The 55,359-nt window shown below is 72.6% G+C and carries 55 protein-coding genes and 3 tRNA genes (2 of these 58 running past the window's edge); 27 read left to right on the top strand and 31 right to left on the bottom strand.

Going from position 1 to position 55,359, the window contains the following annotated elements:
• The 4 genes from D3273_RS13945 to D3273_RS13930 form a co-directional block, all read left to right on the top strand.
• Positions 1-64: the 3' portion of an ABC transporter permease gene (locus tag D3273_RS13945; RefSeq protein ID WP_129227517.1), read on the top strand. Its footprint begins 800 nt before the window's first position; 64 of the gene's 864 nt are visible here — the last part of the coding sequence; the start codon falls outside the window, past its left edge; it ends in the stop codon at positions 62-64.
• Positions 61-849: an ABC transporter permease gene (locus D3273_RS13940; RefSeq protein ID WP_129227491.1), complete on the top strand. Its 789-nt coding sequence runs from the start codon at positions 61-63 to the stop codon at positions 847-849. The genes D3273_RS13945 and D3273_RS13940 overlap by 4 nt, the downstream gene beginning before the upstream one ends.
• A gap of 4 nt (positions 850-853) precedes the next feature.
• Entirely contained in the window at positions 854-1,915 is a 1,062-nt protein-coding gene (locus D3273_RS13935; RefSeq protein ID WP_129227490.1) for an ABC transporter ATP-binding protein, read from the top strand.
• Between the two features lie 63 nt (positions 1,916-1,978).
• Positions 1,979-2,410: a GlcG/HbpS family heme-binding protein gene (locus D3273_RS13930; protein WP_129227489.1), complete on the top strand. Its 432-nt coding sequence runs from the start codon at positions 1,979-1,981 to the stop codon at positions 2,408-2,410.
• A gap of 295 nt (positions 2,411-2,705) precedes the next feature.
• Here D3273_RS13930 and D3273_RS13925 read toward each other — a convergent pair whose 3' ends face one another.
• The 7 genes from D3273_RS13925 to D3273_RS13895 form a co-directional block, all read right to left on the bottom strand.
• The gene (locus tag D3273_RS13925) at positions 2,706-3,599 is read right to left on the bottom strand and encodes a dienelactone hydrolase family protein (protein ID WP_129227488.1); all 894 of its coding nucleotides are present in this window, start codon (positions 3,597-3,599) and stop codon (positions 2,706-2,708) included.
• A gap of 48 nt (positions 3,600-3,647) precedes the next feature.
• Positions 3,648-4,157 (bottom strand): hypothetical protein, encoded by a 510-nt coding sequence (locus D3273_RS13920; RefSeq protein ID WP_129227487.1) that lies wholly within the window; start codon positions 4,155-4,157, stop codon positions 3,648-3,650.
• Positions 4,144-4,431, bottom strand: coding sequence for a hypothetical protein (locus tag D3273_RS13915; protein ID WP_129227486.1), 288 nt, complete (start codon positions 4,429-4,431; stop codon positions 4,144-4,146). The genes D3273_RS13920 and D3273_RS13915 overlap by 14 nt, the downstream gene beginning before the upstream one ends.
• 68 nt (positions 4,432-4,499) lie before the next feature.
• The gene (locus D3273_RS13910; protein WP_165359490.1) at positions 4,500-5,009 is read right to left on the bottom strand and encodes a DUF934 domain-containing protein; all 510 of its coding nucleotides are present in this window, start codon (positions 5,007-5,009) and stop codon (positions 4,500-4,502) included.
• Positions 5,009-5,743 (bottom strand): phosphoadenylyl-sulfate reductase, encoded by a 735-nt coding sequence (locus D3273_RS13905; protein ID WP_129227484.1) that lies wholly within the window; start codon positions 5,741-5,743, stop codon positions 5,009-5,011. The genes D3273_RS13910 and D3273_RS13905 overlap by 1 nt, the downstream gene beginning before the upstream one ends.
• Positions 5,744-5,747: 4 nt before the next feature.
• Positions 5,748-7,418 carry a nitrite/sulfite reductase gene (locus D3273_RS13900; protein ID WP_129227483.1) on the bottom strand — a complete coding sequence of 557 codons (1,671 nt, stop codon included), beginning with the start codon at positions 7,416-7,418 and terminating at the stop codon, positions 5,748-5,750.
• On the bottom strand, positions 7,405-7,734 hold the full coding sequence (locus tag D3273_RS13895) for a DUF2849 domain-containing protein (RefSeq protein WP_165359489.1): 330 nt from the start codon (positions 7,732-7,734) through the stop codon (positions 7,405-7,407). The genes D3273_RS13900 and D3273_RS13895 overlap by 14 nt, the downstream gene beginning before the upstream one ends.
• A 332-nt stretch (positions 7,735-8,066) precedes the next feature.
• On the opposite strand from D3273_RS13895, the gene D3273_RS13890 reads away from it, so the two are divergent.
• From D3273_RS13890 to D3273_RS13875, 4 genes are all read left to right on the top strand, one after another.
• Positions 8,067-8,139: transfer RNA gene (locus D3273_RS13890), tRNA-Val, on the top strand.
• Positions 8,140-8,201: 62 nt separating this feature from the next.
• Complete coding sequence (locus D3273_RS13885; protein ID WP_129227481.1) at positions 8,202-8,879, top strand: COG3904 family protein; 678 nt, start codon at positions 8,202-8,204, stop codon at positions 8,877-8,879.
• Between the two features lie 133 nt (positions 8,880-9,012).
• A tRNA-Asp gene (locus D3273_RS13880) sits at positions 9,013-9,089 on the top strand.
• 75 nt (positions 9,090-9,164) lie between these two features.
• Positions 9,165-9,241, top strand: a tRNA-Asp gene (locus tag D3273_RS13875).
• A 75-nt stretch (positions 9,242-9,316) separates the two neighbouring features.
• On the opposite strand, the gene D3273_RS13870 is transcribed toward D3273_RS13875, so the two are convergent.
• The 4 genes from D3273_RS13870 to D3273_RS13855 form a co-directional block, all read right to left on the bottom strand.
• Positions 9,317-9,928, bottom strand: coding sequence for a DUF892 family protein (locus tag D3273_RS13870; RefSeq protein ID WP_165359488.1), 612 nt, complete (start codon positions 9,926-9,928; stop codon positions 9,317-9,319).
• Between the two features lie 157 nt (positions 9,929-10,085).
• Entirely contained in the window at positions 10,086-11,804 is a 1,719-nt protein-coding gene (locus D3273_RS13865; RefSeq protein ID WP_129227479.1) for an FAD-dependent oxidoreductase, read from the bottom strand.
• A 139-nt stretch (positions 11,805-11,943) separates the two neighbouring features.
• Positions 11,944-12,291, bottom strand: a complete 348-nt coding sequence (locus tag D3273_RS28785) for a molybdopterin oxidoreductase (RefSeq protein WP_129227478.1) — start codon at positions 12,289-12,291, stop codon at positions 11,944-11,946.
• 14 nt (positions 12,292-12,305) lie between these two features.
• On the bottom strand, positions 12,306-14,444 hold the full coding sequence (locus tag D3273_RS13855; protein ID WP_129227477.1) for a molybdopterin oxidoreductase family protein: 2,139 nt from the start codon (positions 14,442-14,444) through the stop codon (positions 12,306-12,308).
• 319 nt (positions 14,445-14,763) lie between these two features.
• On the opposite strand from D3273_RS13855, the gene xseA reads away from it, so the two are divergent.
• A complete protein-coding gene (gene xseA / locus D3273_RS13850) occupies positions 14,764-16,497 on the top strand; it encodes an exodeoxyribonuclease VII large subunit (protein WP_129227476.1) in 1,734 nt (577 codons plus the stop codon).
• Between the two features lie 246 nt (positions 16,498-16,743).
• Here the strand turns inward: xseA and D3273_RS13845 are convergent, their stop codons facing one another.
• On the bottom strand, positions 16,744-18,237 hold the full coding sequence (locus D3273_RS13845; protein WP_129227475.1) for a CoA-acylating methylmalonate-semialdehyde dehydrogenase: 1,494 nt from the start codon (positions 18,235-18,237) through the stop codon (positions 16,744-16,746).
• Between the two features lie 109 nt (positions 18,238-18,346).
• Between D3273_RS13845 and D3273_RS13840 the strand changes: the two genes are divergently transcribed.
• Complete coding sequence (locus D3273_RS13840; RefSeq protein WP_129227474.1) at positions 18,347-19,234, top strand: LysR family transcriptional regulator; 888 nt, start codon at positions 18,347-18,349, stop codon at positions 19,232-19,234.
• 16 nt (positions 19,235-19,250) lie between these two features.
• Here D3273_RS13840 and D3273_RS13835 read toward each other — a convergent pair whose 3' ends face one another.
• From D3273_RS13835 to D3273_RS13825, 3 genes are all read right to left on the bottom strand, one after another.
• On the bottom strand, positions 19,251-20,048 hold the full coding sequence (locus D3273_RS13835; protein WP_129227473.1) for a DUF2076 domain-containing protein: 798 nt from the start codon (positions 20,046-20,048) through the stop codon (positions 19,251-19,253).
• 111 nt (positions 20,049-20,159) lie between these two features.
• The gene (locus D3273_RS13830; RefSeq protein ID WP_129227472.1) at positions 20,160-21,476 is read right to left on the bottom strand and encodes an ABC transporter ATP-binding protein; all 1,317 of its coding nucleotides are present in this window, start codon (positions 21,474-21,476) and stop codon (positions 20,160-20,162) included.
• A 95-nt stretch (positions 21,477-21,571) separates the two neighbouring features.
• Positions 21,572-23,308: an ABC transporter permease gene (locus D3273_RS13825; protein ID WP_129227471.1), complete on the bottom strand. Its 1,737-nt coding sequence runs from the start codon at positions 23,306-23,308 to the stop codon at positions 21,572-21,574.
• A gap of 270 nt (positions 23,309-23,578) precedes the next feature.
• On the opposite strand from D3273_RS13825, the gene D3273_RS13820 reads away from it, so the two are divergent.
• Positions 23,579-23,800, top strand: a complete 222-nt coding sequence (locus D3273_RS13820) for a DUF2093 domain-containing protein (RefSeq protein ID WP_129227470.1) — start codon at positions 23,579-23,581, stop codon at positions 23,798-23,800.
• A 30-nt stretch (positions 23,801-23,830) separates the two neighbouring features.
• Here D3273_RS13820 and lpxK read toward each other — a convergent pair whose 3' ends face one another.
• The 5 genes from lpxK to D3273_RS13795 are packed head-to-tail and all read right to left on the bottom strand — an operon-like array spanning position 23,831 to position 27,936.
• Positions 23,831-24,829 carry a tetraacyldisaccharide 4'-kinase gene (gene lpxK, locus D3273_RS13815; RefSeq protein ID WP_129227469.1) on the bottom strand — a complete coding sequence of 333 codons (999 nt, stop codon included), beginning with the start codon at positions 24,827-24,829 and terminating at the stop codon, positions 23,831-23,833.
• Positions 24,826-26,103 (bottom strand): 3-deoxy-D-manno-octulosonic acid transferase, encoded by a 1,278-nt coding sequence (locus D3273_RS13810; protein ID WP_129227468.1) that lies wholly within the window; start codon positions 26,101-26,103, stop codon positions 24,826-24,828. Before D3273_RS13810 ends, lpxK begins: the two co-directional genes overlap by 4 nt.
• Complete coding sequence (locus D3273_RS13805; RefSeq protein ID WP_245501156.1) at positions 26,100-26,786, bottom strand: lysophospholipid acyltransferase family protein; 687 nt, start codon at positions 26,784-26,786, stop codon at positions 26,100-26,102. Before D3273_RS13805 ends, D3273_RS13810 begins: the two co-directional genes overlap by 4 nt.
• A gap of 44 nt (positions 26,787-26,830) precedes the next feature.
• Positions 26,831-27,091, bottom strand: a complete 261-nt coding sequence (locus D3273_RS13800; protein WP_129227515.1) for a DUF4170 domain-containing protein — start codon at positions 27,089-27,091, stop codon at positions 26,831-26,833.
• 26 nt (positions 27,092-27,117) lie between these two features.
• Complete coding sequence (locus D3273_RS13795) at positions 27,118-27,936, bottom strand: 3'(2'),5'-bisphosphate nucleotidase CysQ (RefSeq protein WP_165359487.1); 819 nt, start codon at positions 27,934-27,936, stop codon at positions 27,118-27,120.
• Positions 27,937-28,334: 398 nt separating this feature from the next.
• Between D3273_RS13795 and D3273_RS13790 the strand changes: the two genes are divergently transcribed.
• On the top strand, positions 28,335-28,865 hold the full coding sequence (locus D3273_RS13790; protein ID WP_129227466.1) for a DUF6101 family protein: 531 nt from the start codon (positions 28,335-28,337) through the stop codon (positions 28,863-28,865).
• A 6-nt stretch (positions 28,866-28,871) separates the two neighbouring features.
• Here the strand turns inward: D3273_RS13790 and mutL are convergent, their stop codons facing one another.
• Positions 28,872-30,734, bottom strand: coding sequence for a DNA mismatch repair endonuclease MutL (gene mutL / locus D3273_RS13785; protein WP_129227465.1), 1,863 nt, complete (start codon positions 30,732-30,734; stop codon positions 28,872-28,874).
• A 118-nt stretch (positions 30,735-30,852) separates the two neighbouring features.
• Positions 30,853-31,308 carry a GatB/YqeY domain-containing protein gene (locus tag D3273_RS13780; RefSeq protein WP_129227464.1) on the bottom strand — a complete coding sequence of 152 codons (456 nt, stop codon included), beginning with the start codon at positions 31,306-31,308 and terminating at the stop codon, positions 30,853-30,855.
• A gap of 176 nt (positions 31,309-31,484) precedes the next feature.
• On the opposite strand from D3273_RS13780, the gene carA reads away from it, so the two are divergent.
• The gene (carA, locus tag D3273_RS13775) at positions 31,485-32,696 is read left to right on the top strand and encodes a glutamine-hydrolyzing carbamoyl-phosphate synthase small subunit (protein ID WP_129227463.1); all 1,212 of its coding nucleotides are present in this window, start codon (positions 31,485-31,487) and stop codon (positions 32,694-32,696) included.
• Positions 32,697-32,844: 148 nt separating this feature from the next.
• On the top strand, positions 32,845-33,363 hold the full coding sequence (locus D3273_RS13770) for a hypothetical protein (RefSeq protein WP_129227462.1): 519 nt from the start codon (positions 32,845-32,847) through the stop codon (positions 33,361-33,363).
• 52 nt (positions 33,364-33,415) lie between these two features.
• Here D3273_RS13770 and D3273_RS13765 read toward each other — a convergent pair whose 3' ends face one another.
• Positions 33,416-33,967, bottom strand: a complete 552-nt coding sequence (locus D3273_RS13765; protein WP_129227461.1) for an RBBP9/YdeN family alpha/beta hydrolase — start codon at positions 33,965-33,967, stop codon at positions 33,416-33,418.
• Positions 33,968-34,109: 142 nt separating this feature from the next.
• Here D3273_RS13765 and D3273_RS13760 point away from each other — a divergent pair, with 142 nt between their 5' ends.
• From D3273_RS13760 to D3273_RS13740, 5 genes are all read left to right on the top strand, one after another.
• Positions 34,110-34,355, top strand: a complete 246-nt coding sequence (locus D3273_RS13760) for a hypothetical protein (RefSeq protein WP_129227460.1) — start codon at positions 34,110-34,112, stop codon at positions 34,353-34,355.
• A 120-nt stretch (positions 34,356-34,475) separates the two neighbouring features.
• Positions 34,476-35,726 (top strand): sarcosine oxidase subunit beta family protein, encoded by a 1,251-nt coding sequence (locus D3273_RS13755; protein ID WP_129227459.1) that lies wholly within the window; start codon positions 34,476-34,478, stop codon positions 35,724-35,726.
• Positions 35,727-35,991: 265 nt separating this feature from the next.
• Entirely contained in the window at positions 35,992-36,318 is a 327-nt protein-coding gene (locus D3273_RS13750; RefSeq protein WP_129227458.1) for a sarcosine oxidase subunit delta, read from the top strand.
• Entirely contained in the window at positions 36,315-39,311 is a 2,997-nt protein-coding gene (locus D3273_RS13745) for a sarcosine oxidase subunit alpha family protein (protein ID WP_129227457.1), read from the top strand. Before D3273_RS13750 ends, D3273_RS13745 begins: the two co-directional genes overlap by 4 nt.
• Positions 39,304-39,864, top strand: a complete 561-nt coding sequence (locus D3273_RS13740; protein WP_129227456.1) for a sarcosine oxidase subunit gamma — start codon at positions 39,304-39,306, stop codon at positions 39,862-39,864. Before D3273_RS13745 ends, D3273_RS13740 begins: the two co-directional genes overlap by 8 nt.
• Before the next feature lie 43 nt (positions 39,865-39,907).
• On the opposite strand, the gene ppc is transcribed toward D3273_RS13740, so the two are convergent.
• From ppc to D3273_RS13715, 5 genes are all read right to left on the bottom strand, one after another.
• On the bottom strand, positions 39,908-42,679 hold the full coding sequence (gene ppc / locus D3273_RS13735) for a phosphoenolpyruvate carboxylase (protein ID WP_129227455.1): 2,772 nt from the start codon (positions 42,677-42,679) through the stop codon (positions 39,908-39,910).
• Between the two features lie 106 nt (positions 42,680-42,785).
• The gene (locus D3273_RS13730) at positions 42,786-43,961 is read right to left on the bottom strand and encodes a zinc-binding metallopeptidase family protein (RefSeq protein ID WP_129227454.1); all 1,176 of its coding nucleotides are present in this window, start codon (positions 43,959-43,961) and stop codon (positions 42,786-42,788) included.
• Positions 43,962-44,083: 122 nt separating this feature from the next.
• Positions 44,084-45,007, bottom strand: coding sequence for a division plane positioning ATPase MipZ (locus D3273_RS13725; protein WP_129227453.1), 924 nt, complete (start codon positions 45,005-45,007; stop codon positions 44,084-44,086).
• Positions 45,008-45,010: 3 nt separating this feature from the next.
• Positions 45,011-46,237 carry an FAD-dependent monooxygenase gene (locus D3273_RS13720; protein ID WP_129227452.1) on the bottom strand — a complete coding sequence of 409 codons (1,227 nt, stop codon included), beginning with the start codon at positions 46,235-46,237 and terminating at the stop codon, positions 45,011-45,013.
• An 8-nt stretch (positions 46,238-46,245) separates the two neighbouring features.
• Entirely contained in the window at positions 46,246-46,491 is a 246-nt protein-coding gene (locus D3273_RS13715; RefSeq protein WP_129227451.1) for a zinc-finger domain-containing protein, read from the bottom strand.
• Between the two features lie 156 nt (positions 46,492-46,647).
• On the opposite strand from D3273_RS13715, the gene D3273_RS13710 reads away from it, so the two are divergent.
• The 3 genes from D3273_RS13710 to D3273_RS13700 all read left to right on the top strand — a co-directional run bounded on the left by D3273_RS13710 (position 46,648) and on the right by D3273_RS13700 (position 48,989).
• Positions 46,648-47,412 carry an alpha/beta fold hydrolase gene (locus D3273_RS13710; protein WP_129227450.1) on the top strand — a complete coding sequence of 255 codons (765 nt, stop codon included), beginning with the start codon at positions 46,648-46,650 and terminating at the stop codon, positions 47,410-47,412.
• A 138-nt stretch (positions 47,413-47,550) separates the two neighbouring features.
• Positions 47,551-48,432, top strand: coding sequence for a serine O-acetyltransferase (gene cysE / locus D3273_RS13705; protein WP_129227449.1), 882 nt, complete (start codon positions 47,551-47,553; stop codon positions 48,430-48,432).
• Between the two features lie 161 nt (positions 48,433-48,593).
• Positions 48,594-48,989: a DUF3126 family protein gene (locus D3273_RS13700; RefSeq protein WP_129227448.1), complete on the top strand. Its 396-nt coding sequence runs from the start codon at positions 48,594-48,596 to the stop codon at positions 48,987-48,989.
• A gap of 39 nt (positions 48,990-49,028) precedes the next feature.
• Here the strand turns inward: D3273_RS13700 and D3273_RS13695 are convergent, their stop codons facing one another.
• Positions 49,029-49,637 carry a PilZ domain-containing protein gene (locus D3273_RS13695; RefSeq protein ID WP_129227447.1) on the bottom strand — a complete coding sequence of 203 codons (609 nt, stop codon included), beginning with the start codon at positions 49,635-49,637 and terminating at the stop codon, positions 49,029-49,031.
• A 106-nt stretch (positions 49,638-49,743) separates the two neighbouring features.
• Positions 49,744-50,346 carry a PAS domain-containing protein gene (locus tag D3273_RS13690; protein WP_129227446.1) on the bottom strand — a complete coding sequence of 201 codons (603 nt, stop codon included), beginning with the start codon at positions 50,344-50,346 and terminating at the stop codon, positions 49,744-49,746.
• A 262-nt stretch (positions 50,347-50,608) separates the two neighbouring features.
• Between D3273_RS13690 and D3273_RS13685 the strand changes: the two genes are divergently transcribed.
• On the top strand, positions 50,609-51,484 hold the full coding sequence (locus tag D3273_RS13685) for a rhomboid family intramembrane serine protease (protein ID WP_129227445.1): 876 nt from the start codon (positions 50,609-50,611) through the stop codon (positions 51,482-51,484).
• Positions 51,485-51,503: 19 nt separating this feature from the next.
• Here the strand turns inward: D3273_RS13685 and D3273_RS13680 are convergent, their stop codons facing one another.
• Positions 51,504-51,968, bottom strand: coding sequence for an outer membrane protein assembly factor BamE (locus tag D3273_RS13680; protein ID WP_428977778.1), 465 nt, complete (start codon positions 51,966-51,968; stop codon positions 51,504-51,506).
• Between the two features lie 215 nt (positions 51,969-52,183).
• Between D3273_RS13680 and D3273_RS13675 the strand changes: the two genes are divergently transcribed.
• From D3273_RS13675 to D3273_RS13660, 4 genes are all read left to right on the top strand, one after another.
• Positions 52,184-52,759: a ubiquinol-cytochrome C chaperone family protein gene (locus D3273_RS13675; protein ID WP_245501155.1), complete on the top strand. Its 576-nt coding sequence runs from the start codon at positions 52,184-52,186 to the stop codon at positions 52,757-52,759.
• Positions 52,756-53,319, top strand: a complete 564-nt coding sequence (locus tag D3273_RS13670) for a YceD family protein (RefSeq protein ID WP_129227444.1) — start codon at positions 52,756-52,758, stop codon at positions 53,317-53,319. Before D3273_RS13675 ends, D3273_RS13670 begins: the two co-directional genes overlap by 4 nt.
• Before the next feature lie 146 nt (positions 53,320-53,465).
• Entirely contained in the window at positions 53,466-54,548 is a 1,083-nt protein-coding gene (gene plsX, locus D3273_RS13665; protein ID WP_129227443.1) for a phosphate acyltransferase PlsX, read from the top strand.
• Positions 54,549-54,721: 173 nt separating this feature from the next.
• Positions 54,722-55,359 carry the 5' portion of a beta-ketoacyl-ACP synthase III gene (locus tag D3273_RS13660; protein ID WP_245501154.1) on the top strand. 349 nt of this gene lie beyond the right edge of the window, so 638 of the gene's 987 nt are visible here — the first part of the coding sequence; it begins with the start codon at positions 54,722-54,724; its stop codon lies off the right edge, out of view.

Here is a 55,359-nt window from a genome sequence, read left to right as displayed (position 1 = left end):
CACCGGCGTGTCGAACGCGCTCTACATCGCCTTGCGCACCCGGCACGAGAGGTGGATCCGGTGAAGCGCCCCCGGTTCGGGGCCTGGCTCGCCTTCGCGGTCGGCGTCGCCTATTTCGCCATCCCGCTGATCGGCACGGTGGAGTTCTCGCTGAGGATCCGCCGCGGCACCTACAGCCTCGACGCCTACGGCAACGTGCTGTCGGACCCGGCCTTCTGGAACACCTTCGGCTTCTCGGCCTCGGCGGCCGTCGCCACCATCGTGGCGGGCACGCTGCTGGTCGTGCCGACCGCCTACTGGATCCGGCTGCGGCTGCCCGGGCTTCGGCCCTACGTCGAGTTCATCACGCTGATGCCGCTGATCATCCCGGCCATCGTCCTCGTGTTCGGCTACCTGCGCCTCTACAACTCGTCCTCCTGGCTGCCGATGACCGGCGCGCCCTGGAGCACCGACGTGCTGATGGTGGCCGGCTACGTGGTGCTGGCGCTGCCCTACCTGTACCGGGCGGTGGACACGGGCATGCGCAGCATCGACGTGAGGAGCCTCACCGAGGCGGCGGAAAGCCTCGGCGCCGCCCGGTCCACCATCCTGTTCCGCGTCATCTTCCCCAACGTCCGCACGGCGGTGCTGAGCGGCGCCTTCCTGACCTTCGCCATCGTGATCGGCGAGTTCACGCTGGCGAGCCTGCTCGACCGGCCGGCCTTCGGCCCCTACCTGCAGCTCGTCGGCGCCAACAGGGCCTACGAGCCCTCCGCGCTCGCCTTCATCGCCTTCGCGGTCACCTGGGCCTGCATGGGGCTGATCCAGCTCTTCGCCCGCGACCCCGCCGCCCGCTCCGTGAAGGTGTGACCCCATGAGCTTCCTCGCCATCGAGCACCTGACCAAGAGCTACGGGTCGAACCAGGTGGTGCAGCGCTTCGACCTCGACGTGAAGGCGGGCGAGTTCGTCACCTTCCTCGGCCCTTCGGGCTGCGGCAAGACCACCACGCTGCGCATGATCGCCGGGTTCGAGACCGCGACCTCGGGGGCCATCCGCATCGCGGGGCGCGACGTCACGCATCTGCCGCCGAACGCGCGCGACGTCGGCATGGTGTTCCAGAACTACGCCCTGTTCCCCAACATGACGGCGGCCGGCAACGTCGCCTTCGGGCTGAAGGTGGCGAAGAAGCGGGCGGCGGACATCAAGGCGCGCGTGGCCGAGATGCTCGACCTCGTCAAGCTGCCCGGGCTCGCCGACCGCTATCCCTACCAGATGTCGGGCGGCCAGCAGCAGCGCGTCGCCCTGGCCCGCGCGCTCGCGACCTCGCCGAAGCTGCTGCTGCTCGACGAGCCCCTGTCGGCGCTCGACGCCAAGGTGCGGGTGGCGCTGCGGGACGAGCTGAAGGCCCTGCAGCGCGACCTCGGCATCACCACGGTCTTCGTCACCCACGACCAGGAGGAGGCCCTGTCCATGTCGGACCGGATCGTGGTGATGAGCGAGGGCCGCATCGAGCAGCTCGGCACGCCCTTCGAGATCTACAACCGGCCGCGGACGCGCTTCGTCGCCTCCTTCATCGGCACGCTCAACATCATCGAGGCGAAGGTCGTCGACGCCCGCGCCGGCGCCATCCGGATCGGCGGGCAGGACGCCCGCGTGGGGCGGCAGGTGTCCGTCGCCGACGGCGCCGACTGCACCGTGGCGCTCCGGCCCGAGGCGGTGTCGCTGCAGGACCCGGGCGACGGCTGCAACCGCATCGGCGGCACCATCCAGGACGTGTCGTTCCTCGGCGCCGTGGTGCGGATCAAGGTCGGGGTGGGCCAGGCCCGGATCATGCTCGACCGCTTCAACAGCCCCGGCCTGCCGCCGCCGAGCCCGGGCGAGCGCGTGACGCTGCATTTCTCGCCCGACGACCTCGTGCCGCTGGACGCGGCCTGAACCCTTGCGCCCGTGGCCGCGGCGCGGCAGGGTCGGGCCGCACCTCACCTGTCACGGATCCCCATGCCGCTCCTCAGCCTCGACCACGCCCGCACCATCCTCGACGCCGCCCTGAAGGCGGGGATGGAGCACACGTTCAAGCCCCTCGCCGTCGTGGTGCTCGACGCCCGCGGTGCCTTGAAGGCCTTCGCGGCGCAGGACGGCACGAGCCTCAAGCGCGGCGAGATTGCCCGCGGCAAGGCCGACGGCGCGCTCGCCCTGGGGATCGGCTCGCGAGCCGTGGCCAAGATGGCGGCGGAGCGCCCCACCTTCGTGGCGGCCGCCACCCACGCGGTCGGCGGCTCGCTGGTGCCGGCGCCGGGCGGCGTGCTGATCCTCGACGGCGGCGAGGTCGTGGGCGCCGTCGGCGTGTCGGGCGACCTCAGCGACAACGACGAGATCTGCGCCGTGGCGGGCATCGAGGCCGCCGGCCTCAAGGCCGAGACGGGCGCCTGACGGGCGTCGTCAGAGCCGGACAAGGGACGATGATGCAGCCTCCGCCGGGCAGGCTGCGCAGGCCGGGCCCGAGATCGACATCCCGGGTTCGGCCGATGAGCAGCGGACGACGGCCGAACAGCAGGAAGCTGCGCTGGATCCAACCGAGGATGGCGAGGGCCGTCGAGGGGCCGTGACCGGGTCTGCTGTCGCTCACGCTCGACCCGGTCCTGAGTGACGGCGTCCTCCGGCCGCGCGATGCGGCCGGAGGATTTGGCGTGGCGGACGGCGTCGTCCCGCTCGGGTGTGAGCCCGATCAGCCGACCATGCCGTGGTCCTTGAACCAGGCCTGCGCCTTGCCCCAGGCATCCTTGGCGGCGTCGGGGCGGTAGCTCGGGCGATAGTCGGCGAAGAAGCCGTGCGGGGCGTCGGGATAGACGACGACCTCGCTCGCCGTTCCCTTCAGCTCGGCCTGCATCTGCGCGATCAGCTCGGGCGGGATGTTGTCGTCGTGGCCGCCGTAGAGGCCGAGCACCGGCACCGTCACGTCGTGGCCGAAGTCGAGCGGGTTCTGCGGCTTGATCGCCGTCGGCGGCGAAGCCTTGCCGCCGAGGATGCCGTAGAACGCCACGGCGGCCTTCAGCTTCGGGTCGTGGCGGGCGTAGAGCCAGATCATGCGGCCGCCCCAGCAGAATCCCGTGGCGCCGACCCGCGTCGGGTCGCCCTTGTTCTCCTTCGCCGTCGCGAAGGCCACGGTCGCGTCGAGGTCCGACATCGCCTGAGCGTCCGGCACCTTCGGCACGATGTCGGTGATGATGGTCTTCACGTCGGCGTGGAGCGGGTCGCCTTGGCGCGCGAACAGCTCCGGCGCCACCGCGAGGTAGCCCAGCTTCGCGTAACGGCGGCACACGTCCTTGATGTACTCGTGGACGCCGAAGATCTCCTCGATCACCACCATCACGGGGAACGGGCCCGCGCCCTCCGGCATGGCGCGATAGGCGGGGATCTGCCCGTCGGCGGTCGGAATCTTGATCTCGCCGGCCACGAGCCCGTCCGCCGGCGTGGTGATCACCTGCGCCATCACGGGGTCGGCGGCGAGCGCGAAGCCGACCCCGAGCGACGCCACCAGGAAGGTGCGGCGGTCTGTGGACAAGGCCTCGCCGGGCCGTGGGAGCTGGTCGGGGTGCTGGGGCTGGCTGTTGTGGAACATGGGCGCGGTCCTGTGGGTGGGGGCGACCCCTGCCGGCGCGCTGGACACTCAGCGAGGCGGACAGAGGAGCAGGGTCAAGAACATCTTTTTCTCGGCCGGCGACATGGTCCTGAAAGCCACGAGCGCACTCCGGCTCTGCGCTATCGCGGACTTGGCATTCAGCGTCCTGTATCGCGCACTGACGTCGTAATCAGCACGGTGACGCTCCTCCTGCAGTGTCACGAACCCACTCGCGTAAGCGAGGAAATGTCGCCCGAAGAAGCCTGGTGGGGCGTAGGGAGCGTATCTGGTGGGCGGCGAGCTCTTCGACAGCGTGAGGCAGAGATCCTTGATCGTGCGGTGATCCACGCCGCGATGGACCAGCGCGTAGCGAGGTGTGTTCTGGTGGAGAGCTCCGACGATCTCGTCGGACAGGGCGGTCAACGTCAGATGGAACAGGGCGTAGTAGGCGCTCGAGATGCCGCGCCGGAGGTCGACCTGTCGAGGCGGGCCTTTGGGCGGCGGCGCGACCAGCCTGTCGGCCTGCTCGAGCAGATGGTCCGGATCAAGGATCGACATCCGCGGCCAATTCACTTTCGTTGGTGAAATCGACGAATGGGAAGCGGTCGTCTCCGGCCTTCTGAAGCGCCTGACGCAAGTCTACGATCGTGTTCAGCGCCTCGTCGCCGCTCAAGCTGGCATCGTCGCCAACCAGCACGACAACGACGCGGATGCCCTGCAATCCGTCCGCATCGACATCCGGCTCGGTCGCGATCCTGGCGATCCGATGGCCGGGCAACGATGCTGCGGCGACTTGGCCAACGAGCCCATCGAGATCGAAATTCGTGTCCATGAGGCGAAGCTATCAGCTTCGCACTTCGAGGCAAGGCGCGCGCCGACAGCGCGGGCCGGGCGGGAACCTCAGATCGCGGCCCGCCACGCCCACGGACGCCGCGGGTCCGCCGGGCGCTCCGCTCCGCCGTGGCCCGGCTGGTAGAAGTCGGTCATCACCGGGATCTTGCCGCCCTCCAGGGCGCGCAGCGTCGGCTCGTTCTCGATCAGGAAGGCGTCGAAGCCGCAGCGGCGCATCAGCTGGAGCTGGTCCCACAGCACGTCGCCGACGGCCCGGATCTCGCCCTTAAAGCCGTGCTGGCCCCGCAGGATCGAAGCCTTGGAGAAGGCGCGGCCGTCGCCGAACTTGGGGAAGGACAGCGCCACCAGGCTCAACCGGTCGAGGTCGGGCAGGATCGCGTCCACCATCTCGCCGGCGTCGAGCTTCACCCCGACGGGCGTGTTGATCCCGCGGCGGGCGTCGCCGAGGGCCAGCCATTGCGCCAGCGACATCACCACGGGGCCTTCGCCGGGCTGCTCGCCGTCGGGCAGGCTCCGCCACGGGTCGTCGACGAAGGCACCGTCCTTGAAGAGTCGCATCAGATGTCCTGTCCGGCCGAAAGGATGCCGAGGTGGATGCCGCATTCCGTCTTGCCCTTGCCGCGCCAGCGGCCCGCGCGGGCGTCCTCGCCGGGCTTCACCGGCGACGTGCAGGGGATGCAGCCGATCGAGGGATAGTTCTTCGCCACCATGCGGTGGCGGGGCAGGGCGTGCAGGTCGAGGTAGCGCAGGAGCTCGCTCGCGTCCCACCCCGCCAGGGGGTTGATCTTCACCCGCTCCCCTTCCGCCTCGAACAGCGGCAGCGCCGCCCGGGTGCCGCTTTGGAAGCGCTTCCGCCCGGTGATCCAGGCGTCGTAGCCCTCGATCGCATTGGCCAGCGGCTTCACCTTGCGGATCTCGCAGCACCCGTCGGGGTCGCTCGACCACAGGAACCCTTCCGGGTCGAGCGCCGCCAGATCCTCCTCGGAGGGCTGGACGGCGCGGACGTCGGTGAGGCCGAGCAGGCGGACCAGCTCGTCGCGGTAGTCGAGCGTTTCGGGGAACAGGAAGCCGGTGTCGACGAAGATCACCGGCGTCGCGGGGTCCACCTGGGCCACCATGTGGAGTAGCACGGCGGAATCCGCCCCGAAGCTCGACACGAGCGCGATCCGGCCCGGGAACAGGTCACGGATCGACAGGCGCAGCAGGGCGCCCGCGTCCATGGCGGCGAAACGGGCGCCCAGTCGCGATGCCGCGACCTGGTCGCCGAACAGCGTCACATCGTGGGCGCTCATGTGGTCAGATCTCCCGGCCCGCGTCGCGCTCGTAGAGCGCTTTCTTGAACGGGGCCATGCCGACGCGGCGGTAGGCGGCGAGGAAGTCCTCGTCGGCCCCCTCGCGCAGCCCCAGGTAGGTGTCGACCACGGTCTCGACCGCGTCGACGACGTCGTCGGTCGAGAAGCCCGGCCCGGTGAGGTCGCCCAGCGACGCGGTCTCGTCGCCCGAGCCGCCGAGCGTGATCTGGTAGGTTTCCTCGCCCTTCCGGTCGAGGCCGAGGATCCCGATGTGGCCGACGTGGTGGTGGCCGCAGGCGTTGATGCAGCCCGAGATCTTGATCTTGAGCTCGCCGATGTCCCTCGCCCGCTCGCCCTCGCCGAAGCGCTCGGAGATGCGCTGCGCCACCGGGATCGAGCGCGCGGTAGCCAGCGCGCAATAATCCAGCCCCGGGCAGGCGATGATATCGGTGACGAGGCCGGCATTGGGGGTCGCGAGCTTGGCGGCCTCCAGCGCGTCGTAGAGCGACGGCAGGTCGTCGAGGGCGACATCGGTCAGCACGAGGTTCTGCTCGTGGCTCACCCGCACCTCGCCGAAGGAATAGCGGTCGGCCAGGTCGGCGACGACGTCCATCTGGTCCGCCGACGCATCACCCGGGATGCCGCCGATGGGCTTCAGCGAGATCGTCACGATGCCGTAGCCGGCTTCCCGGTGCTTCGCCACGTTGGTGTCGACGAAGGCGGCGAAGCGCGGGTCCGATCCGCGACGCTGGGCGACGATCTCCGAGGCGGCCGGCCGCGCCGCATGCGCCGGGGGCGCGAAATAGGCGCGGATGCGGGCGACGTCGTCGGCCGGCAGGGTCAGCCCCTTCGGCCCCTTGGCGAACTCGGCCTCCACGGCCTCGCGCATCGGCTCGACGCCCTTCTCGTGCACCAGGATCTTGATGCGGGCCTTGTACTTGTTGTCGCGGCGGCCCTCCAGGTTGTAGACGCGCACGATCGCGTCGACGTAGGCGAGCAGGTCCGCCTCGGGCAGGAAGTCGCGGATCTTGTGGCCGATCATCGGCGTGCGGCCGAGGCCGCCGCCGACCCACACGCGGAAGCCGAGCGCGCCCGACGCGTCCTTCACCACCTGGAGCCCGATGTCGTGGGCCTGGATGACGGCGCGGTCGCGGTCGGCGCCCGTCACGGCGATCTTGAACTTGCGCGGCAGGAACGAATATTCCGGATGCAGCGACGACCATTGCCGCAGGATCTCGGCATAAGGGCGCGGGTCCGCGACCTCGTCGGCAGCGGCGCCGGCGAAATGGTCGGCCGTGACGTTGCGGATGCAGTTGCCCGAGGTCTGGATGGCGTGCATCTCGACCGTGGCGAGGTCGGCAAGGATGTCCGGGCAGTCCTGCAGCGCCGGCCAGTTGTACTGGATGTTCTGGCGGGTGGTGAAATGACCGTAGCCGCGGTCGTAGCGGCGCGCCACATGGGCCAGCATGCGCATCTGCTTGGACCGCAGCGAGCCGTAGGGGATCGCGACGCGCAGCATGTAGGCGTGGAGCTGCAGGTACACGCCGTTCATCAGCCGGTGCAGCTTGAACTGGTCCTCGGTCAGCTCGCCCGCGAGGCGGCGGCCGGTCTGGTCGCGGAACTGAGCGACCCGCTCGGCCACGAACTGGGCGTCGAACTCGTCATACCGATACATGGTCGTCCTCCTGCACCTGGGCCGGGGTCGAGCCGGGCTTGGTGAACTCGGGAAGGATGGTGGGGCCGCGGGCACGGATGGCTTCGCGGAGCTTGGTCGGCACGGGCACGCCGGCCTGCAGGGCCACGTCGACCGCGTAGACGTCGACGACGAGGCTCCGCACTTCCGCGGTCCGCCCCGCGTCGAGCCCCGCCGCGCTGTCGGCCTTGCCGGCGAAGATCGCGGCGCGGTCCAGCCGCTCGGTCCACCCTCCGCCGTCGTCGAGGAACACGACCACCCCGTCGGCGAGGCGACTGGCGGTGACGATTTGGGGCATGGGCGGACTGGCTCGCGCGTTCGTTCCGGGCTGGCCGTGTCGCATGCCGTCCCGACGGCTGGCAACGCCGGGCAAGCGCCAGGGTGAAGCGGATATAGAATTCCCCACTGAAATTACGAGAATTAAAAAATTCTACGTCCTAAATATGTATGTACCGGCCCGCGGCCGCGATGGCGCCGCGCGCTCCGGTCGGCGGCTGCGTCACGGCGCGGCTTGTGCGCGCCTCCGCGCGGGTGTTCCATGGCGGGCGGTCGGCGTTCCGTCCCGGGCGCCGATGTCGACTTGGAAGGCGACGGCGAATGCGTTATGACCTCGGGTCTTCCGAGCTGTTCGGGCGGTTAGCTCAGTCGGTAGAGCGTCTCGTTTACACCGAGAATGTCGGCGGTTCGAGCCCGTCACCGCCCACCGCCTCCCGCCCGCGGCGCACGGCGTCCTTTGCCGCTCGGCTGGGCCTCGCGGCGTCTGTCGTGCTGTCCGCCACCGCCGCTTTGTCCCCCGGCCGGGCGCTGGCGGCCGAACCCATGACGTTCGAGCTGCTGACCGTCGCCGGGGCCGCGCCCTGTTCCAAGCGCCGGTGTTCGAACGCCGAGGTGCGGGCGGACGTGATCGGCGCCCAGGGCGAGATCACCAACGACACGGCGGCGAGCTTCCAGGCCTTCGTCCAGGCCCACGGCGCCGATCCCGACTTCCGCCCCCTGGTGATGCTGAGCTCGCCGGGCGGCACGGTGGTGGGCGCCATGAAGCTCGGGCTGGTGCTGCGCCAGATCGGCGCCACCGTCCTGGTCGCCCGCGCGCGGGCCGAGGAGGGCTCGGACGACCTCCACGTCATGTCGAGCTACTGCATGTCGGCCTGCGTCTACGCCTTCTTCGGCGGCAAGCGGCGCATCATCCCGCCGGCGAGCCATCTCGGCATCCACCAGATGGCCATCTACAGCCACAGCTTCGATTTCTTCGGCGGCGGCGAGGAAACGGTCCGCTCCAAGGGCACGCCGGAACTCGTCGACGCGCTCAGCGCCTATACCAAGCTGATGGGCGTCAACCCGGCCGCCATCGCGGAAGCCGAGCAGGTCGATTCCTCGTCCATCCACATCCTCACCCCGAAGGAGATCGCCCGCTGGCGCGTGGGGACCCCGCGGCTGCACTGACGGCCGCCGCCGACGCGTCAGGGGGCACGAGAAATTCCCCCCTTCGCCGACGGCGCCCTTGACTCACCCAGGGGCGCCCCGTAGACACGCCTCACCGAGCGACACCGCTGCGATCACTCGCAGCGCGGTTCGCGGGGGAGTAGCTCAGTTGGTTAGAGCGCCGGCCTGTCACGCCGGAGGTCGCGGGTTCGAGTCCCGTCTCTCTCGCCAGTTCGTCTGGTTCGCGTCGTTAAGTCGAAGACACCGCGCCGAACGCGCCCTCCGTGGCGTTCATGTTCGGATCGTGGGGGAGTAGCTCAGTTGGTTAGAGCGCCGGCCTGTCACGCCGGAGGTCGCGGGTTCGAGTCCCGTCTCTCTCGCCACCCCATCGCCAGATCATCACATCGACCTCATCGCGGATCGGGATCGCCCGCCTCCAGCGCCGGACCGTTCGACCCTCAGCCGGGTCGCGCCTTGCCCCTGCCGATCAGGGCGACCGTCGCGGCGAGGCCGCACAGCGCCGCCGCGGCGGTCAAGGCCGGGTGCAGGGCAGCCGTGGTGGCGAGGGCGCTTTCGCCCGGATAGGGCGCCGAAGCGCGGCGGGCCAGCAGGTGGTCGTGAAGCCGCGTGAAGGCGCGGTCGATCGTGCGGGTTTCGACCATCGTGCGGTCGAGGAGCTTGGCCGCATCGGCGTGCCCGAGCGCCCGCGCGGCGCTCCGCAGCGTGCCGTATCGCGCGAGGTAGAAATGCGCCGCCACTTGGCCGTAGGCGATGTTGATCAGGTCGCGCTTGGCCGCGCCGCGGCGACGCGCCACTTCCCCTTCATTGGTGTCGCAGATGCCCTGCATGCCGGCGTCATGCCGGGCGTAGGGCGTGGCGCCGACCAGCGCGAAGACGCGCTCCAGCCGTTCCGCCTGGGCGAGGTTCTGCTTCGCGCCCGCCCGCACCATCCGCTTCAGCTTGGGCAGGGTCGAGGTTTCGCCGTTGCGCGCCGCCTGCGCGGCACCCTGCCGGTGTGCCCCGTAGAGCAGGCGCAGTCCGTCCTCGAAGAGCTGCCGATCCGCCGCCATCGTCCCGTCTCCCATGTCCCTGCCGTACGGCAGCAACATCCGCGACGGACGCTTGTTGCCGTGGCAGGGCGGCGACGGTGCGGCCGGTCCGGCTGGACCGGGGCTAGCCGGCACGGGCCATCGACCCTCGCCTGTCGAGCCGGACCCGCACGGCGGCCTATTCGGCGGCCGTCAGGTAGAGCTCGTTCCAGATCCTGGCGAGGTCGTCCTTCGGCAGGCCGACGAGGTCGATGCGGTCGTGGCCCATCAGCTTCACCGACGGCACCTTGTACTTCACCGCGACCTCGGCGATGCGCAGGAGCTGCGCGGGCGTGCAATGCCCGTCTTCGGTGTCGGGCATCATCGAAAAGGTCCCGTCGTCCAGGATCCGGGCCTGGACGTGCCCGTCGAGCCGCGACGCGTCCTCCGCCACCACCGCCCGGTCCGGCACGGCCTCCGACACCTGCTCGACGAAATAGTCCGTCAGCGCCGCGACCTGGGACTTGCAGGAGCCGCAGCCCATGCTGGCGCGGGTGGCCGCCATCACGGACCCGAGGTCGCGGTTGCCGGCCGCCACGCAGGCCCCGATGGCGCCCTTGGTGACGCCGTTGCAGTTGCAGACCTGCATTTCGGCGGGCATCTCCTCCAGCGTCACGGCCACAGGCGGGGCGCCGAGGTCGAACAGCAGCGCCAGCCGCTCCTCGGGCAGGGGGGAATCGCGGTCGAAGGCCTGCATCAGGTAGGCGGCCTTCGAGATCTCGCCCATCAGGATGCCGCCGACGAGGCGGCCGTCGCGCACGATCAGCTTCTTGTAGGTGCCGCGCTTGGGTTCGGCGAACTGGATCACCTCGTCGTGCTCGTCGTACGGCTCGGTGATGCCCATCGAGGCGAGCTCGACGCCCATCACCTTCAGCTTCGTGGCGAGCTTGGAACCGTGGTAGGCGGCCTGGGCGTCGCGCCCGGTGACGTGCTCGGCGAAGACCTTGGCCTGGTCCCACAGCGGCGCCACGAGGCCGTACACCTTGCCGCGGTGCTGCGCGCATTCGCCGACCGCGTAGACCGAGCGGTCGTCGATGGACTGCATGTGGTCGTTGACCACGATGGCCCGCTCCACCGTCAGGCCGGCGCGCAGCCCGATCTCGCTGTTCGGGCGCACGCCCGCCGCCACCACCACGAGGTCGCAGTCGATGGTCGTCCCGTCCTTGAAGGCGAGCCCGGCGACGCGGTCCTCGCCCAGCACCGCCGTGGTGGCCTTGCCGGTGTGGACGTGCAGGCCGAAGCCCTCTATCGTCCGGCGCAGCATGCCGCCCCCGGTGGCGTCGAGCTGCAGTTCCAGCAGGTGGCCGGCGAGGTGGACCACGTGCGACTCGCAGCCGAGGCCGCCCAGCGCCCGCGCCGCCTCGAGCCCGAGCAGACCGCCGCCGATCGTCACCGCCTTGCGGGCGCCCTTGGCGTAATCGGCGATGCCCGTGCAGTCGTCGAGCGTCCGGTAGGCGAAGACGCCCGTCTTCAGCGCGCCGTCGGCCGTGAAGGCGCCCGCGAAGGGCGGCACGAAGGCCTTCGAGCCCGTGGCGATGAGCAGGACGTCGTAGTTCTCGACGACGCCGCGCCGCGACCGCACGGCCTTGGCGGCGCGGTCGATCTCGACCACGCGATCGCCGCTGTGCAACGTGACGCCCGTTTCTGCATACCAAGCGGGCGTGTTGATCAGAATGTCATCGAGCGTCTTCGATCCTTCGAGGATGCCGGACAGCATGATGCGGTTGTAGTTCCCGTAAGGCTCGTCGCCGAACATGACGATGTCGAACAGCTCGCCGCCGCCCCGCGCCAGCACGTTCTCCACCGCCCTGGCCCCGGCCATGCCGTTGCCGACCACCACCAGCTTGCGTTTGGTCATGTCGAGGTCGCGTTCCTGCCTGCGGGTTCCGCGACGGGATCGCGAGATCCGTGCCACGCCGGGCCGTGTCGGCGCATGGCAGGGTTCCCGAAGGCTCCGCCCTGCGCCGGACGCCCGGCGTCGCTCGCCGGGACGGCGGTCAGATCTCCATCAGCCCGAGGTCGAGCACAATGTGGCCTTCCGCGCCCGCCGGCGCCGACACCAGCACGCCGAGGGTCGCGTCGGGTTCGAGGTCTTCCAGCACCGCCAGCGGCACGTGGATGGCCGCCTTGGCGCCGACGGGGAACAGCCGCATCACCGCGCCGTCCCGCGTGATGGTCAGGCACGCGAGCGCGTCGGCGGAATTGCCGGCGCGCAGGTAGATCGCCTGGGCGCGCCGGTCGGGCGGCACCCTGTAGGACAGGCTCGCGTCGAGCGGCACCGGGCGCTCGAACCCTGTCCCCACGAAGGGGAACACGCCGGTGAGGTTCTTGGGTCGCGACAGCATGGCGTCCGTCCGGGTCAGGCCGCTTCGCGTTCGACCCGCACCGCGCAGACCTTGAACTCTGGCATGCGCGACGTCGGGTCGAGGGCGGCGTTGGTGAGGATGTTGGCGGATTGCCCGTCGCCCCAGTGGAAGGGCACGAACAGCGTGTCGAGGCGGATCGTCGGCGTCAGCCGCGCCTTGACGGCGATCGTGCCTCGTCGCGTGGTCAGGCGAGCGAGGTCGCCTTCGGCGAGCCCCAGGCCGCGCGCCGTCTGCGGATGCATCTCCACGTAGGCGCCGGGCTCGGCCGCGGCCAGCTCCGGCACCCGGCGCGTCTGCGTGCCCGACTGGTACTGGGCCAGCACGCGGCCGGTGGTCAGCCAGTAGGGGAAGTCCCGGTCGGGCTCCTCCCCCGAGGGGCGGTGTTCCACCGCATGGAAGCGCGCCCGGCCGTCGGGCGTGGCGAATCCGTCGAGGAACAGGCGGGGCGTGCCGGGGTGTTCGGGCGCCGGGCAGGGCCAGAACACCCCGTCCTCGGCCTCGATGCGGGCGTAGGAGATCCCGGAATAATCGGCGATGCCGCCGCGGCTGGCGCGCCGGAGCTCGTCGAACCCGGGCTCCGCTCCCTCGGCGAAGGACGAAGCGCTGCCGAGCCGCGCCGCCAGGGCGGCGATCACCGCGGCGTCGGTCCGCACGCCGTCGGGCGGCGGCACCGCCCGGCGCCGGCGGATCACCCGGCCTTCGAGGTTTGTCATCGTGCCGTCCTCCTCGGCCCACTGGGCGGTGGGGAGCACGACGTCGGCCAGCGCGGCGGTTTCGGACAGGAAGATGTCGGACACGACGAGAAACTCGAGCCCCGCCAGGTTGGCCTTGACCCGCCCGGCCGCGGGCGCCGACACGACGACGTTGGAAGCCAGGATCATCAGCGCCTTGACGGCCCCGCCGGGCGCGGTCGCGTCGAGGAGTTCGTTGGCGCTGAGGCCGGGGCCGGGTAGCGAAGCGGGGTCGACCCCCCAAACCTCCGCCACCGCGGCGCGGTGGGCCGGGTCGGCGATCTTGCGGTAGCCGGGGAGCTGGTCGGCCTTCTGGCCGTGCTCGCGCCCGCCCTGGCCGTTGCCTTGGCCCGTCAGCGTGCCCCAGCCGCAGAACGGCCTTCCCGCCTTGCCCAGCGCCAGCGCCAGGTTGATGAAGGCCGACACGTTGTCGACGCCCTGGCTCTGCTGCTCGGGGCCGCGCCCCGTCAGCACCATGGCGGTGGCGGCTTCGCCCAGCATGTGGGCGGCCTCGACGATCTGCCGCTCCGGCACCCCGGTGATGCGCTCCACGCGGTCGGGCCAGTGCTGGGCCGCGATGCGGCGCACGGCCTCGAAGCCGGTGGTGCGCTCCGCGATGAAATCGGCGTCGATCAGCCTGTCGCGGATCGCCACGTGCAGCAGCCCCGTCGCCAGCGCGCCGTCGGAACCCGGCGTCGCCTGCAGGTGCTGCGTCGCCAGCCTGGCCGTAGCGCTGCGGCGCGGGTCGACCACGATGAGCCTGCCGCCGCGGGCGCGTTGCTCGTCGAAATACTGCATCAGCGGCGGCATCGTTTCCGCCGGGTTGCTGCCGGCGATCAGCACCGCCTCGGCGCCCGCGATGTCGGCGATGGGGAAGGGCAGGCCGCGGTCGAGCCCGTAGGCGCGGCCCCCCGCCGCCGCCGCCGAAGACATGCAGTAGCGGCCGTTGTAGTCGATGTTGGCGGTGCCGAGCGCCACCCGGGCGAACTTGCCGAGCAGGTAGGCCTTCTCGTTGGTGAGGCCGCCGCCGCCGAACACCCCGACCGCGTCGGCGCCGTGGCGCGCCCGCGCGCCGGACAGGCGCGACGCCACGAGGTCGAGCGCCTCGTCCCACGACGCTTCGCGGAACGCGCCGCCCTTGCGGTCGCGCACCAGGGGCGCGGTCAGGCGCTCGGGCGAGCGCAGCAGGGCCGCCGCGGTCCAGCCCTTGCGGCACAGGCCGCCGCGGTTGGTCGGGAAGTCCCGCGCCGCGACGGAGAACAGCCCGGCCGCATCGGGCACCAGCGTCATGCCGCATTGCAGGGCGCAGTAGGGGCAATGCGTGTCGACCGGCGCGAGGCCGGCGGGGGGCGGGGATGCGGCCGGCGGCGTGCCGGCTGGCGCGGGGGACGGAAGGGTCATCGCGGGTCTGTGGCTCCGTGCGCGCGGCGTCGTGGCGGCTCAGGGCCGCATGCGCGGTGCGCGGCGGGGGTGGGCGGCGGGGCGCCGGAGCGTGTCGTCGATCCTGGCCACGACACCGGCCCTCGTGTGGGAAGGGGCGGGCGCATGCGCCCTCGGGGAAGGTCCAAGCAACCGCCATGCCACGGGGGGCGCGGGGTTCCGCCGCGGCGAGCCGGCCCACGCCGTCGCGGCGTGGCGGGCAGGGGTGCCCGGCGAAGGGGCACCCGCCCGTCGCGGCGGCACGGCGACAGGCCCCCGGGCGCCGTGGTAGTCTGCCGCCATGGCCAGCAGACCCTCGGCTCGCACGAGCCCGCGCGGCAGGACCGCCGCCCCTTCGATCTTCGATGCCCCGGCCGCCGCGCCGGGCGAGGACGGCGAGGACGGGGGTTCGCGCCTGTCCAACACGCCCGAAGTCAGCGTGTCCGAGCTGTCGGGCGCGCTGAAGCGCACCGTGGAGGAGCGGTTCGGCCATGTGCGGGTGCGGGGCGAGGTGTCGAACTACCGGGGCCCCCATTCCTCCGGCCACGCCTACTTCTCGCTGAAGGACGAGGGCGCCCGCATCGACGCCGTCGTGTGGCGCACGAGCTTCTCGCGCATGCGGGTGAAGCCCGAGGAGGGCATGGAGGTCGTCGCCACCGGCAAGCTCACGACCTTTCCCGGCAAATCCGCCTACCAGATCGTCATCGAGTCGCTGGAGCCCGCCGGCGTCGGCGCCCTCATGGCCATGGTGGAGGAGCGCCGGCGGCGCTTCGCCGCCGAAGGGCTGTTCGACCCGTCGCGCAAGCGGGCGCTGCCGTTCCTCCCCGCAGTGATCGGCGTCGTCACCTCGCCGACGGGTGCCGTCATCCGCGACATCCTACATCGCATCACCGACCGGTTCCCGCGCCGCGTGCTGCTGTGGCCCGTGCGGGTCCAGGGCGACGGCAGCGCCGAGGAGGTGGCCCGCGCCATCCGGGGCTTCGACGCGCTCTTGCCCGGCGGGCGGCTGCCGCGGCCCGACGTGCTCATCGTGGCGCGCGGTGGCGGCTCGCTCGAGGACCTGTGGGGCTTCAACGACGAGGCGGTGATCCGCGCCGCCGCCGACTGCCGCATCCCGCTCGTGTCCGCCGTCGGCCACGAGACGGATTGGACGCTGCTCGACCACGTCGCCGATCTCCGCGCCCCCACCCCGACGGGCGCGGCGGAACTCTGCGTGCCGGTGCGGGCCGAACTCGCGGTCGGGCTCGACCGGCTCGGCGCCCGCCACGGCGCCGCCATGCTGCGGCGGGTGGAAGGCGCGCGCGACGCCCTGCGCTCGACCGCCCGCGCGCTGCCCTCGGGCGCCGACCTGCTGGCGCTGCCGCGGCAGCGCCTCGACCGCGCCGCCACGGCGCTGCCTTCGGCGCTGCGCCGGGGGGCGGACGCGCGCCGCCTCACCGTGGCGCGGGTCGGCAGCCGGCTCGCCGCGCAGTCGCCCGGCGCCCGCTTGGCGCGGGCGGCCGAACGCTTGAGCGGGCTCGACGCGCGCCTCGGCCGCTCGGCGAAGGTCCTGTCCGACCGGCGGCGGCAGCGGCTCGACGCCGTGGCGGCGCGCCTCGGAACCGCCCTGCAGGGCCGCGCCGCGCTGGCCCGCCAGGCCAACGCGGCGTCGCGCCAGCGCCTCGACGCCCTGGCGGCGCGGATGGGGCCCGCGGCGGCGCTGGCGAACGACCGGCGGCGCGAGCGCGTCGCCCGGCTGGCACAGCTCCTCGGAACGCTCGGCTACAAGTCCGTGCTCGGCCGCGGTTACGCGCTCGTGCGCGACGCCGCCGGCCAGCCTTTGCGCTCGGCCGCCGGCGTGTCGCCCGGCGCGCGCCTCGGGCTGGAATTCGCCGACGGCACGGTCGCCGTCGAGGCGCTGGGGGGGCCGGGCGGGGGCGGGGGCGCGCCGCCCACCGCGAAGAGCCCGAAGCCGCGGGCGGCGACGGTGCGTGCCGCGAAGGCGCCGGTCCCGCGGGCCGCGAAGGGCCCGGTCAACCAGGGCAACCTGTTCTGAGGCCGCTTTCGCGCCCTCCCGCCCCGGGTGGAGCGCCGGGGAGCGCGCCGCTCTGAGGGACCGTGCTCGGTGGTCGCTGGCCGAACCGGATCGTCGCACGGTCGGGGTTCGGCCGGAGGACGTTGCCACGATCCTTCGCGCTCTCGCGTCACCCCGGCCGGCGCCGGTCGCGATGCCGCACCCGATCCGGGCCGACGCGACGTTAGGCGCCGCCGATGGGGCGCCGCCCGTCCGTCGCTCCTCGCCTCACATGGTCGGCATGGAGAACTCGGCGCCCTCCTTCACCCCCGACGGCCAGCGCGCCGTGACGTTCTTCGACTTCGTGTAGAAGCGGATGGCGTCCGGCCCGTGCTGGTTCAGGTCCCCGAACACCGAGCGCTTCCAGCCGCCGAAGGAATAGTAGGCCAGCGGCGTCGGGATCGGCACGTTGACGCCCACCATGCCGACCTGCACCTTGGACACGAAGTCGCGTGCAGCATCGCCGTCGCGCGTGAAGATGGCGACGCCGTTGCCGTATTCGTGGTCGTTGCACAGGCGCAACGCCTCGTCGTAGCTCTTGGCGCGCAGCACCGACAGCACGGGCGCGAAGATCTCCTCCTTGTAGATCCGCATGTCCTCCGTCACGTTGTCGAACAGGCAGGAGCCGAGGTAGAAACCCTTCTCGTAGCCCTGCATCTTGAAGCCGCGGCCGTCGACCGCCAGCGTGGCGCCCTCGGCGATGCCGCTCTCGATGTACATCCTGGCCTTGTCGACGGCGGCCTGCGTGATCATCGGGCCGTAGTCGGCGGACGCGTCGGTCGAAGGGCCGATCTTCAGCGCTTCCACGCGGGGGACGAGCTTCTCCATCAGCTTGTCGGCCGTGCCGGCGCCGACCGGCACCGCCACCGAGATCGCCATGCAGCGCTGGCCCGCCGAGCCGTAGCCGGCGCCGATCAGCGCATCCACGGTCTTGTCCATGTCGGCGTCCGGCATGATGACCATGTGGTTCTTGGCGCCGCCGAAGGCGTGGACGCGCTTGCCCTTCGACGCGCCGCGCCCGTAGATGTATTCGGCGATGGGCGTGGACCCCACGAAGCCGATGGCCTTCACGTCCGGGTCGTCGAGCAGGGCGTCGACCGCCTCCTTGTCGCCGTTGACGACGTTGAGCACGCCGGCCGGCAGGCCCGCCTCGATCATCAGCTCGGCCAGGCGCATCGGCACGCCGGGGTCGCGCTCGGACGGCTTCAGGATGAAGCTGTTGCCGCAGGCGATGGCGGGCGCGAACTTCCACATCGGGATCATCGCGGGGAAATTGAACGGCGTGATGCCGGCGGTGACGCCGAGCGGTTGCCGGATCGAATAGGCGTCGATGTCGGGCCCGGCGCCGTCGGTGAACTCGCCCTTCATCAGGTGCGGCACGCCCATCACGAATTCGACCACCTCGTAGCCGCGCTGGATGTCGCCCTTGGCGTCCGCGACCGTCTTGCCGTGCTCGTGGGCCAGCAGGGTCGCGAGGGGCTCCATGTCGCGGTGGATCAGTTCCAGGAACTTCATGAACACGCGCGCCCGGCGCTGCGGGTTCACGGTCGCCCAGTCGCGCTGCGCGTCGCGCGCGTTCTCGACGGCGGCGCGGACCTCCGCCGCGGAAGCGAGCGCCACCGAGCCCGCGACCTCGCCCGTCATGGGCCAGAACAGGTCCGCGTGGCGGCCCGACGTGCCGGCGACGTGCTTCCCGCCGATGAAATGGCCGTAATCCGGCATGGCGCTTCTCCCCCGATCGATTGACGGCCGGCATTCTGCACCGATAAATCTGCACAGCAATCGCGAGCTTCGCGCAACCGCTGTGCGCGGATCGGTAGACGAGGGCGGCGTGAACTGGGACGACATGCGGGTGTTCCTGGCCGTGGCGCGGGCCGGGCAGTTCGTCGCCGCCGCGCGGGCGCTGAAGGTCGACCACGCCACGGCGGCACGGCGCGTATCCGCGCTGGAGCGGGCCTTGAACGCGCGGCTCGTCGAGCGGCGCACCACGGGCGTGCTGCTGACCGAGGCGGGGGCGCGGCTGCTCGCCGCCGCGGAGCGGATGGAGACGGCCTGCCTGCAGGCCCAGGCGGAGCTCGGCGACCGCGACGTGGAGCTCGGCGGCACGGTGCGGATCGGCGCGCCGGACGGGCTCTCCACCTACTACCTCGCCGGGCTCTTCGCCGCCCTGGCGGAACGCCATCCCGCCATCGCGATCCAGCTCGTCCCCACCCCCCAGGCGGGGCCCGTGGGGCGGCGCGAGGTCGACATCGCCGTGGTGCTGGAGAAGCCGGAAGCGGGGCGCTTCGTGGTGCAGAAGCTCACCGATTATTCGCTCGGGCTCTTCGCCTCGGCGCGCTACCTCGCCCGCCATCCGGCGCCGCCCGACGCCGACGGGCTCGCGGCGCACCGCCTCGTCGGCTACGTCGAGGAGTTCACCTATTCGCCGGCGCTGGGCTACGTGGGGGAGCTGTGCGGGGACGCGCCGGTGGCGTTCCAATGCGCGGGCGCCATCGGCCAGCTGGAAGCCGTGCGGGCGGGGATCGGCATCGGCGTGCTGCACGACTTCATCGCGCGGAAGCATCCCGACCTCGTGCGGGTGCTGCCGGCGCGGCGCGCGCGGCGGTCCTACTGGATCGTCGAACACGAGGACACGCGCGGCATCGGGCGCATCCGCGCCGTCCACGACGCCCTCGTCGAGGCCGCCGCCCGGGACCGCGCGATCTTCGTCGCGCGGTGACGGGCGGCAGCGGAGGTCAGACGTCCTGGCTGTAGCCGCCGGGGTCGCTGCCGCCCGTGTCGCCGCCATCGGTGCCGTAGTTCCCGGCCTGGTAGCCGCCGGCACCGCCCCCGCCCTGGTCCTGGGGGCTGTCGTAATAGTTGTTGATGACGGTTTCGCCGCCGGGCTGTTCGCCGCCGCCGAAGCCGGACGCCATGCCGTAGGGGTTGTGGCCGCCGGAGAACAGGTTCTTGATGCCGTCGGCCATCAGCACGCCGCCGGCGACGCCCGCCGCGGCGCCGAGCGCGCCCTTCATGAACCCGCCGCCGCCGCCGGCCCCGCCGCCGAACATGCCGCCACCCGCCTGCGGCTGGGGGGCATACCCCTGGCCCTGGCCCTGGCCCTGGTTGGCCCAGGGGCCGCCCGGCTGCTGCTGCGGATAGCCCTGCGGCTGGCCGTAACCGGGCTGCTGGCCGTAACCGGGCTGCTGACCGTACCCCTGCTGTGCCGCATGGCCGGTCGACGGGACCGAGGCGCCGGCCGCGCCGCCGCCGAACATGCGGCCGAGCCCGCCGAGGAAGCCGCCGCTTTCGCCCTGCGGCTGGCCGGACGACGCGTTGCGCACCTGCTCCTCGAGCTGCTGGATGCGGTCGTTGGCGGCCCGCAGCGCCTGATCCTGCACCAGAACGGTCTGGGTGAGGAGGTAGGGGGCGTAGGGCTGCGACCGGACCTGGTCGCCGATGAGCTGCTCGGCGTCGCGGTCGCGCCCCTGGCTGCCCACCGACCTCATGCGGTCGAACAGACCCGTGATGAGTTGGCGTTCGTCGGAGTTCACGTTGCGTCTCCCCAAATGGCGGGCCGGAAACCGGCGTGCCTCATGTGGGGACAACGCGCCGCAGGCCAAGGGGGTTCGGCCACGCCGCCCGGATCGCGAGCGGCGATGGCGTCAGGTCGGGTTTTCCAGGCTGAAGGAGCGGTTGTCCTCGTCGTAGGCGTAGACTTCGCCGTAGCGGCCCCAGTTGATGGCCGAGCGCAAGGTCTTCTCGGCATAGTCCTCGCTCATGTAGTCCTCGAGCTCCTCGCGGAAGCGCGCCGCGTTGGCGACGTGGGACGGGCGTTCGTCGAGCACGCGCTTGATGCGCGCCGCCAGCGGCACGTAGGCGATGAGGTGGTCGCCGAACTGCTTCTTGCGGGCGTCGACCTCGGCGTCGGCGAAGCGCCGCCCGGCGCCGGTGAGCTTGATGTCGCCCTCCTCCAGTTCGGCGAAGCGCATGAGCTGCAGCGTTTCGGCGATGGGGAACAGGTCGTCGATCTCCATCTGCAGCGAATCGGCGAGGTGGGGCAGGTCGGCCCGGCCCGAATAGGGCTCGGCCGCGACCTCCTCGATGAGGCCGGCGAGCGAGTTGGTCGACACCCGGGGCAGCACCATGCCGATGCCGGTGCCGGGGAAGAGGCCGTCCTTGCCGGGCTGCTTGGAGGCCGAGCGGCGCGTCATCAGCGCGTAGATGTTGTCGACGAGCTGGCGGAACACCGGGTCGAGCCGGTTGCGCGGGTGGGGCAGCGTCACGCGGATCTCGGACGCGATGCGGCCGGGATGGGACGACAGCACCAGGATGCGATCGCACATCAGCACCGCTTCCTCGATGTTGTGCGTCACCATCAGGATCGACTTGATCGGCAGCCGGCCCTCGCTCCACAGGTCGATGAGGTCGGAGCGCAGCGTTTCGGCGGTCAGCACGTCGAGCGCCGAGAAGGGCTCGTCCATGAGCAGGATGTTGGGATGCGTCACCACCGCGCGGGCGAAGCCGACGCGCTGCCGCATGCCGCCGCTGAGCTCCTTCGGGTAGGCCGATTCGTAGCCGTCGAGACCGATGAGGTCGATGGCGGCCAGCGCCCGGCGCCGCGCCTCGTCCGGCGCGATCTTCAGCGCCTTGAGGCCGATCTCGACGTTCTCCAGCACGGACAGCCACGGGAACAGCGCGAAGCTTTGGAACACCATGGCGACGCCGTCGGCGGGGCCGGTCAACGCCTTGCCCTGGTACACGACCTCGCCGGCGGAGGGGCGGATCAGGCCCGACACGATGCGCAGCAGGGTGGACTTGCCGCAGCCCGAGCGGCCGAGCAGCCCGACGATCTCGCCGCGCGACAGCGTGGTCGACACGTCGTCGAGCACCGCCGGGGCCTCGTCGTCCGAGCCGCCCTTGTAGCGCTGGCTGACATGGCGCACTTCGAGCAGCGGGCCGCCCTTCACCTCTTCGAGCATCGCTGGAACCTTTCGGGCACGTCGTGGCAGTTTGGGATGCGGGGGCGGCGTCGAACCGGGCGCGGAGGGCGCGATCCCCCCCGGCGCGCGGAGGGTCAGCTCAGGCGCAGGCGTCGCTCGGCGTAGGAGAACAGCGGGCGCCACAGCAGGCGATTGTACAGGATCACGAAGATGGACATCATCGCCACGCCGAGAACGATCCGGGGGAAATCGCCGGCCTCCGTGGCCTGGGCGATGTAGGCGCCGATGCCCGACGCCGACACCTTGTCGTTCCCCCACTTCACGTATTCGGCCACGATGGCGGCGTTCCAGGATCCCCCGGACGCCGTCAGCGCCCCCGTGACGTAGTAGGGGAAGATGCCCGGGATCATCACCCGGAACCACCAGGTCAGGCCCGAGATGCGGAAGTTCGCCGCCGCTTCGCGCAGGTCGTTGGGGAAGGCCGACGCCCCGGCGATGACGTTGAACACGATGTACCACTGCGTCCCGAAGATGATCAGGAACGACAGCCAGATGTCGGGATCGAGGTGGAAGGTCAGGATCCCCACCACGGCGATGGGGAACACCACGTTGGCGGGAAAGGCGGCGAGGAACTGGGCCGCGGGCTGCACCCGCTGGGCGATGCGGGGCCGGAGCCCGATCCACACGGCGATCGGCACCCACACGAAGCTGGCCAGGACCAGCAGCACGACCACCCGCACCATGGTGATCAGCGTCAGGCCGATCGTCGTCAGCACGTCGTGCCAATCGAGCGTGGTCGCGATGAACAGGACCGCCTGCCAGCCCGCGTAGACGGCGATGAGGGCGATCACGGCGAACCACGCGACGTCGACGGCGCGGCTCACGGCGCGCGACGGCTCGGCGCGGCGCCGGCCGAAGGCGGGGAGGTCGAGCCGGAGGCTGGTGAACCAGTCGAAGGCGCGGGCGAGAGGCTCCGCGGCGCGGCGCACCCAGAAGGTGCGGGCCAGCAGGTCGAGCACCCAGGACTTCGACACGGTCTGGGACGCGGACAGCTCGACCTTGAACTTGTCCGAGAAGGCCACGATGGGCCGGAACACGAGCTGGTCGTAGAGCAGGATCACCACCAGCACCATCGCGACCGCGACCAGCACGGCGCCGATGTCCTTCTGGTCGATGGCGGTGGCGAGGTACGAGCCGATGCCGGGCAGCTTGATGGTGGTGTCGCCTACCGTGATGGCTTCCGCCGCCACCACGAAGAACCACCCGCCCGACATGGACATCATGGTGTTGTAGATGAGCCCCGGCATGGCGAAGGGCGTTTCGAGCTGCCAGAACGTCTGCCACGGCGACAAGCGGAACCCTTCGCTGACCTCCGCCAAGTCGCCCGGCACGGTGCGGAGCGACTGGTAGAACGAGAAGGCCATGTTCCAGGCCTGGCTGGTGAAGATGGCGAAGATGCAGGCCAGCTCGGCGCCGAGCGAGGAGCCCGGGAACAGGCCGAGGAAGAACGTCACGGTGAACGACAGGAAGCCCAGGATCGGCACCGACTGCAGCACGTCGAGCAGCGGGATCAGCACGGCTTCGGCGCGCCGGCTCTTCGCCGCCAGCGTGGCGTAGGTCAGCGTGAAGGCGAGGCTGGCGGCGAGGGCCAGGAACATGCGCAGCGTGGTGCGCAGCGCGTAATAGGGCAGGTAGGCGTAGTCGAGCGTGATGGGCGCCGCGTCGGGCGCGGGCAGCGGCACCGTCATGTCGTGGGAGCCCCGCGCGACCAGCACGAACAGGCCGAAGATCAGGGACAGCGCGATCAAGTCCCACTGGTTCGGCAGCGAGCGCCGGCCGAGGGACGTGAAGGCCACGAACTTTGACGCCATGCGGTGGTCCTTGTGGGAGTGGGCGCCGCAGGGCGCGAAGGGCTCCCTATCGCATGTTCGACCGCGGTGACAATGCGATGACGCGGGATGCGGTCCCGACCCGGACCCGGTCCGGCGGCGGAGCGCGACGACACCCGCGAAAGCGGGGCGCCGAGTCGAAAGCCGCCCGGCGGGCCCCGGGCCGGCGGGCCGGGGCCCGCCCTGTTCAACCGGTTTCGATCGGCGTAAGGACGCCCGCGAGCCCCCCGCGTCCCGAGCCCCCTGGGTCCCATGAACCGTTACGAGCGCCGCCCCGCCGCCGCCACCGAAGCCGAACTCGACTACGGCGACGGCGAGTTCCGCGTCATCCGCCCCGGCGCCTTCGTGCGCTGCGGCGTCACCGGCGTGCCGATCCCGCTCGACGACCTCCGCTATTGGAACGTCGCCCTGCAGGAGGCCTACGCGTCGCCGGAAGCCAAGATGGCCCGGCTGGGGATCAAGGTCGGGGGCTGACCCGAGCGGGCCCGCCCGCGACGCGCCCCGTCAGGCGCCGACGAGCCGGCCCAGCATCTCCGCCAGCGTTTCGGGATCGTCGAAGCCGAGCCGGATGGGCAGCACCGCGATCGGCGGCGCGCCGAAGGGGGCGTCGGCGGGCAGGCGCACGCGGTCCTTCTCGGTCGTGACCAGCACCGCGCCCGCCGCCGCGGCGTCCCTCAGCAGGGCGTCCCGTTCCGCCGCCGTGAAGGCGTGGTGGTCGGGGAAGGCGCGCCGGCCGACCACGTCGAGGCCCGCCCCCGCGAGCGTGTCGAAGAACTTTTCGGGCCGCCCGATCCCCGTGAAGGCGAACAGGCGCCGGCCCGAAAGCGCCCCCACCGCCCGCGCGTCGGGCTCGACGGTGGCGCGCAGCACGGGAAACCGGCGCAGGGCGGCTTCGGCCGCGACCGCATCCCCGGCATCCCCCGGCCCGACCACCAGCACGAGGTCGACCCCGCCCCATTGCCGGTCCATCGGGGCGCGCAACGGGCCGGCCGGCAGGCACAGCCCGTTGCCGATCCCCACCGCGCCGTCGACCACCGCGACCCGCAGGTCCTTGGCGAGGGCGGGGTTCTGCAGCCCGTCGTCCATCAGCACCGCGCTCGCCCCGGCCGCCGCGGCGGCGCGGGCGGCGGCGAGCCGGTCGGCGCCGACGAAGCAGGGCGCTACCCGGGCGAGCAGCAGCGGCTCGTCGCCGACTTCGGCGGCGGCGTGGCGGGCCGGGTCGACGCGCAGGGGCGCGCTTCGCGCAGCACCGCCGTAGCCGCGCGACACGAAGGCGGGCTCGTGCCCGGCGGCGACGAGGTGGCGGGCGATCTCGATCGCCGTCGGGGTCTTGCCGGCGCCCCCGACCGTGAAATTGCCGACGCAGATCACCGGCACGCCGACGCGCGTGCCGGCCATGCCCATGCGGCGGCCCGACACGGCGCCATAGGCGGCGCCCGCCGGCGCGAGCGCGCGCGCGGCGAGGCCGGGCCGGGGCCGCCACCAGAAGGCCGGCGCCCTCATGCCGCCGACGGCAGGTAGGGCGACAGCGCCGCCAGGGTGCGCGCCGTGGCGCCGCCGCGGCCTTCCACGGCGTCGGCGGCGGCCCGCGCCATGAGGCGGAGCTGCGCCGGGTCGCCCAACAGGGTGGCGGCCGCTTCGGCGAGGTGGGCGGCATCGCCCACCTCCGCGCCGCCGCCCGCCGCGTCGAGCGCCGGGTACACGTCGGAAAAATTGTCCGTGTGGGGCCCGTGCAGGATGGCGCAGCCGAGCCGGGCCGGCTCGATCGGGTTCTGGCCGCCGCCGGGCGGCACGAGCGAGTTGCCCACGAACACGAGCCCGGCGGCGCGGAACCACAGGCCGAGTTCGCCCAGCGTGTCGGCGACGTAGAGCGCGGTCGCGGCGCCGGGGGCGTCGCCGCGGGAGCGCGCCGCGCTGGCGATGCCCCGGCGCTGCGCTTCGGCGAGCAGAGGCGGGCCGCGGTTCGGCTGGCGGGGCGCCACCACGGTCAGCGCGTCGGGCACGTCGCGGCGAAGCAGGAGGTGGGCCTCGATCAGCGCGTCCTCCTCGCCCTCGTGCGTCGAAGCCGCGACCCAGAGCGGGCGCGGGCCCACCGCGGCGGTGAACGCCGCCAGCGCCTCGGCATCGGCCGCCGGGGCGGGGACGTCGTATTTCAGGAGCCCCGTCACGGCGACCCTGCCGGCCCCGAGCGCCCGGTAGCGCCCGGCATCGGCTTCCGTCTGGCACAGGCACAGCGCGGTGCGGCCCAGCAGGGCGCCGATGAAGCCCGGCGCGCGGGCCCAGCGCCGCGCCGAGCGCGCCGACATGCGGGCGTTGACGAGCGCCAGCGGCACGGCGGCGCGGTGCAGCGCTTCGACGAGGTTGGGCCAGAGTTCGGATTCGGCCAGGACGGCGAGGTCGGGCTTCCAATGCGCCACGAAGCGCCCCACTGCGCCCGGCAGGTCGAGCGGCACGAACTGGTGGATGACGCCGCTCGGCAGGCGCGGCACCAGCACGCGGGCGGCGTTAACCGTGCCGGTGGTCAGCAGCACCCGCGCGCCCCGCGCCAGCAGCGCGTCCACCAGCGGCAGCAGCGACACGCCTTCGCCGACGCTGGCGCCGTGCAGCCACACGAGCACCCCCGCCGGCCTGGGCCGGGACGCCCGCCCGAGCCGCTCGCCGAGCCGCGCCGGATCCTCCTTGCCGGCGCGCAGCCGCCACCCGAGGAAGGGGCGCCCGGCGGGCTCCACCGCCGCCGTCAGGCCGCGATAGGCCAGGAACAGGGGGGAGGCCGTCACGACGCCGCGCCCTCGCGCGCGCCGGGGTCGCGCGACCCCACCATCGCGTAGGCGCGGGCATGGGCGGCGTCGAGCCCGCGCTCGACGGCGGCGCGCGCGGCTTCCAGCGCGTCCGCGTCGGCGTCCCGCGCGACCCGCACGGCCTCGCCCAGCACCATGGCGCCGCGCCCGAAGGGCTTGCCCATGCTGGCGCGGTCCCAGGAGCGGAAATCGAAGCGGCGGCCCGTCACCACCGCGATGGGGTAGATCGGCCGGCCGGTCATGCGGGCCAGCGCCACGATGCCGGGGCCGCAGCGGCGCGACACCTTGGGCACGTCGGCCGTCATGCACACCGTGCGGCCGGCGGCGAGCGCCCTGGCCATGGCGCGCAGCGCCGCGGCGCCGCCGTGGAGGCGGATCTTGTGCGCGGCATGGCCGCCCGACCCGCGGATCGGCTCCACGCCGAGGCGGCGCAGGATGGCGGCGTTGATCTCGCCGTCCTGGTGCCGCGAGATCAGCGCCGCCACCCGGGCGCCGCTCGGCCAGGCGTAATGCACCATGAAGTGCTGGCCGTGCCACATGGCCACGATGGCGGGCAGCTCGGGCGCGATGGCGGACACGAAGTCCGGCGGCTCCTGGACGAAGCCCGTCGTGCGCCGGACGAGGTCGAGGTAGGCGCCGGCCAGCGCGCCCGCGGCCGCCACGACGGGGCGGGCGCGGCCGGCGGTCTTGATGAGCTTCGGGGTCCTCAGGGCTTCAAGGCCCCGGCGGCCGCCGCGACGGGCGACGAAGGATCCAGGAAGCGGTGCATGTGCACCACGAAATAGCGCATGTTGGCGTTGTCGACGCTGCCCTGCGCCCTCGACCGCCAGGCCGTGACGGCCGACGCGTAGTTCGGGAAGATGCCGACGATGTCGATCTTGGACGGGTCGCGGAACTCGGTCCCGCCGAGGTCGACGAGCTCGCCGCCGAAAACGAGATGGAGCAGTTGCTTGCTCTGCTGTTCCATGGTGGGGCTCCTTTGTGGTTCGAGGGTCAGCCGCCGGCGCCGAGCGTTCGGCGCCCGGCCGCCACCAGCGCGTCGTGCAGGTTCGGCCCCGCCGCGTAGAGCGTGCGGTGGCGCGGCACGCGCGCATTGTAGGTGATGGGCCGCCCATCGGCGGCGGTGAAGCGCGCGCCGGCCTCGTGGAGCACGATGTCGACGCCGGCGAGGTCCCAATCGTGCGAGTCGGGCGACGCCACGGCGGCGTCGATCGCGCCCGACGCCACGGCGGCGAAGCGGCAGGCCAGCGACGGGATGCGCGGCACCAGCGCCACCGGCACGGCGCGGGCGAGCGGCTTGATGAAGCCCGCAGGCGCTGACAGCCTGGCGCCGCCGAGCTCGGCCCGGGGGCTGACCGCGGTGGGGCGGCCGTTCAGCCGCGCCCCCAGGCCGAGCCCCGCCTCGAAGGTCTGTTCCAGCGCGGGCGCGTGCACCACGCCGGCGACGGGCCGCCCGTGGCTGACCAGCGCGACCGACACGGCCCAGTGCGGGTCCCCGCCCGCGAAGGAGCGGGTGCCGTCGATGGGATCGACCACGAGCACGTGGTCGTGCAGCAGCCGGTCGAGGTCGTCGGCGGTTTCCTCCGACAGCCAGGCGGCCTCGGGCACGGCGGCGCGCAGGCGGTCGTGGAGGTAGCGGTCCACCGCGAGGTCGGCCTCGGTGACGGGCGATCCGCCGGCCTTGAAGTCGACCCTCGCCGCCGTTTCGGCGCCGGGGCGGAAGAAATGCAGCGCCATGTCGCCGGCGATCCGGGCGGCGTCGATGAGGAGGGCGAGCACCGCGCGCGTGTCGGAAGGGGAGATGGGGGCCACGGCGCCGATCGCGTGTGGGAAAGGAAAGGGGCCGATCGGCCGCCCCCCGACGCATAGCCCGCGCGGGGCCGGGCGCGCAAGCGCGCCAGGGAGCGTGTGGCTCCCGTGCCGGAGGCGCCGGGTGTCCGCGACGGGATCGGCGCGAATGCCGTGGGTCACGGCGACGAATTCGACACCATAAGGCGCGATGCGACTGCGTAGAGCGCGTTTCATCGAAGCTTAAGGACGCCCGTTAGCGCTTTTGCCCCGAACCTCGATCTAAGTTGACTGCAACGGGGGGCGATGACCCACCAGAGCGCCAGTAAGGCGTCAGCAACGATCCGGTAACGCTGTGGCGGAACCTCGGATCGGAGCGTCAGGGCCGTGCAGGCGGCCGCAGGAATTCGAGGCGTCCCATCATGACCAGCTTTGCCGCCACCGGCCTGTTCGACCGCATCGCCGACCACGTCGGCGCCGCCCCCCTCCAGGCCGCCGACGGGCGCGCCGACAACCGCCGCCGGTCGGTGCAGCTGTCGCGCGAGCGCGTCACCATCGACCGCAGCTACCGCGGCATCGCCATGCGCCTGTCCGTGCCGGTTTCGGCCTACCAGGGCGTCTGCGTCGGCGTGCGGGCCGGCGAGGACGGGGGCTTCGTGTACGAGCTCCGCCTCGCCCACCGCGACCCCGACCTGTCGGTGCTGCTCGACGAGGCGCGGGACGAGAGCCGCATCTGGGCCGAATGGCGCGCTTCGGCGGGCTTCTTCGGCCTGCCCGCCCTGGTGGAGCGCAACGACGGGCCGGAAGTGTGGGGCGCGATGGCGGCCCCCGCCGAATGCCGCGACCGGCGCGCCAAGCGCCGTCACCGCCCCGGCATCGTGGCCCGCCGCGTGGCCCGCCCCGAGGCGCTCGGGACCGTTCACCGCGAAGCGGAGATCATCGCGCGGGATTGACGGCCGTCACCGCCGCCCGAACAGCCGCTCCACGTCTGCGAGCTTCAGTTCCACGTAGGTCGGCCGCCCGTGGTTGCACTGGCCCGACCCCGGCGTGCGCTCCATCTCGCGCAGCAGCGCGTTCATCTCGTCGGGCTGCAGGCGCCGGCCGGCCCGCACCGAATGGTGGCAGGCCATGGTGGCGAGGTAGCGGTCGAGCCGGCGCTCCAACGGCACCGTCCCGGCCCCGCCGTCCTGCGACCTGATCACCTCGGCCAGATCGCGCACGAGGCGGGTGGTGTCGCCGTTGCCGAGCGCGGACGGCACCTCCGTCACCGCCACGGCGCCGCGGCCGAAGGCTTCGATGCAAAGCCCGAGCTGCGCCAGTGCGTCCACCTCGTCGAGCAGCGTCGCGGCGTCGTCGGGCGGCAGGTCCACCACCGTGGGGATCAGCATCATCTGGCGACCGATGCCGCCTTCGGCGCGGGCCCGCTTCATCCGCTCGTAGACGAGGCGCTCGTGGGCGGCGTGCTGGTCGACGATCACCACCCCGTCGCGCGTCTGGGCCAGGATGTAGGTTTCGTGGAACTGGGCGCGGGCCGCGCCGAGGGGCGCGTCCTCGTCCGACACCGCGACGTCGGGCTCGGCCGCGCGGGCGGGGGCGGACGGCGGCGCCGAGGGTTCCGTTTCGAAGCTCGCCTGCGGGCTCTCGTCGAACCCGCGCGGCGCCCCGTAGCCCCGCGGGTCGGCCGGCGCCCCCACGGAGCGGCGCGGGTGCCAGCCGCCCGCCGGCCCCCCCGGCCCCGGGCGGGCCGTCCCGAAGCTGCGGGACGCCAGCGCGTCGATCGTCCGGGTTCCGCCCGTGGTGGACGCGCGGTGCAGCGCGCCCGACAGGGCGTCGCGGATCGCCGACACGACGAGGCCGCGCACGAGGGTGGAATCGCGGAAGCGGACCTCCGCCTTGGCGGGGTGGACGTTGACGTCGACGGCGCGCGGGCCGCAGCGCAGGTACAGCGCCACCACGGGAAAGCGGTCGCGCGGAACGTGGTCCATGTAGCCGGCGTAGAGCGCCGAGGTCAGCAGCTTGTCGCGCACCGGCCGGCCGTTGACGAACAGGTACTGCCCGTCCCGCGTGCCGCGGTGGAAGGTCGGCAGGCCGATGAAGCCCGACAGCTCCACCCCTTCGCCGTCCGGCGATTCGCGCGTGGCCCGGAGCGGCAGGGCGTTGTCGATGAAGTCGTCGCCGACGATCTGGGCGATGCGGGTGAGCCGCCCCTCGTCGTCCTCCGCGCAGGCGAGGTAGTCGAAGCCCACGGTCGGCGTGCCTTCGAGCGACAGGTGCACGGCGGGGTTGGCCATGGCGAGGCGGCGCAGCGCGTCGGTCACGGCGGTCGCCTCGGCGCGGTCGCCCTTGAGGAACTTCAGCCGCGCCGGCGTGGCGCCGAACAGGTCGCGCACCTCGACGGTGGTGCCGGGCGACCGCGACGCGGGCCGCACCGGCGTCGCCACCCCGGCGTCGACCGTGACGGCGTGGGCCGAGGGCGACCCGGCCGTGCGGCTCACGATGTCGAGCCGCGCCACCGAGCCGATGGAGGGCAGCGCTTCGCCCCGGAACCCCAGGGTGGCGATGTCGAGCAGGTCGCCGTCGGGGAGCTTCGAGGTGGCATGGCGCTCGATCGCCAGCGCGAGGTCGGCGGCGTCCATGCCGGACCCGTCGTCGGACACGCGGATGAGGGCGCGGCCGGCCGATTCGATCCGCACCGCGATGCGGCGCGCGCCGGCGTCGACGGCGTTCTCGACGAGCTCCTTGATGGCGGAGGCCGGGCGCTCGACGACCTCGCCGGCGGCGATGCGGTCGATCAGGATCGGGTCGAGGCGGCGCACCGGCATGGACCAGATGTCGGACGGTGCGGCGGGGGCGTCAAGGGTCCGCGCCGCCCTGTCCCCGCGAAGCCGGGGACGGCCGGGCCCCGGATCCCGTGGACATGCCGGGCGCGGGCCCGAAGGCTCAGCCGAGAGCCGCCAGCATCTCCTTGACGATGGCGCTGGCCTTGCCGAAGTCGACCTGCCCGGCGTGCTTGGCCTTCACGGCGGCGATGACCTTGCCCATGTCCTTCGGCCCCGCCGCGCCCGTCTCCGCGATGGCGGCCGAGATCGCCGCGCGCGCGCCGCCCTCGTCCATCATCTGCGGCAGGAACTCGGACAGCACCGCCACCTCGTCGCGCTCCTGCGCGGCGAGCTCGTCGCGGCCGGCGGCCTCGAAGGCGACGATGGAGTCCTGGCGCTGCTTCACCATCTTGCGCAGGACGGCCTGCTCGTCCTCGTCCGTCATCTCGCGGCCGGCGCCGCGCGCCTCGATCTCGCGGTCCTTCATGGCGGCCCCGATCAGGCGGATGGCGCCGAGGCGCTTCTTGTCGCCGGCCTTCATGGCCTCCTTCATGAGGGTGGGGAGCTGTTCGCGCATGGGGACCATCCTTGGAGGCTGTCGCGCCGCCCGGCCGCCCCGATTGACCCTTCGGGGGGCTGCCACTAACGATGCGGCGACAAGCACAATATGACGAGGGCGGGAGCGACATCGGCGCCGGCGGGGACCCGCGGGCGACGGCGTCGCCCGCCGGAACGCGGGGGTGTAGAACGGCGATGAGCGACCGACAAGACGCGTTTGACGGCTGGGCCGACCCCGTGCCGACCGCCCTCCTGGTCCTGGCCGACGGCACCGTGCTGGAAGGCACGGGGTTCGGCGCCGAAGGCTCCGCGGTCGCGGAGGTCTGCTTCAACACCGCCATGACGGGCTACGAGGAGATCCTCACCGACCCGTCCTATTCGGGCCAGATCGTCACCTTCACGTTCCCGCACATCGGCAACGTCGGGGTCAACGAGCAGGACGTGGAAACGCTCGGCGCCGTCGAGGGCGGCGTGCGCGGCGTGGTGCTCCACGCCGCCATCACGGCGCCGTCGAACCACCGCTCCCAGACCCCGCTCGACATGTGGCTGAAAGCCCGCGACATCATCGGCATCGGCGGAATCGACACGCGCGCCCTCACGGCGCTGATCCGCGACAGGGGGATGCCCAACGCCGTCATCGCCCACGACCCCGAGGGACGGTTCGACCGCGACGCCCTGAAGGCGCGGGCGGCGGCGTGGCAGGGCATGCAGGGCACCGACCTCGTGCCCGACGTGACCTCGGCCGGCCACACCGAATGGGACGAGACGGTGTGGAGCCTCGACGGGGGCTTCGGCCGGCAGGACGCGCCGAAGCACCGCGTCGTCGCGATCGACTACGGCATCAAGCGCAATATCCTGCGCCTGCTCGCCGACGCGGGCTGCGCCGTCACGGTGGTGCCGGCTTCCGCCACGGCGGAGGACATCATGGCGCTGGAGCCGGACGGCGTGTTCCTGTCCAACGGCCCGGGCGACCCGGCCGAAACGGCGCGCTACGCCGGCACGGTCATCCGGGACATCGTCGACCGCAAGGTGCCGACCTTCGGCATCTGCCTCGGCCACCAGCTGCTGGCGCTGTCGCTGGGCGCCAGGACCGTGAAGATGCACCAGGGCCACCACGGCGCGAACCACCCCGTGAAGGACCAGGACACGGGCCGCGTCGAGATCGTGTCGATGAACCACGGCTTCGCGGTGGACCCGAAGAGCCTGCCGCCCGAAGCGGTGGAAACCCACGTGTCGCTGTTCGACGGCACCAATTGCGGCATCAGCCTGTCGGACCGGCCCGCTTTTTCGGTGCAGTACCATCCGGAAGCCTCGCCCGGCCCGCACGACAGCCACGGCCTGTTCAAGCGCTTCGTGGCCCTGATGGAGGCCGACAAGGCGAGCGGGAAGCAGCGCCCCCCGCGCTGACGGGCCCGGATCGATCCCTCCCGGCCGGTGGTCCGCCGCAGCCGGGACGGCCCCTGAAGCCCGGCTGAACGCCGCGCTCAGCCCGGGTTCAAGGCGGGCGGCCCACCGTTTCCCGATCCGCGGGGATGCGGGGAAGAGGGTCGGGAAGATGTCGAAGCGCATCGTGTTTCTGGGCGCCGCCGCCGCGGCGCTGTGGGCCGCCGTGCCGGCCGCGGCGGCCGACTATCCTTCCGGGGACGACGGCGTCCCGGCCTTTCACTGCCGGGACGAGGGCGACGGGGTGGACTTCGGCCGGTCGGGCGGCCACCGCCGCGCGCCGGGCCCGGTCGTCTTCGACGAGCGCGGGTCCGACCGGCGCTTCGACCGTCCCGCCCCCGGCTACGACGGACCCGGCGACCGCCGGCCCGTCGCGCTCGGCCGGCCGGCGTGGGGATACGGCTACGGCCGCCCGGCGTTCGCCGGGCCGGGGGGCGGCCGCGCCGACGGCTGGGGCCCGCCCGACGGGTTTCCCGACGGCGGCCGGCCGGTGCCGTTCTATCGACCGGTCGCCGTGCCGGCTGGCCCGGCTTTCGGCGACGGCGTCGGCTGCACGGTCGAGCAGGTGCAGTCCGAAACGCCTTCGGGCTGGCGCGAGACCGTCACGCACCGCACCTGCTACCGGCGCTGACCACGGGCGCTGCCACGGCGCCTCCGTCGCGGCTCGCCGTCCGGTGGGCCGCTCAAAGCCGGCTGAGGAACCCCCCGAAGGTCATCAGCCCTTCGGGCCACGGGCCGTGGCCCGATTCCACGTTGATGTGCCCGGCGTTGCCGGCGTCCACGAAGGCCGAGCCCCAGGCCGCCGACAGCGTCGCGGTTTCCTCGATGTTGGCGAAGGGGTCGTCGTGGCTGGCCACGAGCAGGCTGCGGCAGGTCAACGGGTCGGTGGGGTAGGGGCGGAAGGCGGGGTCGACCTGCGGCAGCTCGGCCAGCGCGGCTTCTCCCGGCGGCGCCACCAGGAAGGCGCCCGCGATCCGCTCGCCGCCCGTGCGCTTCAAGGCGCGCACGAAGGCGACGACGCCGAGGCTGTGGGCGATGGCCACCACCGGCCGTTCGCAGCCCGCCACCGCCTCGGCGATGCGGGCTTCCCATTCGGCCGCCACGGGCCGGTTCCAGTCCGCTTGCTCGACGCGGACGGCGTTGGGCAGCTTCGCCTGCCAGCGGCTTTGCCAATGGTCGGGGTCCGAGCCGCCCAGGCCCGGGATGATGAGGAGGTCGGCGTCGCGGCTGCGCATGGAGGGGTCCGGGTCCGGCTGTCGGGGGATGGGTGCCGCGAGCTTGCCGCGCCGCCACCCCGCGTGTCGAGGCATGACGGCCATGCCCGACCGGAGGGGAAACCGTGTCCGGGCTCCGGCGTTCCTCGCCATGGAGCGCCCCATGAAACACCTGATCCTCGCCTTGTCCCTCCTGGCCGTCCCCGCCGCGGCCCTGGCGCAGACCGCCAACGTCAGCCCGACGTCGCCGTCGAGCACCAGCCCCGGGAACGTGTCGCGCACCGCGCCCTCGGGGTCGACCGCCAAGCCCGACCCGGGCGTCCCGCAGGTGGGGGCGCCGACGCCGACGGAGCAACACTACGAGCACAAGGCGCAGAAGGACACGACGAGCGTCTGCAAGGGCTGCTGAGGGCACCCGCCGGGGCGGGGCGGTGTCGCTCGGCGCGGCGCGCAGGTCGCTCCGGCGCTAGACGCGCCGGTCCCGGGACACGACAGTGCGGTGCGCCCCGTCGCCCGGAGCCCCGAACCCTTGCGCTTTTCCTTCGCCAACCTCGTCCGCCAAAGCTTCTCGGGCCACCAGGGGTGGCCGGAACAATGGCGCGACCCCGAGCCGAAGGCCGCCTACGACGCCGTCATCATCGGCGCGGGCGGCCACGGCCTCGCCACGGCCTACTACATGGCGGCCGAGCACGGCCTGCGGAACATCGCCGTGGTCGACAAGGGTTGGCTCGGCGGCGGCAACACCGGGCGAAACACCACCATCATCCGCTCGAACTACCTGTGGGAGGAGAGCGAAGCGCTCTACGACCACGCGCTCGACCTGTGGCAGGACCTGTCTCAGGTGTTGAACTACAACGTGATGTATTCCCCCCGCGGCTGCATGATGTTGGCCCACAACATCCACGACGTGCAGGTGTTCAAGCGCCACGTCCACGCCAACCGCCTGGCGGGCATCGACAACGAATGGCTGACCCCCGAGGAGGCCAAGGAGTTCTGCCCGATCCTCAACACCTCGGAGCGCGTCCGCTATCCGATCCTCGGCGCGACGCTGCAGCGCCGGGGCGGCGTGGCGCGCCACGACGCCGTGGCCTGGGGCTACGCCCGGGCAGCCTCGGCGCTCGGCGTCGACATCCTGCAACGCTGCGAGGTGAAGGGGATCACCCGCGACGCGTCGGGCGCCGTTTCCGGGTTGGACACCACCCGCGGCCCCATCGCGACGCGCCGCGTCGGGGTCGTGGCCGCCGGCAACACGTCCGTGGTCATGGGCATGGCGGGCGTGCGGCTTCCGCTCGAAAGCTATCCCCTGCAGGCGCTGGTGTCCGAGCCGGTGAAGCCCATGATGCCCTGCGTGGTCATGTCGAACACGATCCACGCCTACATGTCCCAATCCGACAAGGGCGAGCTCGTCATCGGCGCCGGGACGGATTCCTACATCTCCTACAGCCAGACGGGCGGCCTCCACATCGCCACCCACACGCTCGACGCCATCTGCGAGCTGTTCCCGGCGGTGCGCCGCCTGCGCATGCTGCGGAGCTGGGGCGGCATCGTCGACGTCACGCCGGACCGTTCGCCCATCATCGGCAAGACGCCGGTGCCGGGCCTCTTCGTCAATTGCGGCTGGGGCACGGGCGGGTTCAAGGCGACGCCGGGCTCGGGCCACGTCTTCGCCCACCAGGTCGCCACCGGCGAGCCCCACCCGATCAACGCCCCCTTCACGCTCGACCGGTTCCGCACCGGCCGGCTCATCGACGAGGCCGCCGCGGCGGCGGTGGCGCACTAGGGGCCGTCATGGACCACGGGCGACGGCTTCCTCGCGGCACGACCCGCCGAATGGCGGGACACGCTGTCAGCCGGTCCGTCCGTCCCTGGCCCGGCCACGCCCGCCGCGAGGCTCCCGCCGACCCCGCGAAACGGCTCCCGGAGAGCCATCGTCCGTGGTCCACGACAGCCTGTGGAGCCACGGCGCCGCAGGTGCTTCGATCCATCCTTCCCCTCACTCGCCGCGCGCTCCTCGCAACGATGCGCCTGCGCCGCTGGGCTCCCCGATGCTGCTGATCCCCTGTCCCTATTGCGGCCCGCGCCCCGAGCTCGAGTTCCGCAACGCCGGCCACGCCCACATCGCCCGCGCCACCGCGGCCGACGACCAGGGCTGGGCCGAAACCCTGTTCTACCGCGACAATCCGAAGGGGGTGATCGCCGAGCGCTGGCGTCATTTTTCCGGCTGCGGGCGCTTCTTCAACGCGCTGCGCGACACGGTGAGCGACGGTTTCCTGGCGTCCTACAGGGTCGGCGAGCCCCGCCCCGCCGCGCCCCCGCCGATCCCCGAGGGCGAAGCGCCCCGGATCGGCGCCGGCGAGGAGCCCCGGCCATGAGCGGCCAGCACCGCACCCCCCGCGGCGGGCGCATCGACCGCGCCCGCCCGATCCGCTTCACCTTCGACGGGCACGTCTACGAGGGCTGCCACGGCGACACGCTGGCGTCGGCGCTTCTGGCCCACGGCGTCCACCTCGTCGGCCGCTCCTTCAAGTACCACCGCCCGCGCGGGTTCCTCGCCGCCGGCGCCGAGGAGCCGAACGCGCTCTGCACCGTGACGCGCGACCGCGCCCGCACCGAGCCGAACCTGCGCATGACGCAGGTCGAACTCTACGACGGGCTGGACGCCGCGAGCCAGAACAGCTGGCCGGCGCGGGGCTTCGACGTCGGCGCGATCAACGATCTCCTGTCTCCGCTCTTCGCCGCGGGCTTCTACTACAAGACCTTCATGGGGCCGCGTGCCGTCGGCGGCACGACGATGTGGGCCAAACTGTTCGAGCCGGTGATCCGCCGCGCGGCCGGCCTGGGCCGCCCGCCGACCGAGGCCGACCCGGACCATTACGCCAACCGCTTCGCCCATTGCGACGTCTTGGTGGTGGGCGGCGGCCCCGCCGGCCTCGCCGCCGCGCTCGCGGCGGCCCGGGCCGGCCGGCGAACGATGGTGTGCGACGAGAACCCCGAGATGGGCGGCGCGCTGCTGACGCATCCCGCGGCCGAGGTCGACGGCCGGCCCGCGGCCGCGTGGGCGGCATCGGCGGTGGAGGAACTGCGTCGGCTCGGCGCCACCGTGCTGCCGCGCACCCAGGGCTTCGGCTACTACAACCACAATTTCGTCGCGCTGACGGAGCGGCTGACCGATCACCTCGCGCATCCCGCCGCGGGGGCGCCGCGGGAACGCCTGTGGCAGGTCCGGGCCCGCCACGTCGTGCTGGCGACGGGCGCGACCGAGCGGCCGCTCGTGTTCCCCGACAACGACCGGCCCGGCGTCATGCTGGCCGACGCCGCGCGGGCCTTCCTGCACCGCTGGGGCGTGAAGCCCGGCACCGAGGCCGTGGTGGTGACCGCGCACGACGCCGCCTACCGGACGGCGCTCGACCTCCACCGCGCCGGCGTCCGCATCGCCCGGATCGTCGACCCGCGGCCCCGGCCCGCCGGCCCGGCCCTCGACGCCGCGCGCGCGGCCGGCCTCCCGGTGACGGCGGGCGGGACGGTGATCGGGGTCAAGGGAAGCCTGCGCGTGTCGGCGGCGCTGGTGGCACGCTCCGCGGGCGCGGGCGCCACCGACCACGAAGCCGTGCCCTGCGACCTCGTGCTGATGTCGGGCGGTTTCACCCCGGCCGTCCACCTGTTCTCGCAGTCGCGCGGGAAGCTGCGCTTCGACGCCGCGACCCAGCGATACCTGCCCGGCGACGCCGCCCAGGCGCAGAGTTCGGCCGGGGCCTGCGCGGGCGCCTGGGGGCTCGCTGCCGCGCTCGACGGCGGCTCGGCCGCCGGCGCGGCGGCGTCCGGCGGCGAAGCCCTGCGCCACGCCGTGTCGGGGGACCACCCCGAGGACGGCGGCGGCACGCTCGGCACCCTGCCGCACGGGCGCGACCCGTCCCGCGTGAAGGCCTTCGTGGATTTCCAGAACGACGTTACCGCGAAGGACATCAAGCTCGCCGTTCGCGAAGGCTTCAAGTCCATCGAGCACGTCAAGCGCTACACGACCACCGGCATGGCGACCGACCAAGGCAAGACGTCCAACATGAACGCCCTGGCGATCGCGGCCGGTGCGCTCGGCCGGACGCTGCCGGAGGTGGGCCTGACCACCTTCCGCCAGCCCTACACGCCCGTGACCTTCGGCACCCTGGCGGGCGCGGCCCGCGACGAGCTGTTCGACCCCGTCCGCCGCACCCCGATCCACGGGTGGGCGGAAGCGCGCGGCGCCCGCTTCGAGGATGTCGGGCAATGGAAGCGCGCCTGGTACTTCCCCGTCGCCGGCGAGGACCTGCACGCCGCCGTGGCGCGCGAGGTGCGGGCGACGCGCGAGGTCGCCGGGATCTTCGACGCGTCCACGCTCGGCAAGATCGAGGTTGTGGGCCCGGACGCGGCGGAGTTCCTGAATAGGCTCTACGTCAACAGCTGGTCGAAGCTCGGCGTCGGCCGCTGCCGCTACGGCCTGATGCTGAACGAGCCCGGCTTCGTGATGGACGACGGCGTGGTGGGGCGCCTGGCGCTGGACCGTTTCCACGTCACCACCACGACCGGCGGGGCGCCGCGCGTGCTCCACCACATGGAGGACTACCTCCAGACCGAGTTCCCCGAGCTGCGGGTGTGGCTGACCTCCGTCACCGAGCAATGGGCCGTGATCGCCGTGCAGGGCCCACGCGCCCGGGCCATCCTGGAGCCGCTGGTGGAGGGCATCGACCTGTCGTCGGGCGCCTTCCCCCACATGGCGATCCGCGAAGGGGCGATCTGCGGCGTGCCGACGCGGCTGTTCCGCGTCAGCTTCACGGGCGAACTCGGCTTCGAGGTGAACGTGCCTTCGGACCACGCCGCGGCCGTGTGGGACGCCGTGTGGGCCCGCACCGAGGCGCTGGGCGGGGTCGCCTACGGCACGGAATCCATGCACGTCATGCGGGCCGAGAAGGGCTACGTCATCGTCGGCCAGGAAACGGACGGCACGGTGACACCCGACGACCTCGGCCTCGGCGGCATGGTGGGCCGGGCCAAGCCGGACTTCGTGGGGCGGCGGTCGCTGTCCCGCCCCGACCTCGTGGCGCCCGGCCGCAAGCAGCTCGTCGGCCTCAGGACGGAGGGGACCGCCGTGCTCGAGGAGGGTGCGCAGATCACCCCCGTCCCCGACCCGAAGCGCGGCGCCCACGCGATCGGCCACGTCACCTCGGCCTATGCGAGCCCGACCCTCGGGGTGCCGATCGCGCTGGCGCTGGTCGAGAACGGGCGGGCGCTGACGGGGCAGACCGTGTACGTGCCGATGCCCGGTGGGGCGATCCCGGCGCGCGTGGTGTCGCCGGTCTTCTACGACGCCGAAGGGGAGCGCCTCCATGGCTGATCCGTCGATCGCCCGCACGGCGCCGCGCGCCGACCCGCCGGGCGCTGGCGCGCTGGTGTCGCTCGGCCTCGTGCCGCCCGCCACGCGGTTCTCGTTCCGCGGCGACGCCGCCGCGGCCGACGGCTGCGGGCGCGCCCTCGGCTTGGCGCTGCCGCGCGTCGCCTGCCGGTCGGCCGAGGCGGGGGACCGCGCCGTGCTGTGGCTCGGGCCGGACGAGTGGCTGGTGCTGGCGCCCGAGGCCGAAACGGTTCCGCTCTTCGCCGCCGTCGAGGCCGCGCTCGCCGGCGTGCCGCACGCGCTCGTCGACGTGTCGCACCGCCAGGTCGGCTTCGCGGTCCTGGGCCGGCTGGCGCCGGCGCTGCTCAACGCCGGATGCCCGCTCGACCTCGACCTGTCCGCCTTCCCGATCGGCGCCTGCACCCGCACCGTCCTGGCGAAATGCGACGTCGTGCTGTGGCGGCGCGGGCCGGACGCCTTCCGGCTCGAGGTGAACCGCTCCTTCGCGGATTACCTGGCGGGCACCCTGCGGGTGGCGGAGCGCGGGCTCGGCTGAGCCGCGCCCGCCGGCCGGGCGGTGCGGACGCGCGTGGGCGTCGTCACCCGGTGTTGCGCAGGCCCGCCGCGACGCCGTTGATGGAGATCAGGATGCCGCGCTGCACCTGGTCCTCCGTTTGCCCGGCGCGGAAGCGGCGGATGAGGTCCACCTGGAGGTGGTTCAGCGGCGTGATGTAGGGGAAGCGGTGCTCGATCGAGCGCGCCAGCGACGGGTTGTCGCTCAAGCGCTCCTCGGTTTCCAGGATGCCGTTCAGCGCCGCCGTGGTGCGGTCCCACTCGGCCTCGATGGCGTCGAAGATCCGGGCGGCCAGGGCGCGGTCGGGCACGAGCTCGGCGTAGCGCCGCGCCACGGAGGTGTCGGCCTTGGCCAGCACCATGTCGAGGTTCGACAGCACCGTGCGGAAGAACGGCCATTCGGCGTTCATGCGCCGGAGCAGCGCCATGCCGTCCTCCTCCCCGCGCTCCGCCAGGAGGTCGCGCACGGCGGAGCCGAAGCCGAACCATCCGGGAAGGCTGACGCGCGACTGGCCCCAGGAGAAGCTCCAGGGGATGGCGCGCAGGTCCTCGATGACCCGGTTGGCCTTCCGCGACGCCGGCCGCGAGCCGATGTTCAGGTCGGCGATCTCGGCGATCGGCGTCGCGGCGAAGAAGTAGTCGGTGAAGCCGGGCGTCTCGTAGACCACCGCCCGGTAGGCCGCCATGCTGAGCCGCGACAGCTCCGCGGCGGCGCCGAGGAAGGCGTCGGGCGCGGCGTCGTGCGACGCCAGCAGCGTCGCTTCCAGGCTCGCCGACACCAGGGTTTCGAGGTTGCGGCGGCCGATGTCGGGGTTGGAATATTTGGAGGAGATGATCTCGCCCTGCTCGGTCAGGCGGATCTGCCCCTTCACGGTGCCGGGCGGCTGCGCCAGGATCGCCTGGTAGCTCGGGCCGCCGCCGCGCCCCACCGTGCCGCCGCGCCCGTGGAACAGCCGCATGGTGATGCCGGGCTTGCCGTCGAACAGGGCCGCCAGCTGCGTCGACGAGCGGTAAAGCTCCCAGTTGGAGGTGAAGAAGCCGCCGTCCTTGTTGGAATCCGAATAGCCCAGCATGATGTCCTGCTCGGCGCCGGACGCGACCACCAGCGCTTCCACGCCGGGGAGCGCGTAGAAGGCCCGCATGATGGGCTCCGCGTTCCTGAGGTCGGCGATGGTTTCGAACAACGGCGACACGATCAGCTCGCACGTCGTGCCGGGCCGGCCGAACGTGCCGTGCATCAGCCCAAACTCCTTCTGCAGCAGAAGCACTTCGAGCAGGTCGCTCACCGTTTCGGTGTGGCTGATGATGTAGTGGCGGATGCTTTCGCGCCCGAAGGCGGCGCGCAGGCGCCGCGCCGTTTCGAACACGCCGAACTCGCTCGCGGCGCGCTCCGAGTAGCTTTCGAAGGGCAGGCGCAGCGGCCGCGGCTCGCCGAGCAGGCGCAGCAGCAGCGCGCGCTTGGCGTCCTCGTCGAGCGACGCATAGGCGGGCTCGACGCCCGCCTTCTCCATCAGCTCGGCCAGCGTTTCCTCGTGCCGGTCGGAGGATTGGCGCAGGTCGACGGTGGCGAGATGGAAGCCGAACACCTCGACGGCGCGCTTCAGCGGCCCGAGCCGCAGGTCCACCAGCGCCCCGCCGTGGTGGCCGCGCAGCGAATCGACGATGAGGCCGAGGTCGGCCGCGAGGGCTTCGGGCGTCGGGTAGGGGGGCAGCGTCGCCCGCGGCGGGTGCGCGCCGACCTCGCCGGTGAGGGCGAGGCGCGTGGCGGACACCCGCGCCGACACCGCCAGCCCGGCGCGGCGATAGGGCTCGTCCTCGCGGTGGGGGCTGTCGTCCCGGGACGAGGCCGCGAGCGCCGTCAGCTCGGGTGAGCAGCCGACGAGCCGGTCCGACACCGACAGCTCGGCGCCGAGGAGGTGCAGCTCGGCGAGGTAGAAGTCGAGCGCCGTCTCGCATTGGCGGCGCATCGCGACGTCCAGCGTGGCGCCGTCGACGTTGGGATTGCCGTCGCGGTCGCCGCCGATCCAGTTGCCCATGCGGAAGAAGGGCGCCGGGGCTTCCCCGAGGAAATGCTCCACCTCGGCGTAGAGGCGCGGGATTTCGCGCAGAAAGGTGGTGCGGTAATAGGAGAGGGCGTTCTCGATCTCGTCCCGCACGGTGAGCTTGCGGTCCCGCAGCAGCCGCGTCTGCCACAGCTGCGTGATGCGGGTGCGGAGCAGGGCGGTGTTGCGCTCGATGTCGCGCGGGTCGTGCAGGCCGTCCCGCGCGGCCAGCAGCTCGGCGATGGCCAGCATGGCGTCGAGCAGGCTCTTGCGCTGCACCTCGGTGGGATGGGCGGTCAGCACCGGCGACACCCAGGCGTGGCGCAGCGTTTCGGCGATCCTGCCCTTGTCGATGCCGGCGTCCGCGAAGCGCGCGAAGGCGCGGGCCAGGCTGCCCTCCTGGTGGACGGCGGGGCCGGGCTCGTGGGCGTGCTCGGCGCGCCGCCTGACGCGGTGGCGGTCCTCGGCGATGTTGGCGAGGTGGGAGAAATACGAGAAGGCCCGCATCACCGCCACGGCCTGGGACGGCGTGAGGCCGCGCAGGATCAGCTCCAGCGCATGCTCGTCCTTCGGGTCGCGGTCGCGCTGATGCGACACGCTGAGGCGTCGGACGTTCTCCACGATGGCGAAGCAGGCCTCGCCCTCGTGTTCCCGCACGATGTCGCCCAGCATGGAGCCGAGCAGCCGGATGTCGTCGATCAGCGGCCGGTCCTTCTCGGGGTCGCGGCTGGGGGCAGGATGGACGGTGGCGTGCATGGCACCCTCGAAGCGAATCGCGCCGGAACCGGGGACCGGGCGGCGCGATGAAGCGGGACTCGGGCGCGAGGTGCAAGCGGCGTGCCTCGCCGCGGGCGGGGACGCGTCAGTCGAAGTCCTGTTCGGCCCCCACGAAGGTGGGGCTCGCGGGCGGCGGCACGTTCTCGGGCACCGGTGCGTAGGGGGCCATCTCCGGCTGGTCGGGCCGCGTCACGCCGACGTAGCCGTGGACGAGGTCGTGGATGAAGCCGAGCTTCTCGATGATCGCCGGCGTCAGCACGAAGGGGTAGAGGTCGCCCATGCCCATCGAGCGGTTGAGGCTGTTCAGCGCGAAGGTGAGCGGCAGCCACGCCTTCATCAGGGGCCGGATGCTGAGCGCCTTGTCGGGCGCGAAGTCGACCTCCGCCGACAGTTCCTCGGCCTGGGCGATGCCGTGGGGATGGGTGGCGACCCCGAAGGCTTCGGCGGTTTCCAGCGTGTCGAGGATGTGGAGGTAGTGGGCGAAGGTTTCCGCGAAATCCTCCCACGGGTGCGTCGTCGCATAGGCGCTGACGAAGCTGTCCTTCCAATTCGCCGGCGCCCCTTCGCGGTAATGGCGCTTCAAGGCTTCGCCGTAGTCCCGCCGGTCGTCGCCGAACGTGTCGCGGCAATGCTTCAGCGCCGGCTTGTTGTCGACGAGCCTGTCCCAGTAGTAGTGCCCGATCTCGTGGCGGAAATGGCCCAGCAGGGTGCGGTAGGGCTCGCGCATGGCCTTCCGCCGCCGTTCCCGCTCCGCGTCGTCGGCTTCGGCGATCGCGATGGTAATGCGCCCGTCCTCGTGGCCGGTCATCACCCGCTTGCCGGCACTCGGGTCCTCCAGGAACTCGAAGACCAACCCCTCCTTCGGGTCGACGCTGCGCGGAATGGTGGGGAGGTCGAGCTCGATCAACGTGTAGAACAGCCGGTGCTTGGCGATCTCCATCAGCCGCCACAGCTCGTCGTTGCCGGGCTTCGACAGGTTGGGGACGGTGTGGTTGTGGCGGCAGGCGGTGCAGTAGCCGCCCGGATCGTCGCCCGCCACCATCCAGTTGCACACGTCGTATTGCGCGTTGTTGCAGAACTGGAAGGTGCGGGTGGCGTCGCCCTTGATCTGCCAATGGTGCTTCGCGATGTCGCCGACGCGCACGACGGCGTACAGGTCCTGGTCTTCGGGCACGTAGCCGACGCGGTGCCCACATCGCTCGCAGGTCGTGTTCTCGAAATACAGCGTCTGCGAACAAACCTGGCAATCGAACAATTTCATATCGGGCGCTCGCGCAATCGGACCGGGGATGAAAGCGGCGCGAGGCCCCTTTCCGCAATCGGTTCCAACGCGTCGCGGCGTTTCGAGATCCCCGGCCGACCGCGCCGTGGTGAACGGCGCGCTCAGGACCCGCCGGGCGGGCGCTCCCGGTAGAACCGCGACATGCGCTCGAACCAGGCGTGGCGCGCCGCCATGTGGGACACCCCGGGGGTCCGCACGGGCAGGCGCAGCGTTTCGATCAGCTCGGCGATCTCCTGGCGCGCGGCGAGTTGCGAGTTCGTCAGCACGCCCCCCTTGGCGCCGTCCTCGATGGCGTCGAGCGCGGTCAGCCCGATGGGGAACAGTTCGCGGAAGATGACGCGGTCGTGCAGCCCTTCCGCGGCGCGGAACTGCAGCTCCGCGGCGAGCCTGCCGACCGACAGGGCGATCTGCCTGGCGTTGTTCGACTGGATCGAGGCCACGCGGTTGCGCAGCAGCACCCAGTCGATCATGCCGGCGTCGACCTGCCGCCGCCGCCGGCGCGCTTCGAGCACGAGGTCGGCGTAATGCGCCACCGCGCCGCGCTTAGCCCGGTCGTGGTGGACGCGCGAAAACACGTCCACGTCGATGAAGCTGTCGTTGATGGGCGACACCAGCGTGTCGGCCAGCGAATGCGCGAGGCGCATCAGGTAGCTGTCGGAGGCCGGGGTGTCGATCACCACGAACTCGTAGTCGTGCTCGATCCGCTCGATCGCGTCGGCGAACACCCCGAACTCGCGCGTCTCGTTGTCGCCGACGTCGAGCGAATCGCCCCGGTCGAGGGCGTGGTGGAACGGCATCTCGAGGGCGACGCCGGACTGTTCCGCCCAGGACTGCCGGTTCTCGAAGAACCGCGTGAGCGTGCGCTGGCGCGTGTCGAGGTCGACCGTCGCCACGCGGTAGCCCGCCTTCAGCAGCCCCACCGTGGTGTGGATGGACACGGTGGACTTGCCGGTGCCGCCCTTCTCGTTGGCCACCACGATGACGTGGGCCGAGCGCAGGTCCGGTTTCTGGGGTTCGGTCGACATGGATCAGGTCGGGGTTGGCGCGGGTGCGCTCGTCCGGGTGCCGGCGAACCGCCTGACCTCCGCGGGTGCGTCGTAGAGCCAGTCGACCCGCGCCGCCAGCCGGGCGGGGCCGAGGGTCGAGAGCACGATGTCGCGCGCGAGGGAGGCCGGCGGGCCGAGGTGGTACACGCGGCCCTGCTTGGCGGATTGCGCCTGAACGCGAGATGTCCGGGGCCGCCGCAGGCCCTCGTAGGCCCGGAACGCCGCGGGCAGGTCGCCGCCGCAGCGCGCGACGGCGTCGGCCAGCACCGCCGCGTCCTCGATCGACTGCGCCGCGCCCTGCGCCAGGAACGGCAGCATCGGGTGGGCGGCGTCTCCCAGCAGCGTCACGGCGCCGTCGGACCAGCGGGGCAGGGGCGGCCGGTCCAGCAGCGGCCACCGGCGCCAGTCCGGCGCCGCCGCGATGAGGCGTCGCGCGGGTGGGGCCCAACCGGCGAAGCGACGCTCGACCGCGGCGGCCTCGGCGGGCTGCGACCAGGTTTCCGCGCCGCCGGTCGGCGCGCCCTCGTCGACGATGGCGACGACGTTGACCCGCCGCCCGCCGTCGACCGGGTAGTGCACCAGGTGGGCGCCGCGCCCGAGCCACAGGTTCGAGCGCGGCACGAGCGCGTCCGGGTCGGCCGCCGCGCGCGGGACCGACGCGCGAAAGGCCGAGCGGGTCGAGGCGCTGGCGTCGCCGGCGCCCGTCATCTGCCGCCGCACCGCCGAGCGGATGCCGTCCGCCCCGACGAGCCCGTCGGCCGCCGCCGCGCCGTCGGCGAAGCGCAGCGCGACGCCGCGCCCGCTGCCTTCGTAGCCTTCCACCGCGCGGCCGAGGTGGAGCGCGATGGCGGGGCGCAGCGCCACGCGGGCGAGGAGCGCCGCCTGCAGGTCGGCCCGGAGCGCCGACAGGAAGGGCGCGCCGTAGCGGGCCGCGGCCGCGGGGCCGAGCGGCACGCGGGCCAGCACGGCCCCGTCGCGCGCCCGGCGCATCAGCACCTCGGAGGACTCGACGGCCGCCGGCCCGAGCTCGTCGAGCACGCCGAGGCGCCGCAGCACCAGCGACGCGTTCGGCGACAGCTGCACCCCGGCGCCGACCGCGTCCAGCGTCCCCGCGCGCTCGTAGACGTCGACCGCGCAGCCGACCTCCGCCAGCGCCAGGGCGGCCGCGAGGCCGCCGATGCCGGCGCCCGCGACGGCGATCCTCGGCATGGCGCCCGTCAGGGCGCGGTGTCGGGCGTGTATTCGCAGGCGGACGGGTCGGCGTGGTGGCCGAGCGCCCCGTTGAACACGTAATGGGTCGAGCAGTAGGGACAGATGGCGTCGTCGCTGTCGCCCATGTCGATGAACGTGTGGGGATGGTCGAGCGGCGGCAGCGCGCCGGTGCACATGAACTCCCTGACCCCGATCCGGATGGTGGGCACGCCGGGCTGATTGTGGAAATGCGGGGTCTGGTGGCCGGCCATGGGTGTCCTCGGCGGGTGAACGATCGCGCCGCACCATAGGGGGAACGACGCCGGAAGGGTAGGGCGCCGGGGCCTCGCCCGGACGGCGCGGCACTTGCCGCCCGGCGGGGGCTTGGGGCAAAGCTCGCGGACGGCGGGTGGTGGGGACGCGGCGGCATGGACTTTTCTTCGGACGGCATCAGGATCGCGTTCCGCGACGAGCCCCCCGCGGCGGCGGACCGCGGCGAACCCGCGCTGCTGGTCCACGGCTTCGCGTCCTCGGCCCGCACCAACTGGGCCGATACGGGTTGGCTCCGCACCCTGTCGGAGGACGGGCGCCGCGCCGTGGCGTTCGACCACCGCGGCCACGGGGCGAGCGACAAGCCGCACGCCGCCGACGCCTACGCCACGCCGCTGATGGCCGAGGATGCGCTCTGCCTCCTCGACCACCTCGGGATCGAACGCGCCGACGTGATCGGCTATTCGATGGGGGCGCGCGTCGCGGCCTTTCTCGCGCTGCGGGCGCCGGACCGCGTCCGCTCGGTCGTGTTCGGCGGCCTCGGCGTCCACCTCGTGCGCGGCGTCGGCCTGCCGTCCGGCATCGGCGACGCCATGGAGGCGCCCTCGCTCGACGCCCTCACCGACCCCATGCAGCGGATGTTCCGCCGCTTCGCCGAGGCGGGCGGCAACGACCTCCGGGCGCTGGCCGCCTGCATCCGCGGCTCGCGCCAGACCCTCACACCCGCGGACGTCGGCCGCATCGCCGCGCCCTGCCTCGTCGCCGTGGGGACCCGGGACGCGGTCGCGGGCGACCCGCGCGGCCTGGCGGAACTGCTTCCCCGCGGGGACGTGCTCGACATCCCGGACCGCGACCACAACCCGGCGGTCGGCGACAGGGTCTTCAAGGCCGGCACCCTCGCGTTCCTGCTCCGTCGCCCCTGATCCGGCCCCGTCGCGGAGCCGTCGCGTCCATGCTGCACCATGTCGCCAGCGGGCCGGGCCTTGTTCCCCGTCGGCGAACCCGTATGTGTTGAGGTGGTCCCACGTCGCGGGGCCTCCGGCGCGTGGAGAGTTCGAGTCATGTGGCACAACCAGAGCGCCCAGGTCGTCGAGATGGCGAGCGTCGACCCGCTCTTCGCCCGCATGCGGACCGAGGCCGACGAGATCCTGCACCACGAGCCGGTGCTGTCGAAGCTGATGCTGACGACGGTTCTGAACCACGACACGCTGGACGCGGCCGTGATCTACCGCATCGCGGCGAGGCTCGACCACGGCGACGTGCCCGCCATCCTGCTCAGCCAGGCGTTCACCGAGGTGGCGCGGCACGATCCCGCCATCGGCGACGCGTTCCGGGCCGACATCATGGCCTTCTTCGACCGCGACCCGGCCTGCACCCGCCTCGTCGAGCCGCTCCTGCACTTCAAGGGGTTTCACGCCATTCAAACCCACCGCTTCGCCCACGCGCTGTGGGGCATGGGGCGGCGCGACCTCGCCCTCTACCTGCAGAGCCGGTCCTCCGGGGTGTTCGGGACCGACATCCATCCGGCGGCGCCCTTCGGCAAGGGCATCTTCCTCGACCACGCCACCGGCCTCGTGGTCGGCGTCACGGCCGTGGTCGAGGACGACGTGTCGCTGCTCCACGACGTGACGCTCGGGGGCACCGGCAAGGAGACGGGCGACCGCCACCCCAAGATCCGCCGCGGAGTGCTGATCGGCGCCGGCGCCAAGGTGCTGGGCAACATCGAGGTCGGCCACTGCTCCCGCATCGCGGCCGGTTCCGTGGTGCTGGCGTCCGTGCCGCCGAAGAAGACCGTGGTGGGCGTGCCGGGCCGCGTCGTGGGGGAAGCCGGCTGCGCCGAGCCCGCCCGCACCATGGACCAGATCATCGCCCAGAAGACGCAGGACCGCGCCTTCGTCGAGCAGGGCCGCGGCATCGGCCGGGCCGTCGTCCAGGGCCTGTGACCGGGCGCGCCCCGCGCGAGGCTCCTCCTCGGCGGGTTGGAACGGGATGAGGCTTCCGCCGGACGCCTCGCTCGGCTAGGGTTTCGGCCCGGCCCGAGGGTCGGCACGAAGCCGTCCACCGCGGGACGCGATGCGCGGGCGGCGTCCTTTCGGAGCACAGCTTGAACAAGACCGAACTCCACAAGCTGCAGGACTACCTGCAGCGCACCTTCGGCAACAAGGCCCTGAAGGTTTTGCCGAACCAGGGCGACGCCGACCGGGCGGACGTGTCGCTGGGCGAGCGTCGCATCGCCACGATCGCGGTGGACGACGAGGACGGCGACCGCTCGTTCTCGTTCGAGATGAAGATCCCGGTCGACCGCCAGACGATCGAGTCCTACCTGCGGCTGCTGTTCGACAACGATAAGTTCAAGGTCGTGCCGCGGGCCAAGAAGACCGATTCCGTGGAGCTGAACGTGGGCAGCGACTTCCTGGGGGTCGTGTCGGCCGACGACCCGAAGGGCAAGTCCTACACGCTGCAGATGGCCATCCTCGACTACGACCTCGAGGAGATCTGACCGTCGGGGGGCGAGGACGGGCGCTTCCCCGCCCCGCCCTCACAGCTGGAGCGCGCTGGCGTCGCTGTCGGCCGAGAAGGGTCGCGCGAACTCGACCGCCACGCCCCCGTTGAAGCCGCGGACCACGTGGGCCGGCGTCTGCCCGATCGTGACCGGCGTGCCCACGGGGGGGTGGATGTCCGCCGTGAAGGCCGCGCCCGACACCGACACGTCGATGAGCCGGATCGGGTAGTCCCGGCCGTCCGGCAACCGCAGCGTCGAGCGCGGGTTGCGCGGCGCGACGCGCTCGTGGCGCCGGTCTTCGGGCATCCCGAGCGCGTGGCGGTTGCCGAGCCATGTGAGCTGGTCGGCCAGCTTCTCGCGCTTGACGAGCGGCACGTTGAGCGACAGCGCGAATCCCGACTCGAGCATGCGCGCCACCGTGCCCTCGATCCGGCCGATCTGGTCGATGTAGCAGATCACCCGTTCCTTCAGGGCGCCCCGCACGGGGGCGACGAGGGCCACGCCGCCGGGCGACATGTCGATGGTCTGGCATGGGAATTCCTGCCGGTTCGCCAGCATGTAACGTCCCAGCACGGCCACCCGCACGCGCTGGTGGCGGCGCCGCTCTTGGTCGTACGGATCGGATCTGAGGAGCGGGGATGACACCACCGGATGTCCGCCTTGGAGGTTCGGGACGGTTCTTCTGAAGCCCACTTTGACGCCCGACCCGTTAAGGCGACCTGAACTTGAAGGCCGTTGCGGCAGCGGACCGTCAGGCCCGGCCGGGCGGGTGCGGCGGCTCGCGCCGGCCGCCGGGATGCGGCGCGAAGGGGCGCGCGACGCGTCGGCCGAAGTCCGGCGCCCGGGGTGCGAGGCGGGGCTCCCCGAGGGCCTTGAGGTCGAGCGGCGCCGCGGCCGACAGGCCCATCCAGTCCGGCGCGGAGGCGGCGCCCAGCGACCCCAGCACGCGCGCGCGCCGGCCGGCCCCGGACGCGAGGGGCAGCAGCAGAAGCTCGACGTCGATGGCGCCGCGCCCCGGCGGCCCCCCGCGGGCCGCGGCGACGACGGGCCGGCCCCCGCCCAGCGCCGCATCCAGCGCGGCCGCGGCGAGCGCGGCACTGCGGGGGTCCCAGATGCTGTCGAAGGTGCTCCCCCGCAGCAGGCGGCCGAAAAGGGCGTCGATGCGCGTCCCGCTCAGGCTGAAGGTGGCGTCGGCCGGCCGGGGCAGGGGGAGCGCCGCGACATCCAGCATGAAGACGGAGGCGAGCACGCCGCGGATCGCCGCAGGGTCGATCTCGTCCCGTCCGGGCGCCGCCCGCCCGCCGCGGAGGGCGTCCCAATAGGCGTGGAGCTGGCGGCTGGCGGCATGTCTCATTCGGGTCACTCGGCGTCACGCCACGGCACGCCGTCCGTCCCGTTTCGGCACGGGCCGGAGGTCGCCCGGGCAGGTTGCCCCCGCCACCGCACGGCTCGTGCCGCCGGCCCCACCGCCCGATCCCACCCCTCTCGCCCGCGAGAGGAGGCCGCCATGCGTGGGACGACCGACGAAGGGCGGCCCAGGATCTTTCGCCCCGCGGCGGGACTTGTCGCTCCGTCGCCGACGCCCGGGATCGGCACCGGCCACCAAGGTTTCCCATTTGCTCGACCGTACCGCAGCGCCCGAGCGCGCGGCGCCGCAGCGCCAGCCCATCTTCGACATCCCGTGGCCGATCGCGGCGACGCTCGTCGTGCTGGTCGGGATCCACGCCCTGCGCCAGGTCCTGCCGGACGCTTGGGACGACGCGCTCTTCACCCGGCTGGCCTTCGTGCCCGGGCGGTTCAGCTACGCTCTCGTCCCGGACCGCGTCGTCGGCGCCGTTGTGGCGCTGGCGCGGCACGGTGCGGAGGGCTACCGGCAGGCGCAGGCCGAGCGCTTCTTCCTCGGCGACGGCACGCTCCAGCCTTGGACGGCCCTCACCTACGCGCTGCTCCACGCCGATTGGGGGCATATCGGGCTGAACGGCGTCTGGCTTCTCGCCTTCGGCACGCCGGTTGCGCGCCGATTCGGCGCTCGGCGCTTCTTCGCCTTCATGGCCGTCACCGCCGCGGCGGGCGCCGTCGCGCAATGGGCCGCGCATCCGCTCGACCTCGAGCCGGTGATCGGCGCGTCGGCCGCGGTGTCGGGCTGCATGGGAGCGGCGCTGCGCTTCATGTTCCGGCCGCACGTGCCCCTGTCGGCCCTCGTGGACGCGGTCGGCGACGGCCGCCGCCGGGCCTTTCTCGCGCCCGCCCAGTCGCTGCGCGAGGTGCTGTCGGACAGCCGGTCGCTGACGTTCCTGGTCGCGTGGTTCGCCACCAACCTCCTGTTCGGGCTGGGCTCGATCTCGTTCGGGATCGGCGGCGGCGCGATCGCGTGGCAGGCCCATATCGGCGGCTTTGCGGCCGGGCTGCTCCTGTTCCCGGCCTTCGACCCGGTCCCGCGGGGCGACCCGGCCGGCTCGGCGGCGCCCCCCGACCCCGCGGCGGGCCCCTGAGGCGGCCCGCCGGAACCGGTCAGGTGAACTTGAGCAGCGAGCGGAACAGGTTCCTGACGAAGCCCTGCTCGGCGCCGCCCGTCGGCGTGGTGCGGCTGATGAAGTCGAACACCTTGCCGTCCTGCAGGCCGTAGTTGGCGATGCGCTCGACCTTCTTGTCCTTGTTGAAATAGACGGCGAGCACCCGCTGGTCGACGACGGCCGGTGCCGAGAAGGCGAAGGTGCGGTCCACCGTCTGGCTGATGTAGTACCAGGCCGTGCCGCCCACCGTGGAGGTCGTCGACGGGGTGCCCAGCAGCACGAGCACCTGCTCGGCGGAGGAGCCGGCCTTCACCTGTTCGAGCGAGCGCTGGTCCGCCACGTAGCCGCGCGTGACTTCGCCGTCGTAGCCGAGGCAGCCGCCGAGGCTCAGGGCCAGCAGGCCGACGCCGGCGAGCCCGGCGACCCGTCGGGCGCGCGCCGAGCCGTTGTCCATGCGTCGCATCCGAACCTCCTGAGCACCGTTTCGGCGCGGCGCACCGCGCTCCGCGGGGGCATCGCCACGCGCAACCAGAAGCGAGGTGGCTTTCGCGGAGCCGACGCACCGCCGCGGACCCTTGCATTGGGCGAGGGCAGTGCGTAACTGCGGCATCCGCGAAATGCAAGTTTCGCCCCCTCGATGCCGCGCCGCAGGATGCGCCGGCCGTCGGATCCGGCGCCATGGTGCTCCCGCTCGGGATGCTGTTCCCTTTCGCGCGTCGGCGCCCCGATCCCCGGCGCGCCCTGCTGGACCGCCTGCACGGCGAGATCGTCGGCGCGGTGCGGCGCCCGGCGTTCTACATCGACTACGGCGTGCCCGACACGTTCGAAGGACGGTTCGAACTCCTCGCCCTCCACGCAGGCCTCGTCCTGCGCCGTTTCAACGCCGCCGAAAAGCCGGGACCGGCCGTCGCGCAGGATCTCGTCGACACGGTCTTCGCCCATCTCGAAGCCGACCTCCGCGAAGCCGGCGTCGGCGACGTTACGGTGCCTAAGCGCATGAAGCGGCTGTGCGAGGCCTTCCTCGGCCGCTCCGCCGCCTACGACGCCGGCCTGCGCTCCGGCGACGGCGCGCTGGCGTCCGCGCTGGGGCGCAACGTTTACGCGGGCCGTGTCGAAGGGGATGCAGCGGAACGCCTGTCGCGCTACGCGACCCTGGCCGCGGATGTCCTCGCGTCGACCCCGCTCGCGTCCTGCCTCGAAGCACCGCTGCCCTTTCCCGACCCGTCGACCGTCCCGTCCCTGAGCCCGCCATGACCCGTTCGATCCCGCCCTCCGGTCCCCTGTCCCGCCGCTTCGACGCGGCGTCGGCGCGCGACACCGCGACGAGCTTCGCGCTCGACACCACGCCGGCCGAACGCGACGCCCTGGCGCGGGACTGCGACCTGCCCGGCATCGACGCGCTGTCGGCCGCCTTCCGCATCCGGCGCGAGGGCGCCGACGGCCTCCACGTCACCGGGACCGTGTCGGCGCGCGTGCGCCAGGTCTGCGTCGTCTCGCTCGACGAATTCGCGTCCGACGTGTCGGAGCCGGTCGACGTGCGGTTCGCCCCCGAAGCCGAGGTGGAGGAACTGGCGGCGGCGCGGGCGGCGCGGCCCGGAGGCGACGACGAGGACCTCGAGGACCTGCCCGATCCCATCGTCAACGGGCGGGTGGACCTCGGATCGCTCGCGGCCGAAATCCTGGTGCTCGGCCTCGACCCTTATCCGCGCAAGCCCGGGGTGGCCTTCGCCGACCCCGCGCCGGAGCCGGCCGAGGAGCCGGAGGCTTCGCCCTTCGCGGCCTTGAAGGCGTTGAAGGGCCCCGAAACGGCCTGACCCCGGGCCGAAGCGTCCGCGGCCGGGGCGGGGCGAGGTGTCGCGCCACGTCGCTTTGGCGAGTTGACGTGGCCACCGGCGTGACGGCATGGAACCTGGGCTTCCCACCGGAGCCCGATGACCGGCTTCGAAGACGAGGGTGACGGATGAACGAGGCGGTTCGGATCGCAATCGATGCCATGGGCGGCGATCACGGACCCTCCGTCGTGGTTCCGGGTGCCGCTTTGGCGTTGCGCGAGCGCCCGGGGACGCGCTTCCTGCTGGTGGGAGACGAGGCGCAGATCGCCCCGCTGCTCGCCCGGGAGCCCGCGCTGTCCGCCGCATCCGAGGTGGTCCACACCACCGTGGCGGTCCGCATGGACGACAAGCCGAGCCAGGCGCTCCGCTCCGGCCGCCGAACCTCGTCCATGTGGATGGCCATCGACGCCGTGAAGACGGGCCGCGCCGACTGCGTCGTGTCGGCCGGCAACACCGGCGCCCTCATGGCCATGTCGAAGATCTGCCTCCGCACCATGGCGCATGTGGACCGGCCCGCCATCGCCGCCATGTGGCCGACCGTGAAGGGCGTGTCCATCGTCCTCGACGTCGGCGCCAGCATCGGTGCCGATGCCCAGCACCTCGTGGACCTCGGCATCATGGGCGCCGCGATGGCCCGCATCGTACGCGGCATCGAGCGCCCGAGCGTCGGACTGCTGAACGTCGGCGTCGAGGAGATCAAGGGGCTCGAGGAGATCAAGGCGGCGGGGCGCATGCTGCGCGAACTCGCGCTGCCGTCGCTCGATTACCGCGGCTTCGTCGAGGGCGACGACCTCGGGCGCGGGACGGTCGACGTCGTGGTGACCGAGGGCTTCACGGGCAACATCGCTCTGAAGACCGCGGAAGGCACCGCCGTGCAGATCGGCCGCTACCTGCGCGAGGTGATGAGCGCCAACCTCATGTCCAAGGTCGGCTACTGGTTCGCCCGCGGCGCCTTCGCGGCGCTGCGCGAGAAGATGGACCCGCGCGGCGTCAACGGCGGCGTCTTCCTCGGGCTCGACGGCGTCGTCATCAAGAGCCACGGCGGCACCGACGCGGTGGGCTACGCCCGCGCCATCGGGGTCGGGCACGAGATGGTCAGCCACGACCTGCTCGCCCGCATCCGCGACCAGCTCGCGCTGTCGCAGGACAGCCAGTCGGCCGCCGCCGCCGCCGCGGCGCTGCCGGGAACCGCCGCCGTTTCGGCGCCGTGAGGGCGGGGCCCCTCGGCGATTGCCGCTGGCGCCGATTCGGCGCATAGGGAGGCTCCGCGGGTCCGGCGCCCTCGGCCCGCGGCTCGTCCGGACGGGCCCGCGCTTCCGGCCGGCGCAGGGCGGCCCGGCGCGCATGGCGCGGCGCCGGCCGGGTTCAGTGATGAAGAGGCCTCGTGGTGGAATCGAGCGGCTGGCGGTCCGTGGTGCGAGGCGTCGGCGCCTACCTGCCCGAGCGTTGCGTCACCAACGCCGAGCTGGCGCGCACCGTCGACACGTCCGACGAATGGATCCTCCAGCGCACCGGCATCACCCGGCGCTTCTTCGCGGCCGAGGGTGAGACGACGTCACAGCTCGCCACCCACGCGGCCCGCGCCGCGCTGGACCGAGCGGGGCGCGACGCCCGCGACGTCGACCTCGTCATCGTGGCGACCGCGACGCCCGACTACACCTTTCCCGCCACCGCCACCCAGGTTCAGGCGGCCCTCGGCCTCACGGCCGGCGTCGCCTTCGACCTCCAGGCCGTGTGTTCGGGCTTCGTCTTCGCCCTCGCGACGGCCGACAAGTTCCTGCGCTCGGGGTCGCACCGCTGCGCCCTGGTGATCGGCGCCGAAACCTTTTCCCGCCTGCTCGACTGGTCGGACCGCACCACCTGCGTGCTGTTCGGCGACGGCGCCGGCGCCGTGCTGCTCGAAGCCGAGCGGGGGGGCGACGCGCTGCGGGACGGCGGCATCATCACCACGCATCTGCGGTCGGACGGGCGCGGGCGCGACAAGCTGTTCGTCGACGGCGGCCCCTCGACGACCGGCACCAC

It is taken from the genome of Lichenibacterium minor, from assembly GCF_004137685.1.
In the GTDB taxonomy this organism is placed as follows: domain Bacteria; phylum Pseudomonadota; class Alphaproteobacteria; order Rhizobiales; family Beijerinckiaceae; genus Lichenihabitans; species Lichenihabitans minor.
Note: the sequence above shows the minus strand (reverse complement) of the source record. Positions and strands in the feature narration are given on the sequence as shown.

Coding starts and splice junctions, on each gene's coding strand:
- D3273_RS13905 (WP_129227484.1), bottom strand. CDS start 5,743: ATGAGCGCCCACGATGTGACGCTGTTCGGCGACCAGGTCGCGGCATCG.
- D3273_RS13730 (WP_129227454.1), bottom strand. CDS start 43,961: ATGAAATTGTTCGATTGCCAGGTTTGTTCGCAGACGCTGTATTTCGAG.
- D3273_RS13925 (WP_129227488.1), bottom strand. CDS start 3,599: ATGTTCCACAACAGCCAGCCCCAGCACCCCGACCAGCTCCCACGGCCC.
- D3273_RS13750 (WP_129227458.1), top strand. CDS start 35,992: ATGCTGCTGATCCCCTGTCCCTATTGCGGCCCGCGCCCCGAGCTCGAG.
- D3273_RS13900 (WP_129227483.1), bottom strand. CDS start 7,418: ATGTATCGGTATGACGAGTTCGACGCCCAGTTCGTGGCCGAGCGGGTC.
- D3273_RS13800 (WP_129227515.1), bottom strand. CDS start 27,091: ATGGAACAGCAGAGCAAGCAACTGCTCCATCTCGTTTTCGGCGGCGAG.
- D3273_RS13895 (WP_165359489.1), bottom strand. CDS start 7,734: ATGCCCCAAATCGTCACCGCCAGTCGCCTCGCCGACGGGGTGGTCGTG.
- D3273_RS13760 (WP_129227460.1), top strand. CDS start 34,110: ATGAAACACCTGATCCTCGCCTTGTCCCTCCTGGCCGTCCCCGCCGCG.
- D3273_RS13920 (WP_129227487.1), bottom strand. CDS start 4,157: ATGTCGATCCTTGATCCGGACCATCTGCTCGAGCAGGCCGACAGGCTG.
- D3273_RS13870 (WP_165359488.1), bottom strand. CDS start 9,928: ATGGCGGCGGATCGGCAGCTCTTCGAGGACGGACTGCGCCTGCTCTAC.
- D3273_RS13855 (WP_129227477.1), bottom strand. CDS start 14,444: ATGACCCTTCCGTCCCCCGCGCCAGCCGGCACGCCGCCGGCCGCATCC.
- lpxK (WP_129227469.1), bottom strand. CDS start 24,829: ATGAGGGCGCCGGCCTTCTGGTGGCGGCCCCGGCCCGGCCTCGCCGCG.
- D3273_RS13830 (WP_129227472.1), bottom strand. CDS start 21,476: ATGCTCGAAGAGGTGAAGGGCGGCCCGCTGCTCGAAGTGCGCCATGTC.
- D3273_RS13745 (WP_129227457.1), top strand. CDS start 36,315: ATGAGCGGCCAGCACCGCACCCCCCGCGGCGGGCGCATCGACCGCGCC.
- D3273_RS13740 (WP_129227456.1), top strand. CDS start 39,304: ATGGCTGATCCGTCGATCGCCCGCACGGCGCCGCGCGCCGACCCGCCG.
- carA (WP_129227463.1), top strand. CDS start 31,485: ATGAGCGACCGACAAGACGCGTTTGACGGCTGGGCCGACCCCGTGCCG.
- D3273_RS13845 (WP_129227475.1), bottom strand. CDS start 18,237: ATGCCGGATTACGGCCATTTCATCGGCGGGAAGCACGTCGCCGGCACG.
- ppc (WP_129227455.1), bottom strand. CDS start 42,679: ATGCACGCCACCGTCCATCCTGCCCCCAGCCGCGACCCCGAGAAGGAC.
- D3273_RS13930 (WP_129227489.1), top strand. CDS start 1,979: ATGCCGCTCCTCAGCCTCGACCACGCCCGCACCATCCTCGACGCCGCC.
- D3273_RS13690 (WP_129227446.1), bottom strand. CDS start 50,346: ATGAGACATGCCGCCAGCCGCCAGCTCCACGCCTATTGGGACGCCCTC.
- D3273_RS13675 (WP_245501155.1), top strand. CDS start 52,184: ATGGTGCTCCCGCTCGGGATGCTGTTCCCTTTCGCGCGTCGGCGCCCC.
- plsX (WP_129227443.1), top strand. CDS start 53,466: ATGAACGAGGCGGTTCGGATCGCAATCGATGCCATGGGCGGCGATCAC.
- D3273_RS13825 (WP_129227471.1), bottom strand. CDS start 23,308: ATGGCGTCAAAGTTCGTGGCCTTCACGTCCCTCGGCCGGCGCTCGCTG.
- D3273_RS28785 (WP_129227478.1), bottom strand. CDS start 12,291: ATGCTGTCGCGACCCAAGAACCTCACCGGCGTGTTCCCCTTCGTGGGG.
- D3273_RS13670 (WP_129227444.1), top strand. CDS start 52,756: ATGACCCGTTCGATCCCGCCCTCCGGTCCCCTGTCCCGCCGCTTCGAC.
- D3273_RS13790 (WP_129227466.1), top strand. CDS start 28,335: ATGACCAGCTTTGCCGCCACCGGCCTGTTCGACCGCATCGCCGACCAC.
- xseA (WP_129227476.1), top strand. CDS start 14,764: ATGGCCAGCAGACCCTCGGCTCGCACGAGCCCGCGCGGCAGGACCGCC.
- D3273_RS13780 (WP_129227464.1), bottom strand. CDS start 31,308: ATGCGCGAACAGCTCCCCACCCTCATGAAGGAGGCCATGAAGGCCGGC.
- D3273_RS13915 (WP_129227486.1), bottom strand. CDS start 4,431: ATGGACACGAATTTCGATCTCGATGGGCTCGTTGGCCAAGTCGCCGCA.
- cysE (WP_129227449.1), top strand. CDS start 47,551: ATGTGGCACAACCAGAGCGCCCAGGTCGTCGAGATGGCGAGCGTCGAC.
- D3273_RS13680 (WP_428977778.1), bottom strand. CDS start 51,968: ATGCGACGCATGGACAACGGCTCGGCGCGCGCCCGACGGGTCGCCGGG.
- D3273_RS13935 (WP_129227490.1), top strand. CDS start 854: ATGAGCTTCCTCGCCATCGAGCACCTGACCAAGAGCTACGGGTCGAAC.
- D3273_RS13720 (WP_129227452.1), bottom strand. CDS start 46,237: ATGCCGAGGATCGCCGTCGCGGGCGCCGGCATCGGCGGCCTCGCGGCC.
- D3273_RS13765 (WP_129227461.1), bottom strand. CDS start 33,967: ATGCGCAGCCGCGACGCCGACCTCCTCATCATCCCGGGCCTGGGCGGC.
- D3273_RS13770 (WP_129227462.1), top strand. CDS start 32,845: ATGTCGAAGCGCATCGTGTTTCTGGGCGCCGCCGCCGCGGCGCTGTGG.
- D3273_RS13865 (WP_129227479.1), bottom strand. CDS start 11,804: ATGACCAAACGCAAGCTGGTGGTGGTCGGCAACGGCATGGCCGGGGCC.
- D3273_RS13820 (WP_129227470.1), top strand. CDS start 23,579: ATGAACCGTTACGAGCGCCGCCCCGCCGCCGCCACCGAAGCCGAACTC.
- D3273_RS13710 (WP_129227450.1), top strand. CDS start 46,648: ATGGACTTTTCTTCGGACGGCATCAGGATCGCGTTCCGCGACGAGCCC.
- D3273_RS13725 (WP_129227453.1), bottom strand. CDS start 45,007: ATGTCGACCGAACCCCAGAAACCGGACCTGCGCTCGGCCCACGTCATC.
- mutL (WP_129227465.1), bottom strand. CDS start 30,734: ATGCCGGTGCGCCGCCTCGACCCGATCCTGATCGACCGCATCGCCGCC.
- D3273_RS13715 (WP_129227451.1), bottom strand. CDS start 46,491: ATGGCCGGCCACCAGACCCCGCATTTCCACAATCAGCCCGGCGTGCCC.
- D3273_RS13910 (WP_165359490.1), bottom strand. CDS start 5,009: ATGCGACTCTTCAAGGACGGTGCCTTCGTCGACGACCCGTGGCGGAGC.